At 65.1% G+C, this 57671-nt stretch carries 48 protein-coding genes (2 of these 48 cut by a window edge); 29 read left to right on the forward strand and 19 right to left on the reverse strand.

Going from position 1 to position 57671, the window contains the following annotated elements; translation table 11 throughout:
- The 3 genes in view from F0Q04_RS15125 to cydX are tightly spaced (at most 29 nt apart) and all read left to right on the forward strand, a layout consistent with a single transcriptional unit that may run on beyond the window.
- Positions 1 to 529, forward strand: partial view of a cytochrome ubiquinol oxidase subunit I gene (locus F0Q04_RS15125; RefSeq protein ID WP_116924043.1) — the 3' portion only. Its footprint begins 1073 nt before the window's first position; 529 of the gene's 1602 nt are visible here — the last part of the coding sequence; its start codon lies beyond the left edge, outside the window; it ends in the stop codon at positions 527 to 529.
- 4 nt (positions 530 to 533) lie between these two features.
- The gene (cydB, locus tag F0Q04_RS15130; RefSeq protein WP_021025678.1) at positions 534 to 1688 is read left to right on the forward strand and encodes a cytochrome d ubiquinol oxidase subunit II; all 1155 of its coding nucleotides are present in this window, start codon (positions 534 to 536) and stop codon (positions 1686 to 1688) included.
- Between the two features lie 29 nt (positions 1689 to 1717).
- Positions 1718 to 1852: a cytochrome bd-I oxidase subunit CydX gene (gene cydX, locus F0Q04_RS15135; RefSeq protein ID WP_021025677.1), complete on the forward strand. Its 135-nt coding sequence runs from the start codon at positions 1718 to 1720 to the stop codon at positions 1850 to 1852.
- Positions 1853 to 1963: 111 nt separating this feature from the next.
- Here cydX and F0Q04_RS15140 read toward each other — a convergent pair whose 3' ends face one another.
- Positions 1964 to 3298, reverse strand: coding sequence for a L,D-transpeptidase family protein (locus F0Q04_RS15140; RefSeq protein WP_182341773.1), 1335 nt, complete (start codon positions 3296 to 3298; stop codon positions 1964 to 1966).
- A gap of 69 nt (positions 3299 to 3367) precedes the next feature.
- On the reverse strand, positions 3368 to 4696 hold the full coding sequence (locus tag F0Q04_RS15145) for a tetratricopeptide repeat protein (protein WP_232539360.1): 1329 nt from the start codon (positions 4694 to 4696) through the stop codon (positions 3368 to 3370).
- 404 nt (positions 4697 to 5100) lie between these two features.
- Between F0Q04_RS15145 and F0Q04_RS15150 the strand changes: the two genes are divergently transcribed.
- On the forward strand, positions 5101 to 6576 hold the full coding sequence (locus tag F0Q04_RS15150) for a hypothetical protein (protein WP_182341775.1): 1476 nt from the start codon (positions 5101 to 5103) through the stop codon (positions 6574 to 6576).
- A gap of 105 nt (positions 6577 to 6681) precedes the next feature.
- On the opposite strand, the gene F0Q04_RS15155 is transcribed toward F0Q04_RS15150, so the two are convergent.
- Entirely contained in the window at positions 6682 to 7827 is a 1146-nt protein-coding gene (locus F0Q04_RS15155) for a tetratricopeptide repeat protein (protein WP_198424325.1), read from the reverse strand.
- Between the two features lie 552 nt (positions 7828 to 8379).
- On the opposite strand from F0Q04_RS15155, the gene F0Q04_RS15160 reads away from it, so the two are divergent.
- From F0Q04_RS15160 to F0Q04_RS15260, 21 genes are all read left to right on the forward strand, one after another.
- Positions 8380 to 13488, forward strand: a complete 5109-nt coding sequence (locus F0Q04_RS15160) for a hypothetical protein (protein WP_182341777.1) — start codon at positions 8380 to 8382, stop codon at positions 13486 to 13488.
- Between the two features lie 103 nt (positions 13489 to 13591).
- Positions 13592 to 14110: an OmpA family protein gene (locus tag F0Q04_RS15165; RefSeq protein ID WP_182341779.1), complete on the forward strand. Its 519-nt coding sequence runs from the start codon at positions 13592 to 13594 to the stop codon at positions 14108 to 14110.
- A gap of 79 nt (positions 14111 to 14189) precedes the next feature.
- Entirely contained in the window at positions 14190 to 15725 is a 1536-nt protein-coding gene (locus tag F0Q04_RS15170) for a hypothetical protein (protein ID WP_182341782.1), read from the forward strand.
- Positions 15726 to 16024: 299 nt separating this feature from the next.
- Entirely contained in the window at positions 16025 to 17899 is a 1875-nt protein-coding gene (locus tag F0Q04_RS15175; RefSeq protein ID WP_182341786.1) for a peptidase domain-containing ABC transporter, read from the forward strand.
- Positions 17896 to 19224: an HlyD family type I secretion periplasmic adaptor subunit gene (locus F0Q04_RS15180; protein ID WP_182341789.1), complete on the forward strand. Its 1329-nt coding sequence runs from the start codon at positions 17896 to 17898 to the stop codon at positions 19222 to 19224. Before F0Q04_RS15175 ends, F0Q04_RS15180 begins: the two co-directional genes overlap by 4 nt.
- 3 nt (positions 19225 to 19227) lie before the next feature.
- Positions 19228 to 21141 carry a TolC family protein gene (locus F0Q04_RS15185; RefSeq protein ID WP_232539361.1) on the forward strand — a complete coding sequence of 638 codons (1914 nt, stop codon included), beginning with the start codon at positions 19228 to 19230 and terminating at the stop codon, positions 21139 to 21141.
- Between the two features lie 81 nt (positions 21142 to 21222).
- A complete protein-coding gene (locus F0Q04_RS15190; protein WP_116924463.1) occupies positions 21223 to 21408 on the forward strand; it encodes a Flp family type IVb pilin in 186 nt (61 codons plus the stop codon).
- Between the two features lie 10 nt (positions 21409 to 21418).
- On the forward strand, positions 21419 to 21973 hold the full coding sequence (locus tag F0Q04_RS15195) for an A24 family peptidase (protein WP_232539362.1): 555 nt from the start codon (positions 21419 to 21421) through the stop codon (positions 21971 to 21973).
- 125 nt (positions 21974 to 22098) lie between these two features.
- Complete coding sequence (cpaB, locus tag F0Q04_RS15200; protein WP_182341791.1) at positions 22099 to 23136, forward strand: Flp pilus assembly protein CpaB; 1038 nt, start codon at positions 22099 to 22101, stop codon at positions 23134 to 23136.
- Between the two features lie 98 nt (positions 23137 to 23234).
- Complete coding sequence (locus F0Q04_RS15205; protein ID WP_182341794.1) at positions 23235 to 24629, forward strand: type II and III secretion system protein family protein; 1395 nt, start codon at positions 23235 to 23237, stop codon at positions 24627 to 24629.
- A gap of 4 nt (positions 24630 to 24633) precedes the next feature.
- Positions 24634 to 26037, forward strand: coding sequence for an AAA family ATPase (locus tag F0Q04_RS15210; RefSeq protein WP_182341797.1), 1404 nt, complete (start codon positions 24634 to 24636; stop codon positions 26035 to 26037).
- An 8-nt stretch (positions 26038 to 26045) separates the two neighbouring features.
- Complete coding sequence (locus F0Q04_RS15215; protein ID WP_182341801.1) at positions 26046 to 27371, forward strand: CpaF family protein; 1326 nt, start codon at positions 26046 to 26048, stop codon at positions 27369 to 27371.
- On the forward strand, positions 27368 to 28354 hold the full coding sequence (locus tag F0Q04_RS15220; RefSeq protein ID WP_116924057.1) for a type II secretion system F family protein: 987 nt from the start codon (positions 27368 to 27370) through the stop codon (positions 28352 to 28354). The genes F0Q04_RS15215 and F0Q04_RS15220 overlap by 4 nt, the downstream gene beginning before the upstream one ends.
- A gap of 89 nt (positions 28355 to 28443) precedes the next feature.
- Positions 28444 to 29433, forward strand: coding sequence for a type II secretion system F family protein (locus F0Q04_RS15225; protein WP_116924058.1), 990 nt, complete (start codon positions 28444 to 28446; stop codon positions 29431 to 29433).
- Positions 29434 to 29435: 2 nt separating this feature from the next.
- Positions 29436 to 30455: a tetratricopeptide repeat protein gene (locus F0Q04_RS15230; protein ID WP_133247963.1), complete on the forward strand. Its 1020-nt coding sequence runs from the start codon at positions 29436 to 29438 to the stop codon at positions 30453 to 30455.
- An 18-nt stretch (positions 30456 to 30473) separates the two neighbouring features.
- Positions 30474 to 30917 carry a DUF3613 domain-containing protein gene (locus F0Q04_RS15235; RefSeq protein WP_232539363.1) on the forward strand — a complete coding sequence of 148 codons (444 nt, stop codon included), beginning with the start codon at positions 30474 to 30476 and terminating at the stop codon, positions 30915 to 30917.
- A 23-nt stretch (positions 30918 to 30940) separates the two neighbouring features.
- Complete coding sequence (locus F0Q04_RS15240; protein ID WP_116924060.1) at positions 30941 to 31492, forward strand: TadE/TadG family type IV pilus assembly protein; 552 nt, start codon at positions 30941 to 30943, stop codon at positions 31490 to 31492.
- Positions 31489 to 31992, forward strand: coding sequence for a TadE/TadG family type IV pilus assembly protein (locus F0Q04_RS15245; protein WP_116924061.1), 504 nt, complete (start codon positions 31489 to 31491; stop codon positions 31990 to 31992). Before F0Q04_RS15240 ends, F0Q04_RS15245 begins: the two co-directional genes overlap by 4 nt.
- 14 nt (positions 31993 to 32006) lie before the next feature.
- Positions 32007 to 33851, forward strand: coding sequence for a TadG family pilus assembly protein (locus F0Q04_RS15250; protein WP_182341805.1), 1845 nt, complete (start codon positions 32007 to 32009; stop codon positions 33849 to 33851).
- Positions 33852 to 33896: 45 nt separating this feature from the next.
- Positions 33897 to 35327, forward strand: a complete 1431-nt coding sequence (locus F0Q04_RS15255) for a sigma 54-interacting transcriptional regulator (RefSeq protein WP_116924063.1) — start codon at positions 33897 to 33899, stop codon at positions 35325 to 35327.
- A gap of 26 nt (positions 35328 to 35353) precedes the next feature.
- Positions 35354 to 36631: a glycosyltransferase gene (locus tag F0Q04_RS15260; protein ID WP_182341808.1), complete on the forward strand. Its 1278-nt coding sequence runs from the start codon at positions 35354 to 35356 to the stop codon at positions 36629 to 36631.
- Between the two features lie 13 nt (positions 36632 to 36644).
- Here F0Q04_RS15260 and queC read toward each other — a convergent pair whose 3' ends face one another.
- Positions 36645 to 37346, reverse strand: coding sequence for a 7-cyano-7-deazaguanine synthase QueC (gene queC, locus F0Q04_RS15265; protein ID WP_182341812.1), 702 nt, complete (start codon positions 37344 to 37346; stop codon positions 36645 to 36647).
- 60 nt (positions 37347 to 37406) lie between these two features.
- The gene (locus F0Q04_RS15270) at positions 37407 to 37748 is read right to left on the reverse strand and encodes an ArsR/SmtB family transcription factor (protein ID WP_182345724.1); all 342 of its coding nucleotides are present in this window, start codon (positions 37746 to 37748) and stop codon (positions 37407 to 37409) included.
- Positions 37749 to 38030: 282 nt separating this feature from the next.
- Here F0Q04_RS15270 and fusA point away from each other — a divergent pair, with 282 nt between their 5' ends.
- Positions 38031 to 40142: an elongation factor G gene (gene fusA, locus F0Q04_RS15275; protein WP_182341815.1), complete on the forward strand. Its 2112-nt coding sequence runs from the start codon at positions 38031 to 38033 to the stop codon at positions 40140 to 40142.
- A gap of 152 nt (positions 40143 to 40294) precedes the next feature.
- Here fusA and F0Q04_RS15280 read toward each other — a convergent pair whose 3' ends face one another.
- Positions 40295 to 41185 (reverse strand): LysR family transcriptional regulator, encoded by an 891-nt coding sequence (locus F0Q04_RS15280; protein ID WP_116924066.1) that lies wholly within the window; start codon positions 41183 to 41185, stop codon positions 40295 to 40297.
- A 131-nt stretch (positions 41186 to 41316) separates the two neighbouring features.
- On the opposite strand from F0Q04_RS15280, the gene F0Q04_RS15285 reads away from it, so the two are divergent.
- Positions 41317 to 42054 carry an SDR family oxidoreductase gene (locus F0Q04_RS15285; RefSeq protein ID WP_182341818.1) on the forward strand — a complete coding sequence of 246 codons (738 nt, stop codon included), beginning with the start codon at positions 41317 to 41319 and terminating at the stop codon, positions 42052 to 42054.
- A 45-nt stretch (positions 42055 to 42099) separates the two neighbouring features.
- Here the strand turns inward: F0Q04_RS15285 and dgoD are convergent, their stop codons facing one another.
- The 10 genes from dgoD to F0Q04_RS15335 all read right to left on the reverse strand — a co-directional run bounded on the left by dgoD (position 42100) and on the right by F0Q04_RS15335 (position 53613).
- On the reverse strand, positions 42100 to 43248 hold the full coding sequence (gene dgoD, locus F0Q04_RS15290; RefSeq protein ID WP_182341821.1) for a galactonate dehydratase: 1149 nt from the start codon (positions 43246 to 43248) through the stop codon (positions 42100 to 42102).
- Between the two features lie 62 nt (positions 43249 to 43310).
- Positions 43311 to 44348, reverse strand: a complete 1038-nt coding sequence (locus F0Q04_RS15295) for an L-idonate 5-dehydrogenase (protein ID WP_182341824.1) — start codon at positions 44346 to 44348, stop codon at positions 43311 to 43313.
- Positions 44349 to 44390: 42 nt separating this feature from the next.
- Positions 44391 to 45416 (reverse strand): DctP family TRAP transporter solute-binding subunit, encoded by a 1026-nt coding sequence (locus F0Q04_RS15300; RefSeq protein WP_182341827.1) that lies wholly within the window; start codon positions 45414 to 45416, stop codon positions 44391 to 44393.
- Between the two features lie 103 nt (positions 45417 to 45519).
- On the reverse strand, positions 45520 to 46800 hold the full coding sequence (locus tag F0Q04_RS15305) for a TRAP transporter large permease (protein ID WP_116924071.1): 1281 nt from the start codon (positions 46798 to 46800) through the stop codon (positions 45520 to 45522).
- Positions 46797 to 47390, reverse strand: coding sequence for a TRAP transporter small permease (locus tag F0Q04_RS15310; protein WP_116924072.1), 594 nt, complete (start codon positions 47388 to 47390; stop codon positions 46797 to 46799). Before F0Q04_RS15310 ends, F0Q04_RS15305 begins: the two co-directional genes overlap by 4 nt.
- 164 nt (positions 47391 to 47554) lie before the next feature.
- Positions 47555 to 48568: a TRAP transporter substrate-binding protein gene (locus F0Q04_RS15315; RefSeq protein WP_182341831.1), complete on the reverse strand. Its 1014-nt coding sequence runs from the start codon at positions 48566 to 48568 to the stop codon at positions 47555 to 47557.
- 65 nt (positions 48569 to 48633) lie between these two features.
- Positions 48634 to 49881, reverse strand: coding sequence for an enolase C-terminal domain-like protein (locus tag F0Q04_RS15320; protein ID WP_182341834.1), 1248 nt, complete (start codon positions 49879 to 49881; stop codon positions 48634 to 48636).
- A gap of 14 nt (positions 49882 to 49895) precedes the next feature.
- Positions 49896 to 50666, reverse strand: coding sequence for an SDR family oxidoreductase (locus F0Q04_RS15325; protein WP_116924075.1), 771 nt, complete (start codon positions 50664 to 50666; stop codon positions 49896 to 49898).
- 137 nt (positions 50667 to 50803) lie between these two features.
- Positions 50804 to 51505, reverse strand: a complete 702-nt coding sequence (locus F0Q04_RS15330) for a FadR/GntR family transcriptional regulator (protein WP_165841089.1) — start codon at positions 51503 to 51505, stop codon at positions 50804 to 50806.
- Between the two features lie 281 nt (positions 51506 to 51786).
- A complete protein-coding gene (locus F0Q04_RS15335; protein ID WP_182341837.1) occupies positions 51787 to 53613 on the reverse strand; it encodes an Ig-like domain repeat protein in 1827 nt (608 codons plus the stop codon).
- Between the two features lie 321 nt (positions 53614 to 53934).
- On the opposite strand from F0Q04_RS15335, the gene F0Q04_RS24195 reads away from it, so the two are divergent.
- Positions 53935 to 54531, forward strand: coding sequence for a hypothetical protein (locus F0Q04_RS24195; protein WP_182341840.1), 597 nt, complete (start codon positions 53935 to 53937; stop codon positions 54529 to 54531).
- A 636-nt stretch (positions 54532 to 55167) separates the two neighbouring features.
- Here F0Q04_RS24195 and F0Q04_RS15345 read toward each other — a convergent pair.
- From F0Q04_RS15345 to F0Q04_RS15355, 3 genes are read right to left on the reverse strand one after another with little or no spacing between them, the layout of a single operon-like run.
- Positions 55168 to 55983: a YggS family pyridoxal phosphate-dependent enzyme gene (locus tag F0Q04_RS15345; RefSeq protein WP_116924079.1), complete on the reverse strand. Its 816-nt coding sequence runs from the start codon at positions 55981 to 55983 to the stop codon at positions 55168 to 55170.
- Positions 55984 to 56026: 43 nt separating this feature from the next.
- The gene (locus tag F0Q04_RS15350; protein ID WP_116924080.1) at positions 56027 to 56296 is read right to left on the reverse strand and encodes a DUF2024 family protein; all 270 of its coding nucleotides are present in this window, start codon (positions 56294 to 56296) and stop codon (positions 56027 to 56029) included.
- A gap of 50 nt (positions 56297 to 56346) precedes the next feature.
- Positions 56347 to 56874 carry a carboxymuconolactone decarboxylase family protein gene (locus F0Q04_RS15355; protein WP_182341843.1) on the reverse strand — a complete coding sequence of 176 codons (528 nt, stop codon included), beginning with the start codon at positions 56872 to 56874 and terminating at the stop codon, positions 56347 to 56349.
- Positions 56875 to 56972: 98 nt separating this feature from the next.
- Here F0Q04_RS15355 and F0Q04_RS15360 point away from each other — a divergent pair, with 98 nt between their 5' ends.
- Positions 56973 to 57671 carry the 5' portion of an AraC family transcriptional regulator gene (locus tag F0Q04_RS15360; RefSeq protein WP_182341846.1) on the forward strand. The gene runs 174 nt beyond the window's last position, so 699 of the gene's 873 nt are visible here — the first part of the coding sequence; it begins with the start codon at positions 56973 to 56975; its stop codon lies beyond the right edge, outside the window.

Below are 57671 nucleotides of genomic sequence, written 5' to 3' on the forward strand. Positions count from 1 at the left end.
TGCCTTGCTGCTCAAGCGCTATGTCGATGACCCGCGCCAGGCCAGCGACGCACAGATCGCCAAGGCGGCCTGGGACACGGTTCCGCAGGTGGCTCCGCTGTTCTGGACCTTCCGCATCATGGTCGCGCTGGGCATGTTCTTCATCGTGCTGACGGCTGCATTCTTCTACCTCGCCTCGCGCCACCAGCTGGAAAACCGCCGCTGGCTGCTGTGGGTGGCGGTATGGTCCATTCCGCTGCCCTGGGTTGCGATCGAGTGCGGCTGGTTCGTGGCCGAGTTTGGCCGCCAGCCCTGGATCATCGAAGGCGTGCTGCCCACCGCTGTGGCCGCGTCCAACCTGGGCGTCACCACCTTGCTGATCACGATCCTCGGCTTTGTGGCGCTGTACACGGTGCTGCTGATCATCGAGATGAAGCTGATGCTCAAGGCCATCCAAAAGGGCCCCGAGCTCGAGCCCGAGCAGCGCGATCCGCAGCCGCTGAGCTATGCCTCGATCGCCACGGCGCAACCCACCTATTCGGGAAAGTAACACCATGATCTTGCATACACTTTTGAACTACGACACCCTGCGTGTCATCTGGTGGGTCCTGCTGGGCGTGCTGCTGATCGGCTTTGCCGTGATGGATGGCTTTGACCTGGGCACCGGCATGCTCCTGCCCTTCCTGGGCAAGAACGACCTGGAGCGCCGCGTCATCATCAATGCCGTGGGCCCTACCTGGGAAGGCAACCAAGTCTGGCTGGTGCTGGGCGGTGGCGCCATCTTTGCCGCCTGGCCGCAGCTCTATGCGGTGTCCTTCTCGGGCTTTTACCTGGCCATGTTCGTGATCCTGATCGGTCTGATCCTGCGCCCGGTCGCCTTCAAGTACCGCAGCAAGAACGAGTCCCCCGCCTGGCGCAGCCGCTGGGACTGGGCGCTGTTTGCCGGCAGCTTTATCCCCGCGCTGATCTGCGGCGTGGCCATGGGCAATGTGCTCCAGGGCGTGCCCTTCCGCCTGACGCCTGAGCTCTATATCCACTACGACGGCAGCTTCTTTGGCCTGCTCAACCCCTTCGCGATCCTCGCTGGCCTCATCTCCGTCACCATGCTGCTGATGCATGGCGCGGCCTGGCTGTGCATCAAGACTGAAGGCGCCATTGCCGCCCGTGCCCGCACCGTGGGCAGCATCTCGGCGGTTGTGACTGCTGTGCTGTTCGTGCTCGCCGGCATCGTGCTGTGGAAGTTTGTTGACGGCTACAGCATCACCTCGGCGCTGAACACCACCGGCCCATCGAACCCGCTGTTCAAGACCGCAGCCCACGCGCCCGGCGCCTGGATGCAGAACTACCAGCAGCACCCCTGGACGATGGCTGCGCCGATTCTCGGCGTGCTGGGCTGCCTGATCGCAGCGGTGCTGATCCGTGCCCGCAAGGATGGCCTGGCGATGATCACCAGCGGCCTGGGCATTGCCGGCATCATCCTGACCGTGGGCGCTTCGATGTTCCCGATGATCCTGCCCTCGTCGGTGGACCCGCGCTTTAGCCTCACGGTCTGGGATTCGTCGTCCAGCCACATGACCTTGTTCATCATGCTGGTCTGCACCCTCATCTTCATGCCGCTGATCCTGGCCTACACCAGCTGGGTCTACTCGGTCCTCTGGGGCAAGGTCAATGCCAAGGACATCAACGACGGCAACGGCCACGCTTACTGAGCGCCGCTGCACACAGAAAGGATTCGATTATGTGGTATTTCTCCTGGATTCTCGGCCTGCCGCTGGCCGCCGCCTTTGCGGTGCTCAACGCCATGTGGTTTGAGATGACCGAAGACCAGAAGCTGCGCCAGCAGCTGCTGGACGACCCGGACTCGCAGCACTGAGCTGCGGCACAAGCCCCTGAGCCTGGCACAGCGCCACGGCTCTCAACGCACAAAGGCCCAAACCTTGGTTTGGGCCTTTTGCTATGGGCTAAGAACCTGTTCTAAGAGTGATCAGCCCTGGTTTTGCAGATCTTCGGAGAACAGCCGCCAGTCCTTGCCCACCTTGCGCCAGTACTGGCGCAGCGACAAGGGCTGCGCCTGTTCGCGGCTCTTGAGCTTCAGGTTGGCCACGCGAATCTCGCCCTTGTGGTCTTTCCAGCCGTAGGTAGAGATGTCCTGCAGCTCCACACTGCGGCCCTTGAACAGCGCGGCCATGCGTGTATGCCAGGCCTGGCCTTCGGACGAGGCCGTCCATTGCGGCGTGGCCAGCTGCAAGGCGCCCTGGGGGTCGTCCTGCATCCAGGCCTGGTGCCACTGCTGCAGCACGGCCGTGAAAGCGTCGGTGCTCTGGCGGTGCGAGGCATCGCTTGGCGCCACCCACTGCAGCTTCTCGCGGATCAGCACCGGCGTCAGCTTGTCCACCGTGCGCATCAGTGCAATCAGATCGGGGTTGGCCAGCACCACGCAGCCATCGCTGGCCTGCGGCAGGCGGGCGAACTGGTCCGGCGGCGCGCCATGCAGCCAGATGCCGCTGCCCGAGCGGCCCATGGCCTTGTCCCAGTCATTGGGGTAGTTCAGGGTCAGAGCACCCTTGCCATAGAACTCGGGCAGGCGCTGGCCGGCAATCTGGCGGCCAATAAAGTAGATGCCTTCGGGGGTGCGCTGGTCGCCCTCTTCGAGCTTGCCCACCCCCAGCTTGCCGACGGAGACATAGAAGCTGTCGACAAGCTGCAGCTGGCCTTGGTCATGGCGCAGCAGGTAGAGGCGCGACTGGCTGGCATCGATGGCGATGACCTGGCGCACCGAGGGTGACAGCGACAGAAACTCCGCAGGCACCTGACCGGCGGCCGGCAGCGATTGGGCACCCTGCATGCGGCGGCGGATCTCGTCCTGCAGACCCTGGAGCTGCTCCAGGGTCTGCCCGCCCTGGGCGTTGGCAGCGGGCGTGGGCGGCACCGCTGCGCCGGCCTGCGGCAGGGGTATATGTTTAACGGGCAGCACCATGGCGCGCTGGGCCACCGCAGCGGGCGTCAATGCCCCGGGCTGGCCGGAGCGAAAACGCAGCAGATCGGCATACACCAGCTGCGCGGCCTGAAAATGCGGCACATCGGCCGTCAGGCTGGCGGCGGCCTTGAGGGCCTGGTCCAGCTGCTGGTTTTGCACCAGCGCAATGATCTGCACCAGGCGCTCTTCGGCATCGGGCTGGCGGGCCTTGGCGGCAGCGGCCGTCTTTGCCTGGGCAGCAGCGCGCGGCGTGGCCGGCGAGCCAGCAGCCAGCGCCGCACCTGCCGCGGCCACCACGGCTGCACCAACGCCCGAGCGCCAAAACTGCTTGCAAAAAGGCATAGCCTGTGATTCCTTCAACTGACTTCTGTGCGGACCAGCGCCGATCATAGCCTGTGCAGCGCGGAGCGATCAGCCGCCCGTGGTCTCGCGCATGATGCGCCAATGGCCTTTTTCCAGTCGCATCACCAAGGTCTTGCGGGTGGTGGTCTTGAGCGCGCCGGCCGCATAGTACTGGCGGAACTTGGCTGTTGCCTGCTCGCCCTCCACGCTGACCTGCAGATTGCGCACATTCACCACAATCGCTTGCTTGCCGACAATGCGCTGGCGCCGCTCTTCCTTCCAGGCACTGAGGCTGCCGCCACCGGCTGGGCTGAAATGGTCGCTGTAGGCGGCCAGGTAGCCGGGCATGTCCTTCTTCTCCCAAGCCGTGGCCCAGCTGTTGACGGCGCGCTCCACATCGAGCTTGGCGGTATCACGCGCTGGCTTGGGCTTGGTCTCGGCCACAGGTGCTGCCGGTTTGGCGGCTGGGGCGGCGGCGCTGGCTGCCACAGCATTGGCTGCCACAGCACTGGCTGCCACAGCACTGGCTGCCACAGCCTTGGCGGGCTCAGCAGGCACAGGCGCCGGAGCGGCTGCTGGCGTGGGCGCAGGTGCCGGAGCCGCCTTGGGCGCCGGAACCGGCGTGGATGCCGCTTGGGCTACAACAGCCGGTGCAGGGCTAGGCGCAGGCGGTTTGGGCGCTGCAACAGGGGCTGGTGCTGGTGCGGGCGCTGACACCGGCGCAGGCGCAGGTGCTGGCGGCGGTGGCGGGGGCGCCACCGGTTTGGGCGGCACATCGGCTCGGGCCTGCACCAGCGCGTTCTTTCCGTTGGCGAGCGAGGCCGGGACAATCTGCGTGATCAGCGCCAGCTGGGGGGCCGTCTGCTTGGGCGCGCCTTCGAGCTGCAGCGCCTTGGCATAGGCATCGCTGGCCATGCGGGCGTAGAGGTCGCCCAGGTTTTCATGCGCCGTCGTGTAACTGGGGTTGGTGCGCATCGATTGCTCCAGCGCCTGCGCGGCCTTGCGGTCCTGGCCATCAGCGGCATACAGCACGGCCAGGTTGTTGTAGGGCTCGGGCATGCCGGGGTAATCGCGGGTCAGCTCCTGGAAGATCTTGATCGCCTGTGCATGCTGTTTTTGCTCGGTCGCGATCACGCCGCGCAAAAAGCGCATTTCCACATCGCCGGGCTGCTTGCGCAGGTAGGCATCGGCCTCTTTGGCGGCTTGCGCTGCCTTGCCCTGCTGCAGCAACTGGCTCACTTCCGCCACAGCGGGCGATGCAGGCGACGTGGGCGCGGCTTGCGCCTGCAGCGCAGCGCCCCCCATCAGCACACCTACGCAGACCGCCGCCCAGCGCTGGCGAAAAAGGACGGGCACCAGGGATCGCAGGGTAGAGCGCGCTGGGAAAGCACTTTGCATGGGGGATTTTCTCGTTGCAGTGGACCAAAAGCCGCAGAAAACAGCCAGAAATCTTGCGTATCTGTACACACATCCGTTGGCAGAAAAAGCCCCGCCTGGCGCGCGCCAAAAACCGGCCGATTATACAGACCCTGCCTGCGCCAAGGGCTGGCTGCCGGGCGGCGAAACGCTCCCCCCACAAAGGACGAACGTTACGTAACACCTCCGTAACAACTGGAGCAAAACTGCCTTTTACGCCGCACCTATGGCGTACGAAAAATAAAAATACTCATTTAAAACAATGATCTAATAAATTTCACAGAGGTAACAGCTGCCGGTTTTCGCGTTGGCACAGGAGTTGCACTCATGAAGACAAGGCCTGGGCATTTGCCCTTGAGGCCAGCCCCCAGACCGGAGACCTGCAAATGACCCACAACGCCCCCTTGCTCAGCCCAGAGGTCTGCGAGACGCTGTTTGATGAAGCGCAGGAGCGCCATCTGTGCATGGAGGTGCATTGCGCACCCGGCCTGGCCCACCAGCTGAGCCTGGCAGCGCGCTTTGTGGCGCAGCAGGCGGTGGATCTGCCCAAGCCCTATGACGGCTGCCTGATGTTCTTCACCATCACCGCGCAGAACCTGCCCATCACCAGCTTCAGCATCCAGCAGCCCAGCGTTGCCGAGGCCTGGACGGAGGGCGCAGCGCGCATGCGGCAATGGGCCTGGGCGTTCAATGCCACCGGCGTGGAACTGCGCATTGACTGGGCGACCGCCGTGCTGCCGCTGCCCGGCGATGAGCCGCAGGATGCGCTGGCCGATCTGCGCCAGTCCTGGAGCCTGGCCGACAGCGCGCAGGAGCGCGCCGAGATGCTGGCGCTGCTCAGCCACCGCATGACGCGCGCACTCGCCCGCCTGCAGCTGCTGAGCGATCCAGTGCCCGCCAGCACCCTGGGCCGCTGGCAACTGCTGCTCGAAGGCCTGCACATCAGCCCGCTCGGAGAGATGCGCACCCTTCCCCGCCACGACCCCTTGTCACCCCGCAGCAGCCACGGCAGCGCGGCCTCGGCCATCTACCAGGCCACGCAGGAGTTGCTGGCCCGCAGCCAGAGCGAAGACGGCAGCTGGCCCAAAGCCAGCACCTTGGTCGACCACCTGGGCATCACCTATGCGTTGCTGCTCACCCAGCGCCAAAGCGCGCCAACGCCAAGCTCGTCGATGACCGTGCACCGTGCCATCGCCTACCAGGCCGAGCAGATGCAGCGCTGGAGCCTGCATGAATGCGGCAGCGACCTGCTCAAGGCCATGAGCCTGATCGTGCTGGTGCAGTATGTCCACCTCTACCCGGGCGCCGGCTGCGCCACACCGCTGCGCGACCTGATCGGCCTGCTGTCCCAGCAGCTCCATGGCAAGGCCGTACGCGGCGCAGGTGCCACCGCCCCCTGGGCCCAGTTGGCCTTGCAGAGCCTGCAAAAGAGTGGGCAGCAGCCCTCGGACCTGCAAGCTGCCACTGGCAGCCCCGCTGCAGACGGCGACAGCCCATGGCTGCATGCCGCCTGGCAGCAGCTGCAGGCCCTGGCGCAGGACCAGGAACACAGCAAGCTGCACCCCGAGCCCTGGGTGTCTGCCGCGCTGATGGAATGCTCTTTGCAGCATGGCCAACCGCTGTTTGCCAGCCATGCCCAGCGCAGCCAGTTTTTCTCGGGCATGCAGTCGCTGTTCAAGACCTGCTACCAACGCATGGTCTGGCCCAAGCTGCCCCATACGCAAGCCGGCCGCCAGCGCTGGAGCAGCGGCGTACTGCAGGCGCCCGTTACCGACTGCCGCGTGGCCAGCCAGCTGCTGATCACCATCAGCGCGGCGGTGAGCTTTGCCAACCTGTCGCAGGCACGCTCATTAGCGCCATAGATACCCGGCCAGCCGCAGCGCCTGGCACAACCGCCCTTTGCACCTTCAAAACCAAGGCGCCTGCTCCAAAAGGGCAGGCGCCTTGGCTGTATTCAGCGGGCTCGATCAACGCCCCACCGTCTCACTCACAATGCGCCACTGGCCTTGCTCGGGCTGCAGCACCAAGGTCTTGCGGGAGTTGCTCTTGAGCGCGCCTGCCGCATAGGCCTGCACAAAGCGGGCCGTGGCGCGGGCGCCGTCGACGGTCACCTGCACATCGCTGAGCGCCACGCTGATCTCGCGCTTGCCCTCAATGCGTTGGCGGCGTGACTGCTTCCATGCCGCCAGGCTGCTGCCGTCGGCGGGTTTGAAGGCGGGGCTGTAGGCGCCTAGATAGGTATCCATATCTTGCTGCGCCCAGGCCTGGGCCCAGGCCTGCACGGCAGCCTCCACCGCTGCTGGGGAGTTATCTGGCGTCTGCGAGGCCGTGCTGGCAGGCACGGCATCCGGCGCCGGGCCTGCTTTGGCGGCGGCACTGGCTGCTGGCCTGTCCGATGACTTGGCCGATGACCGTGCCGCCTCTGCCGCGGCCAGCTGCAGCGGGGTTGCCGAGGATATGCGCTCTGCCACCACAGGCTCGGTTGCAGGTGCAGGCACCGCAGCCGCAGCTTGCACCGGGGTCAAGCTCGGGGTGGGGGCCACTGCAGCGGCAGACTGCGGCGCGGCTGCTGCCACCGCTGTCACTGGCACAGCCGCCCCAGTCCCGCCCGGCGCAATCTGCGCGATCAGCGCCTGCTTGGGCGCAACGCCCTGGCGGGCGCTGTCCAGCTCCAAGGCCTTGCCGTAGGACTGGCTGGCCATGCGGGCATACAGATCACCCAGGTTTTCATAGGCGGTGGCATAGCCGGGCTGGGCACGGATGGCCTGCTCCAGCGCATCGACAGCCTTGCGGTCCTGCCCCTGGGCGGCATACAGCACGGCCAGGTTGTTGTAGGGCTCGGGCATGGCCGGGTAGTCGCGTGCCAGCGCCGAAAAGATCTGGATGGCCTGCGTCTGCTGCTTTTGCTCGGTGGCAATCACGCCGCGCAAAAAGCGCATCTCGGCGTCCTGGGGATTGAGCTGCAAAAACTGGTCGGCCTGCGCCGCCGCCTGCGCGGTCTGGCCCTGCTCCAGCAGCTGGGCTACGGCATCCACCTCCCGTGCGGCATGGGCGGGCAGTGCCAGCAATACGGCCGTACCGCCTGCGCACAGCGCAGCCACCAACTTTGGCAACCGTGCCTGCCTTAACCAGAGAGGGGGAGAGAAGTGACGAGACGCGATGCGCATAGATGGCTTTTTAAAAGTCATGGAAACAGGGGAAATACAACGAGATTCTTTGAACAGCTTCTTTAAGCCGGCGCAGCAGTGACCAGGAGAAACACTCATGCGGCAAGAGACAGCAGAAATAGTATGCGAGCCCGGCACCTGATTCATTATGTAAATTTTTATGGATACCAGAGGATCATGATTTAAATCCTATTTAACAGCGACGCAGCAAATATTGACGGAAATGCTCCAGCGTAACGGCAGAACGTTACGTAACGCCGGAGGGAACAACATTGGACATTGCTTAAACGCCTGATCGGGCCATAGTTTTTAAACTGCGATTCATCTGCAAATAAATATATTTATTCATGAATTTCAATGACTTATGAAATACCAAAAGAACGCAGATAAAAAACAAATCCATGGCACGCAAGTTGCACAGTCTCCGCCCAGATAAGCCTCGCGAGGCAAATCGGAGCCCTTGCGTTTGATATTTCAATTTTCTACAGGACAGAGAAAATGACCACCTCCACCGCCCTCCCCTCGAATACCGCAGCTGCCGCACTGGCCACCCACGGCATGGCGTCCCAAACCGGCAGCGGCGCAGCGATGGCCGCATCGGCCAAAGGCACGCCTGCCACCCTGTCCCAGGCCAGCGCCGGCGTGCAGATTGTGCGGGATGGCCAGACGATGGCGGCCCCCGCAGGCACGGCCTTGCAAGTGGGTGACAAGATCATCGTGCCAGCCGATGGGAGCGCGCAGGCGCAGTTCAGCGGTGCCGGTGGCCAGAAGCTCGTGGGCACGTTTGCGGGCGGCACCGAGGCCACGCTGGGCTACCAGGCAGGCGCCGACGGCACAGGCGCGATGGCACTGGATCTGGCCTCGGGCAAGGTCGATGTGGCCCCTGCCGGGGACGACACCGACGCCTTGGGCCTGGTGGTGACCCAGGAAACGGCCGAAGCCGGTGGCTCTACCTTGGGCGATTTTCTGCTCGCCGGCCTGGTGGGCATTGGTGGCGGCGCGCTGATTGCTGCGGCGCTGGACAGCGGCGACGATGACGACGACCGGACGCCGCCCATCAACCCCACCAATCCAACGAACCCCACCAACCCCACGGATCCGACCAATCCGACCAACCCTACCAACCCGACGGATCCCACCAGTCCTACGGATCCGACCAACCCCACCGATCCCACCAACCCAACGAATCCGACCAATCCCACGGATCCGACCAACCCTACCAATCCAACGAACCCCACAAACCCTACGAACCCAACGAATCCGACCAACCCCACCAATCCAACGAACCCGACTAACCCAACGAATCCGACCAATCCGACGGATCCTACGAACCCGACCAATCCAACCAATCCTACGGATCCCACGAATCCGACCAACCCTACGAACCCCACCAATCCGACGAACCCGACGGATCCTACGAACCCGACCAATCCAACCAACCCCACGGATCCCACCAATCCGACCAACCCCACCAACCCTACGAATCCGACGGACCCTACCAATCCGACGAATCCTACCAACCCGACCAACCCCACGGATCCCACCAATCCGACGAACCCGACCAACCCTACGGATCCCACCAATCCAACCAATCCTACGAACCCCACGGACCCTACCAACCCTACCAATCCGACTAACCCAACGGATCCCACGAACCCGACCAATCCAACCAACCCGACGGATCCAACGAATCCAACCAACCCGACCAATCCTACGGATCCGACCAACCCCACCGATCCTACGGACGGCCATGGCCTGATCACCTCGGTCGAGGACGTACTGGGCGCGCTGGGCGGTGGCACCTTGGTGGCGCCCGTCACGGATCTGGTCAATTCGCTGATCAACCCATCGACGGGAACCCTCGCGGTGGTGACCAGCGTGCTGGAGCAGTTGACGAACACCAATGGTGGCCCTCTGGGTGTGCTGACCGAGCTGGTCGATGGCCTGGTCAATATCCAGGACCAAGGGCTGGAGCCGCTGGTTTCCACGCTCAACCAGCTGATCGCAGGTCTGGGCGATCCCACATCGACCGAAGGCATTCCCGGTCTGGTGAACCAGGTGTTGGGCGGTCTGCTCGGTGAGAACAGCCCGCTCGGTGAGCTGCTTGCGGGCGTGGGTGGTCTGCTGGGCGGCTTGCTGGGCGGCGGCTCCGGCACGCCGCCCGGTGGTACGGACGGCCCCGGCATCGTGACCACGGTGCAAGACGTGGTGGACGGTTTGCTCGGCGGCACGGTGGCAGAGCCGGTGGGCCAGTTGATCGACAGCCTGCTGCACCCGACCGATGGCACGCTTGCAACCGTGACCGGTTTGCTCGAAGGCCTGACCAGTGTCGAAGGCGGCCCCCTGGGTGTCTTGACCGAGTTGGTCCATGGCCTCACCCAAGTGGACGGCCAGGCGCTGCAGCCGCTGATTGGTACCTTGAACGAACTGATTGCCGGCTTGGGCAGCATTGGTGAAGGTGGTATCAGCGGCGGCCTGATCGGCTCCATCGTCGACAGCATCTTCGGCGGCCTGGTGCCTGGCGGTGGTTCCACCGACGGCGGCCTGGTCACGACGGTCCAAGAGGTTGTCGATGGCCTGCTGGGCGGCACCGTGGCAGAGCCTGTGGGTCAATTGCTCGACAGCCTGCTCAATCCCGGCAACGGCACCCTCGCCACCGTCACCTCGGTGCTCGAAGGCCTGACCTCGGTAGACGGCGGCCCGCTGGGTGTATTGACCGAGCTGGTCAGTGGCCTGACCCAGGTCGAAGGCCAGGCGCTGCAGCCCGTCATCGGCACCTTGAACGAGCTGATTGCCGGCCTGGGCAATGTGGGTGAAGGCGGCCTGGGCGGCGGCATCATTGGCAGCATCGTCGGCGGTGTGCTGGGCGGCCTGGTGCCTGGCGGCGGCGCCACCGATGGCGGGCTGGTCACCACGGTGCAGGATGTCGTAGATGGCTTGCTGGGCGGCACGGTGGCTGAGCCGGTGGGCCAGTTGCTCGACAGCCTGCTCAACCCGGGCAGCGGCACGCTCGCCACGGTCACCTCCGTGCTGGAAGGCTTGACCTCGGTCGACGGCGGTCCGCTCGGTGTGCTGACCGAGTTGGTCAGCGGCTTGACCCAGGTGGAAGGCCAAGCCCTGCAGCCTGTGATCGGCACCTTGAACGAGCTGATTGCCGGGCTGGGCAGCATCGGTGAAGGCGGCTTGGGTGGAGGCCTGGGCGGTGGCCTGATCGGCAGCATCGTCGGCGGTGTGCTGGGCGGCCTGGTCCCGGGTGGCGGCGCCACCGATGGCGGCCTGGTGACTACGGCGCAGGATGTCGTCGACAACCTGCTGGGCGGCACCGTGGCCGAACCCGTCGGCCAGTTGCTCGACAGCCTGCTCAACCCCGGTACGGGCACCCTCGCCACGGTGACCTCGGTGCTCGAAGGTCTGACCTCGGTCGAAGGCGGCCCGCTGGGTGTATTGACCGAGCTGGTCAGTGGCCTGACCCAGGTCGAAGGCCAAGGGCTGCAACCGGTCATTGGTGCCTTGAACGAGCTGATTGCCGGCTTGGGCAGCATCGGCGACGGTGGTGCCGGCGGCGGACTGGGCGGTGGCCTGATTGGCACCGTGGTCGGCGGTGTGCTGGGAGGCCTCACCGGCGGCAATGGCGGCTTGCTGGGCGGCCTGACCGGTGAAGGCGGCCTTCTGGGGGGCCTGACCGGCGACGGTGGTCTGCTGGGCGGCGTTGTCGGCGGAAACGGTGGCCTGCTCGGCGGCCTCACTGGTGAAGGTGGGCTGCTCGGTGGCTTGACCGGTGACGGTGGTCTGCTGGGTGGATTGCTGGGCTCCGGCTCCGGCGGCGCCGATGGCAGTGGCGTAATCACTACGGCACAAAACCTGGTCGGCGATCTGGTCGGCGGCACGGCCGCAGCGTCGGTCAATACCGTGGTCGATACCCTCCTCAACCCACAAAGCGGCGCATTGGCCCCTGTGACCAGCGTGGTAGAAAGTCTCACCCATACCGGCAGCGGGCCGCTGGGCGCCGTCACCTCGGTGGCCCATGGCCTGACCCAGTTGCCTGGCCAGGCGCTGGAGCCGGTCGTCTCTGCCGTGCACGATGCCGTCGCAGGTCTGAGCGGCGGCGCCTCTGGTGGCGCAGTCGGCGGCTTGCTCGGCGGCCTGACTGGAGAAGGCGGCCTGCTCGGCGGCTCGAACGGTGACGGTGGCCTGCTGGGCGGTGTCATTGGCGGCAACGGCGGCCTGCTGGATGGTCTGACCGGTGAAGGCGGCCTGCTTGGTGGCCTGACCGGTGACGGTGGTCTGCTCGGCGGATTGCTGGGCAATGGCGCCGGCGGTGCCGATGGCAGCGGTGTAGTCACTACGGCACAGAACCTGGTCGGTGACCTGGTTGGCGGCACCGTCGCAGCGCCGGTCAACGCGGTGGTCGATACCCTGCTGGATCCACAAGGTGGCGTCCTTGCACCGGTGACCATCATTGTCGAAGGCCTGACCCAGAGCGGCAGCGGCCCCTTGGGTGTCGTGACCTCGGTGGCCAATGGGCTCACCCAAGTGCCTGGCCAGGCGCTGGAGCCGGTCGTCTCTGCCGTACACGATGTCATTGCGGGCCTGAGCGGCGGCACCTCCAGTGGTGCGGTCGGCGGCTTGCTGGGCGGATTGACGGGAGAAGGCGGCCTGCTCGGCGGCCTGACCGGTGACGGTGGCCTGCTGGGTGGTGTCGTCGGTGGCAATGGCGGCCTGTTGGGCGGCATCACCGGCGAAGGCGGTCTGCTCGGCGGTCTGACCGGCGACGGTGGTCTGCTGGGTGGCGTGGTCGGCGGCAATGGCGGCCTGTTGGGCGGCATCACCGGCGAAGGCGGACTGCTCGGTGGCCTGACTGGTGACGGTGGTCTGCTGGGCGGATTGCAGGGCAATGGCTCCGGCGGCGCCGATGGCAGCGGTGTTGTGACCACGGCGCAGAACCTGGTCGGTGATCTGGTCGGCGGCACCGTCGCAGCGCCGGTCAACGCGGTGGTCGATACCTTGCTGGATCCGCAAAGCGGCGTATTGGCACCGGTGACCAGTGTGGTCGAAAACCTGACCAGCACCAGCAGCGGCCCCTTGGGCGTTGTGACCTCGGCGGTCAATGGCCTGACGCAGGAGACGGGCCAGGCACTGGAGCCGGTGGTCTCGGCCGTACACGATGTCCTGGCCGGGCTGGGTGGCGCCACCTCGGGCGGCGCAGCAGCGGGCCTGGGCGGTGTGGTCGACGGCCTGCTCGGTGACCAGGGCGTACTGGGCAGCGTGCTGGGTAGCACCGGCGCAACGGGGGGGCTGCTGGGCGGCCTGACCGGCAACACGGGCCTGGTCAGCGGCTTGCTGGGTGACAGCGGCGTGGTCGGTGGCCTGCTCGGCGGCAACACCGGCCTGCTCTCGGGCATCACCAGTGAGCACGGCCTCGTAGGCGGTCTGCTGGGCGGCAGCGGCGTGCTCGGTGGCTTGCTGGGCGGCACGGCAGCCCCACACTTCGTGGCCAGCACGGCCGGCAGCGCGCTGCAGCCGGTGGCCACCGCCATCAGCAGTGTGGCCAGCGGCGATGCACACAGCGTGCTGCCGCAGGACCTGCTGCACCACCAACTGGCCTGATGCACAGCGCGCCCTGCGCTGATCAGTGACCCGCTTCCATCCCCATGGGTCTGCAGCGCTTGCCTGGTTTCCAGGCAAGCGCGGGGCCCCATCAAGGATTGCCATGTTCAAACTTCTCCCTCTTTCTGCCGCCGCTGTGCTGGCCCTGGGCCTTGCGGCCTGCGGCAGCAGCTCCACCACCTCCAAACGCGAAGAGCACCATTACGCGCTGTCCAAGCCTTCGGCCGAGCCCGCCCAATCGGGCGTGGCACCAGTCGTTGCCACCGCACAGCCGGGCAAAAAAGGGCCGGCCGATACGGCCCATACCGTGTATTTCGACTTTGACTCCTATACCGTGCGCCCGGCTGACCGCCCCGTGCTGGAGAGCCATGCACGCTGGATGCGCAGCCACCCTGGCCAGTCGCTGACCTTGCAGGGCCACACCGATGCGCGCGGCGGCATCGAATACAACCTGGCGCTGGGCCAAAAACGGGCCGAGTCGGTGCGCAGCAGCTTGCAGACCCTGGGGGTCGACCCCGCCCGTGTCGAGGCCGTGAGCTATGGCAAGGAACGCCTGGCCGATACCGGCAGCAGCGAAGAGGCCCACCAGCGCAACCGGCGGGTGGAGTTCGAATACCGCTGAGTGCCCTCTGCCCCGGCCTGGCATGGCGTCCTGCATCGCCCTGCCCCCTTGCCTTGTCTCAGCCCCTGGAGGACATGTGTTGGCGCACCAAGCACCCCACCGCTGGAACAAACAGGCCAGCCTGGTCCAGCAACTGGGCCTGGGCCTGGACTATTTGAAGACCCGCACCAGCCCCCTGCCCGAGCCGTTTGGCGACTGCATCTTGCTGCTGAGCGTGGCAACACCAGGAGAGCCTGTGGCGACCTTTTATGTGCGCCGCGCCACGCTGGAGGCGGCCTGGCGCGCCGGCACCACCCAGGTGCGGCAATGGGCCTGGAGCCGCAACCTCGACTGCCTGGAGCTGCGCATTGACTGGCCATCGCGCATCAGTGCGCTGCAAGGCAGCGCCGCACCGGCCAACCAGCGCCCTGCGGTCTCGGCCTGGGCGCTGGCCGACGAGAGCCTCGAGCAGGTGCAACTGGTGCCGCCCCAGCGTTGGTCGGCAACAGCCCCGGCACCGAGCGCATGGCTGCCTGGCATGGGCGAGCAGCCGGGCCGCCTGCCCCGTGCGCACTGGCTGCTGCATCTGCAAGGCCTGTTTGTCAACAGCGAAGGCCGTCTGACGCAGCTGCCGCGCGCTGACACGCCCCCGTTGCCGACCACCGGCGCCACCTTGCTCCAGAGCGAGGCCAGCATCGCCACGCTGCAGGCGCTGGCCGTGCCCGAGCCAGCACACGGCCCCTGGAGCAACGAACGCCTGGAGGCCTTTTGCGCGCGCATCTATGCGCTGCTGCTGGTGCAGCAGCGCTACCAGCAGCAGACGGGCGAGGCGCCCCCCCAGCAGCGCGGCCTGTCCCAGCTGCTGGGCCGTGCCGCGCAGCAGCTGTGCCAGCAGATCCAACGCCACCAGGCAGATGGGACGCAGCGCTTGCACCACGCGCTGTGCCTGCTGGTACTGGCCCGCTATGCACAAAGCCAGCAGACCGAACCGCTGGACAGCGTGCTGCCGGTCATGGCCCAACTGGCCCAGCGCCTGGCCCCCGGCAAGGTCGTGACTGCGCACAGCGACTTGCAGCCACCGCTGCCCACGCCCAAACCGTCAGCATTGGCGCCCGCCTGGCGCCTGGTGGCGCTGGCCGCCTATGCCGATTGCATGGGTGCGTTGGGCTGCGCATCCACTGCGGTCGCAGCGCCCAGCGATGCACCATCCGCCCCACCCGGCGCCGCCCTAGGCAGCAGCGCCAGTACCACCAGCATGGCCACGCCTGAGATGGCTGCGCTCGAAGCGCTGACCCGGCACTGGCTGCAGTGGCACCTGCTGGCCCATGGGGGCGCCTCCTCGGCGCAGCCCGATTGGTCTGTGGTGGCGGTGGCCGAGCTGGCCCTGCAACCGGGCTTGGTCCAGGCCCGCAGCCACCTTCAAAGCTGCAGTTGGCTGGCTGCGCTGCGCAAAACCTTGCAAGCCCAGCTGCCGCAATACCTCCACCCCGAAGCGGCCATGTTTATGGCGCCCGATGCGCGAGAGCAAGCCGCTTTTATTGAGCCATTTACCGGTGCAGACCCTTTGCAGGCCAACAACTGGCGTATTTACCAGTGGATTCACCATATTGCTGTTCCGCAATTAATTAATTTTTGATTAGCAAATACCCTCAATTTGTTGAACATTCACATAGAAAAAAGCTTTAAGACTCCCGCTCCGCCAATATTTATATAACCCCTATATTTAGTATCTGGGCGGGTGACATTTGTCATAAAAAAATACAATTTCTTACCATCGCCGTTCCGCGCTATGTTTGATAAAAATCAAAGTAAATTACAAGAAATGGCGGACTAAACCGCAGTCGAGTTTCCGAGTTAATAAGAAAAACCAATAAATAAATAGTGTATTTGTGCAGCGCAACAGTGGATCGCTGAGAGGAATTGGGAGAGACCAACATGATCGAGTACCTGCTACCCCGCGCCTTGGTGTCACGCACCGAAGCCACGGCGCAGGCCCAGGAGGCCGAAGCGGCGACGGCCAGCCCGTTCGCTGCTGCCATGGCGACCTCGTTCGCCCATGCCAAAGGCCATTTGCACCAGGCCGTCTGGCTGTCACTGCCCATCAGCTTGCTCGGGCTGCTGCCCTCGATCTTCCTGCTGCAGGTCTATAACCGTGTCATCTCGCGCGGCGGCACCGCTACGCTCACCGCCATGGTGGCCGGCGTACTGTGCATGCTGGCGCTGGAGCTGTACCTGCGCCGCAAGCGCGCCCGTGCGCTGCGGGAAGCGGGCGCCACGATCGACCGCGAAGTCTCCCAAAACCTGATGCGCTCCATGCTGGCCCATCCGCTGCTCACTTTGGAGCAGCGCTCGGCCACGCAGTGGTTGCAGCTGTTTCGCGATGTCGGCTCGATGCGCTCGTGCATCTCGGGCGGCGTGGCCTCCTCGGTGCTGGATCTGCCAATGGCTCTGCTCGCGCTGATCGTGATCGGCATCATCGCCTGGCCCGTGCTGCCGGTGATCGTGGTGGCCATGGTCGTGCTGGGCGTGCTGGCCTGGTGGTGGGCCGATGAGGTGCGCAGTGGCCGGGTCGAAGAAGTCGAGCAGGCGCGCCAGCTCGACCGGGGCACGGCCGAGATCTGCAATGCGCGCGGCACCCTCAAGGTGCTGGGCTATGACGCAGCGGCCCAGCAGGCCTGGCAATCGGGCTATGACCGATGGCTGGCCGAGAGCTTTGACAAAAACGGCGAGATGGAAAACGCCAAGGAAACCAGCCATGTGCTGCTGACCTTGTTCTCGGTCGCCGTCATCACCGTGGGCGCGCTGGCCATCAATGCGCAGTGGATGAGCATCGGCAGCCTGATGGCGGTGAATCTGCTGTCGGGCAAGGCCCTGGGCCCGATTGCCCAGCTGGCCAGCAACTGGCGCTCGCTGGCCCGTGCCAACGAAGCCACGGCCCGCCTGCAAAAAGCACTGGAAGAGCCGCTGGAGCCCGAGAGCCAGCGCATTGCGCTGCCCCGCCCGCGCGGCGTGTTTCGCTTGGAGCAGGCCAGCTTCCAGTACCCTTCAGGCCACTTGGCGCTGGACCAGGTGTCGCTGCAGATCGGCCCCGGCGGCATCCATGCGATCCTGGGCCGCAATGGCGCGGGCAAATCCACCCTGGCCAAGCTGCTCGCCGGCCTGTACCAGCCCACGCAAGGCACGATCTCGATCGACGAGTACGACATGGCGCAGTTCCCGCGCAATGACCTGGGCCGCTGGGTCGGCTGCCTGGCACAGCAAACCTACTGGTTCAGCGGCCCCATTGTCGATATCTTGCGCATGGTCAGCCCCGATGCCGATGACGGCCAGATTCTGGCGGCCTGCCAGCTGTCGGGCGCGCACAGCTTTATCAGCCGCCTGCCCCAGGGCTACCAGACTGTCCTGGGCGAAGGCGGCGCGGGCCTGTCAGCCGGCGAGTTGCGCAAGCTCGGCCTGGCCCAGCTCTTCCTGCGCAACCCCTCGGTGCTGATTCTCGATGAGCCCAGCAACGACCTGGATTTCGAGAGTGAAACCGCGCTGCTGCAAACCCTGCGCCAGATTGCGACCAAGCACACGGTCATCATCGTCACCCATTCGCTGCGCGTAGCCTCGCTCGCCCAGCATATCTACCATGTGCGCGGTGACGGCCAGGTGGACCAGGGCCAGCCCGAGCAGATGCTGCCGCTGCTCTTTGGCGTCAGCAGCAAGCCAGCGGCCGCTGCCAACGAGGCCACCGCATCGCGCAGCGCGGCTGCCGCCAAGCCATCGGCCGCACCCGGCCCGGCGCAGGCCCAGGAGTTGGCATCATGACGGCCCGCTCCCTTCACGACCTGCCCCAGGTGCTGCAAAACCTGGAGCGGCCACCGGTTCCCGACACGCCCCAGCCCGGCCGCAACCAGCGCCGCATCGTGCTGGCCGCCTTGGGCGTGCTGGTGCTGGTGGGCCTGTTCTACCCGGTCGAGAACGTCGTGGTCGCCAGCGGCCAGGTGATTCCCTCCGACCGCGTGCAGACAGTCCAGCATCTGGAAGGCGGCATCGTCACCACCGTCCATGTCAAGGAAGGCCAGGAAGTCCACAAGGGCGAGCCGCTGCTCGAAATTGACCTGGGCGGCAGCAGCCTGAACCTGGAGCAGTTGACGGCCCGCAGCGCCACCGCGCAAGCCAGCCGCACGCGCCTCACGGCAGAGAGCCAGGGCCTGGCGCTCAAGGCAACGGATTTCCCGCGCGAGCTCGAGAGCAAGATTGTTCGCGCCGAGCTGGGCGCCTTCTCCTCACGGGCGTTGGAATACCAGGGCAGCCTGGCCTCGAGCCAGGCCATGCTGCTGCAGGCCCGGGGCGATGTGGCGCAAAGCCAGGCCCGCATCGACGGCCTGCGCAGCAGCCTGGCGCTGCATGAGCAAGAGGCCGGCATTGCCCAGCAGCTGGCGGCCGAGCAGCTGATTGGCCAGCTCGAAGTGCTCGACAAGCAGCGCGCCCTCACCTTGGTGCGCACCGACCTGGCCGCCGCCGTGCAAAGCCTGGTCAGCAACCGCGCCAAGGTCGAGCAGGCGCAGGCCAAGATTCTGGAAACCCAGGGCGCGTTCCGCCGCCGTGCCTCCGAAGAGCTGGCCCAGACCGAGCGCGAGCTGCTCAGCCTGAGCGAAGACCTGTCCCGCGCGCGCAACCAGCGCAGCCGTACCGTCGTGCTGGCCCCGACCGACGGCGTCGTCAAAGGGCTGCGCAGCTCGGGCGCTGGCTGGGTGGTCAAGCCCGGCGAGGCGATTTTGGAAGTCGTGCCCGACAAGGACGAGGTCATCGTCGAGGCCCGCCTGAACCCGGCCGACCGGGGCTATGTGCGTGCTGGCCAGGAAACCAAGGCCAAGGTCAGCGCCTACGACTACCTGCGCTATGGCTTTGTGCCCGGCAAGGTCACCCTGGTCTCGGCCGATGCCGACCACGACCCGAACGTGCCCGATTCGCCGTCGTATTTCCGCATCCAGGCCAGCCTGGCCCAGCCCTGGGTCGGCCGCAAGGACAACCGCATCACCACCGGCATGCAGGCCGAGCTCGATCTGCTGCTGGGCCGTGAACCCTTTATCTGGTATTTGCTGCGCCCCGTGCTGCATATCCAGAGCGAAGCTTTCCGGGAGCCTTGAGCGATGCGCCTCTTTGCCCCCGCACCCCTTAGCAGCGCGCCGCTTGGCCAGGCGGCCAGCTTGCCCGCGCGCTACCTGGCAGCCCAGCCACGCCTGGCTTGCGCCGGGCGCGCCGAGCCGCAGGGCGCCTCGGTCTGGGGGATTGTCTGCGCGCTCACCATGGCCTGGGCGAGCAGCGATCTGCAGGCGCAGGGCTTCTCCGATGGCACCGTGCCGGCGCAGGAGGCCAGCCAGTCCGACGCCATGCCGGTGCTGGAGATGCCGCTGCGCGTGCAAATGGCTGAACCTGCGCCAGAAAGCCGCGATAGCGCGCCTGCGCTTGCCAGCAGCACCGCACCCAGCGCAAGCGTAGAACTGGCAGCTCCCACGCCGGCCGCCCCCGTCGTTCCCGCCAGCACCGCACCTGCCGCCGCACTGCAGCTGGCACCCAAGCTGATGCCAGGCACACTTGCAGGCAACGCGTCCCAGCAGCAGCTGCTCACAGCGCTCTACACGATGCTGAGCGACCACCCCGATGTGCGCAAGGCGCGCGCCGCCGTGGAATCAGCCGGCTACGACACCCACACGGCTGAGGGCGCGCGCTGGCCCAGCTTCAAACTGGGCACCTCCGCCGGCAATGCGGCCCTGCCCCAGGGCGGGCGGCGCAGCTCGTACACGGCGGTGAACGCCGAGGTGCGCATGAACCTGCTCGATGGCGGCGCCATCAGCGCCGGCATCGATGCGGCCCAGGCCATGGAAGCGGCGCAAGGCAGCGCCCTCTACACCACGCGCCAGAATGTGCTGCTCGATGCGCTGTCGGCCTTGCTAGAGCTGCACCGCTTCCAGACCAAGGCCCGCATTGCCGCCGAGTCGGCCGAGATCATCGGCCAGCTCGCCCGGGTGGAAGAGCGCCGCGCGGAGCTGGGCGCCGTGGGCCGCAATGACCTGCGCCAGGCTGCATCGCGCCGCGCCAGCGCACTGGCCCAGCAAAACGCGCTGGAAGCCCAGCGCATCGATGCGCAGGCCCGCTTTACCCGGTTCTTCAACTACATCCCGAGCCTGTCCTGGCTGCCCGAGCCCCAGGTGCCCAGCTTCTGGGTGCCGACCAATGAGCAAGCGGCGCTGCTGGCTGCCGAGGACCAAAGCGCCGAGCTGCGCGAGATCGGCCACCTGATCGAGCGCGCCCAGGCCGAGGTCGAGCGCAGCAAGGCCCAGCGCTGGCCCACGGTGGCCGCCGTCGTCTCGCACACGCGCGATCCCAAGAGCGTGCTCTACACCGAAGGCACCCGCTACGGCGTGGAGCTGAACTGGAACTTTGGCAATGGCTTTGAGCTGCGCGACCGCATCCTCAAGGCCATCAGCGAGCTGCAGGCCCAGCAGGCCCAGCAAGAGGCCGTGCGCCGCCAGGTGCATGAGGCTGCGTCCTCCGCCTGGGGCCGCTGGCAGGCAGGCCGCGCCCGCGAGGCCCAGCTGCGCGATGCCGTGCGCGAAGCCAGTGCCGCCTTTGAAGGCTACCGGCGCCTCCTGGAAGTGGGCCGGGGCAACCTCTCGCAGGTGCTCGATGCCCAGCTCGACGTACAGCGCCTGATGCTGGACGCAGCCGACGCCATGTATGACCAGCGCATCAATGAATTGCGCCTGACCCGCACCACCGGCCAGTTGCTGCCCCGCGACTTGCCCGAGCACTGGCTCGACCAGCTCTTTGCCCAGCGCTCTGCGAATGCCCCCGCGCCTGCCACTGCGCAGCGCCCCTTTGCCAGCCCTGGCCCCGCGCCACTGGCTGGCAGCCGCGCAGCCCCTGCCCGGCCTGGAACCCCCTATACCTCACCCCCTGTTTTGACTGCGCAGCACCTGCCGCTGCGCCTGGACCACCGATGGGACACGCAGCTGCTCAGCCAGCCGCAAGGCTCCGGTGCAGCGCGCGCACTACGCTGGTAAGAGGTACGGGTTTCCACAGCGACAGGCGCTTGCCCACGCCTGCCACTGTTTTTCAGCTGGGCTATGTAAATGGAGAGCATCATGACCAACATCATCAAGAACTTCTGGAACGATGAAGAAGGCGCGACCGCCATTGAGTATGGGTTGATTGCAGGGCTGATTGCCGTCGGTCTGCTGGTGGCATTGACCGATATCGGTACCAAGCTGAAAGTGGTTTTCGAGAAAATTGGTACTGCCCTGACTGCCTCCGGCACCGCAGCTCCCTGAGCGCCTCAACGTGACTACCACTGCCTTCACCTGGATCCTGCTGCTGTGGCTCGTCGCCATAGCAGTCATGGATCTGCGCAGCCGCAAGGTGCGCAACTGGATGGTGCTGCTGGGCCTGGCCACAGGCTTGGCAGCACTGTTCGGAGGTGCACAGCCGTTCGACATGCTGGCCTGGCAAGGCCTGGCAGGTATGGCGGTGGCCTTTGTCGCGCTGCTACCCCTGTACGCCATCCGCTGGATGGGCGCCGGAGATGTCAAGTTTGCGGCGGTCGCTGGCCTGTGGTTTGGGCTGTCCCCCTATCTGCTGGCCATCTGGCTGGGTGCAAGCCTGCTTGCCGGTCTGCACAGCATGGTCGTATTGGGGTGCCGCAGCCTGCTGCGCAGCCCCCAAGGCGCGTTGCTGCTGGCCAGACTGCCCCTGCTGCAGCCCGTACTGGCAGCCGGTGCAGATGCGCCTGCCAACGACCGGCCTCGTGGCCCCCAGCGCAGCATTCCCTATGCCGGTTATATGGCGCTGGTGGCGATCGTGCTGATGATGCGCAACTCCGTGCCTTTCCAGGGTTGAAGGACTGCTGACATGCACCTCTATTCACCTCCACCTCCCATGTGTTTTGCTGTCGCCCCCTGGGCCGCACACGCTGCCGCGACAGCAAAGCATATGCCGCGTTCAACCTCTAGGAGCCCTCAACCATGAACCTCACCAAGATACTGGCCGGCCTGCTGCTGGTCCTGGCCTTGGCCCTGGGCCTGGGCGCCTTGCTGCTGGGCCGCCAGACAGCCAATCGGCCGGTGGCACCGACCACGGCGCCAAGCAGCGGTGCTGCCAGCCAAGCGGCGCCCACCTTTGCCGTTGTGGTGGCTGCCAAGCCCATAGCGGCAGGCCAGCGCCTGGTGGCAGACGACCTCAAGATCGCGCAGTTGCCAGTCGCCGTGGCCTCCAGCTTCTCCAACACCGATGCTCTGCTGGGCCGCACCACCACGATGGCGCTGGCGCCCGATGCACCGCTCTTTGAGCAGCAACTGATCAGCGGCCTGGCCTTGCAGGTCGAGCCCGGGCAACGCGCGGTGTCCGTCGGTATCCGCGAGGCCATGGCTGCTGGCCACCATGTGCGGCCCGGCGATTTTGTCGATGTGTTCTTTACGCTGGATGGCAAGACCGACGCGACGGAGGTGGACAGCCAGACCCGGCTGCTGCTGGCACGCACCCGGGTGCTGGCCTATGGCCCAGCCAGTGTCGAGAACCCCCCGCTCACCCAGGCCCAGCGCCAGCAGGAAGAGCAAGAGGCCGCCAAGACCGGCAGCAGCGGCAATGCGGCGCGGCGCAATACGCAAGATGCCCAGGCGGCTCGCAGTGCCGCGACCGCCGTGCTGGCCGTGCCTTTGCAGGATGTGGAGCGCCTGACCCTGGCCGAGAAATACGGCCAGTTGAGCCTGGCGCTGCGCCACCCCGATGACAGCCGCGTGCCCGACCCGGCCCTGTTTGCCGCGCTGCCCACGGTGCTGCAGCCGGTAGCAGGCAAGCTGGCCAAGGGCGAGGAGCTGCAGGGCATGGACCGCTCCTTTGCCGGCCTGCGCTTCAAGGACCTGGCAACCGGCGCCGACAGCAAGCCAGTGCGCCGCCCTGCCACCGTCACGCAGGCCAGGGCGCCAGCGCCGGCCGCGCCCTTGGCGCCACCACGCACGCTGGAGGTCTACCAAGGCGCGAGCGTGCAGACCGTACGTTATTGATGGCTGCCGGGGTTGTCAGCCCCGGTTGACCGCGCCACACAGGCGCACACGGGCCCGCAAGGCCCGGAACCAGAACGAGACAGACGAGGGAACCGACTATGAGAACCACCGCACTCGCATCCGCCGCCTGGCTGCCGCTGCTGGCCAGCACCTTGGCCGTGCAGGCCCAGCCTGTGGCCCCCGCTGCCGTGAGCGTGCAACCCTTGGCGCTGGTGCAAGGCCAGCAGCAGCTGTTCAAACCCGGTATTGCCATTGCACGCATCGCCATTGGCGACCCAGCCGTGCTGGATGTGCAGGTGCTGGGCGAATTGCCCCAGACCGGCAAGCCCGCCGCTGGCAAGGCTGCCGCCCCGCGCCCTGCCCGCCCGGCCGAGCTGCTGCTGACCCCCAAGGCCGCTGGCAGCACCACCTTGATGGTCTGGCCCAGCCAGGGCGAACCGCAGACCTGGAGCGTTGTGGTCAGTGGCCCGCGCCTGTTGCTGGAGCGCCGCCTCCAGTCCCTCCCTGAGCACGCGCGCGCCTCGGCAGAACTGGCGGCCACTGCGCCCAAAGGCACGCCCTTGACCGACCGCGCCCAGGTGGATGTGCGCAGCAATACCGTGCAGGTGGATGTGCAGGTGGTGGAGTTCAAGAAATCGGCCATGCGGCGCGCGGGCGTGCAGCTCAACAGCGGCGGGGCCAATGACCATGGCTTCCAGTTCGGCGTCTACACCCCGGGCAGCAATGGCAGCAGCAGTGGCTCTTCCAGCGGCAGCGGCGGTAGCGGTGGTAGCGACAATGGCACGACAGCCATTGCCAGTGCGATGAACCTGGTGCTCGGCTTTGGCCGGGCCTTCAGCGGCCGGGGCATTACTGCGCAGCTGGGTTTTCTCGAAGGCAATGGCCTGGCGCGCGTGCTCGCCAAACCTACCTTGGTGGCCCACAGCGGCCAGACCGCAAGCTTTCTGGCCGGTGGCGAGATCCCGATCCCCGTGCCCAGCGGCGGCAGCAACAATATCTCCATCCAGTACAAGGAGTTTGGCGTCAAGCTGCAGCTGACGCCGACCATTCTGTCCAACGAGCGCATCGCCCTCAAGGTGGCGCCTGAGGCCAGCGACCTGGACTACACCCAGGGCGTGACGATCAATGACATCTCGGTGCCCGCGCTGCGCACCCGCCGTGCCGACACCTTTGTCGAGCTGGCCGATGGCGAGAGCTTTGTCATTGGCGGGCTGGTCAGCCGCTCGACCCTGTCCAATGTCAACAAGGTGCCGCTGCTCGGTGACCTGCCCATCCTGGGCACCTTCTTCAAGAACCTCAACTACTCGCAGGAAGAGACCGAGCTGGTGATCATCGTCACGCCCCGCCTGGTGCAGCCGCTGCCCGCCGGCACCAACCTGGAGGCACTGCTGCCGGGCGCGCAGCAGGAGCTGCCCAATGCGGGCCGCGTCTGGGCACCGTATGCGGTAGGCGCGCCCTATGCCGACTCCCCCCTGCCCGGCTTTTCGTACTGATGCCATGAACAAGGACTCGCTCACCCCCAGGCCCGGGCAGGCCCGGCCTGCGCCGGCCGATGCCAGCGAGCGCCCGGCCCTGCGCGCCGTACCACCTTCACTGACCCCAGTGCCTGCCACCGCCAACCCCGCAGGCGACAGCCCGGCCACCGTGCCGCTGCCGCTGCTGCTGGTGCAGGCGCCCGCGCCGCAGGGCGCGCTGGCGCTGGCCTGGATGCAGCGGCTGCTGGGCGGCGCCCAGCCCCATGTCGCTCCCAGCCTGTATACGGTGGCCGAGCAAGTGCAGCAGCTGCAGCCCCAGGCGGTGCTGGTGCAGTTTGACAGCGCCAATGTCGATGCAGCCACTGCGCTGGTGGCCCAGCTGCAGCAGGCCTTTCCGCATATCCCGCGCCTGGCGATTGGCCATGCGCAGGACGCCCCATGCCTGCTGGCAGCATTGCGCGCCGGCGTGCAGGATTTTCTGGATCTGGATGCACCGCTGGACCCGGCCCAGCGAGTGGTGAGCCAATTGCTGGCCCGCCCCGCTGCCGTAGACCAGCGCCGTGCCGATGCCGCGCCCATCACCGCACTGCTCTCGGCCCGGGCCGGCTTGGGCTGCAGCCTGCTGGCATCGCACCTGGCCTGGCATCTGCAAGAGGGCCTGAGCCCTGCGCGCAGCGGCAAGGCTGCTGTGCCAGCCAGCCACACCGCCGAAGGGCAGAGCTTGCATGCCTTGCTGCTGGACATGGGTGCTTCCGGCGGTGACTGCGCCATCTACCTCAACACCCCGGGCGAGTTCAGCCTGGCCGATGCGCTCAGCCAGCAGCGGCGCCTGGACAAGCGCATGGCGGCCAGCGCGCTGTCGCGCCACCCCAGCGGCCTGCGGCTGCTGACCATGCCCCGCCATGCCGCGTTGCCAGCGGCCGGAGAGATCGACGCACTGGTCCAGCGCCTGGGCCAGTATTTTGAGCACCTGGTGCTGGACCTGGGCGCAGACACGCCCCTGCCGGTGCTGGCCGAGGTGCTGCCCCAGGCCAGCCAGATCTGGCTGGTCTGCGACCAGAGCGTGGCCAGCGTGGTCTGGACTGCCGAGCTCCTGCAGCAACTGCAGGCCATCGGCATTGCACCCGAGCGCATCGAGCTGATTGTGAACCGCCATGACAGCCGGCTGGAGCTGGCGGCCAGCCACATGGCGGCGCAGTTGCAACTGCCGTTGCTTGGCAGCATTCCCGAGCGCCGCCGGCCACTGATGCAGGAGGTCAACCGGGGCCTGCTGCTGCAGGCACAGCGCCGCAGCGAGCCCTATGTGAAGGCGGTCGGCCAGCTCGCCGACCAGCTGCTGGCCGCGCACCATCCACAGCGTGTGGGCCACCGCAGCGGCGCGGCCGGGCCCTTGCAACACCTTCTCCAGCGCCTGCGCGGACACTGAAAACCACCATGACGACCACGGACTACACCACCTCCGCCGCCGCTGCCAGCGAGAACCTGCAGCATGCCCAGCTGCTTGCCGATCTCAAGAACCATGCCTATGAGCACCTGCTCAGCCGCATTGAGGAGCTGGGGGCGGAGTTTGGCCGCTGGTCCCAGGCGGCGATTGCGCAGTTTGTGAAGCTCGAGCTCGACAGTTTTATCCGCCTGCATGCGGTGCCGGTCAATGAGCAAGAGGCCCGCCAGGTGGCCGAGGCGCTCAGCCGTGAGCTCACCGGCCTGGGCCCGCTGCAGCCGCTCCTGGAAGATGCGCGCGTCGAGGACATCCTCATCAATGGCTACCGCGACATCTATGTCTCGCGCGGCGGCATACTCGAGCGCGAAGCCTCGCACTTCAAGGACGACGAGCATGTGCTGCGCATTGTGCGGCGCATTCTGGCGCCGCTGGGGCGGCGCCTGGACGAATCCAGCCCCATGGTCGATGCCCGCCTGCCCGATGGCGGCCGCATCAATGTGATCATCGGCCCGCTGGCCATCGACGGCCCCACGGTCTCGATCCGCAAGTTCCGCAAGGACCCGCTCACGCCCAAAGACCTGGTCGAGCTGGGCAGCTTCAGCGAAGACATCTGCCGCATTCTGGAGATGGCCGTCAAGGCACGCTGCAACATCCTGGTGAGCGGCGGCACCAGCTCGGGCAAGACCTCCTTGCTCAACGCCCTGGCCAGCTTTATCCCGAGCAACGAGCGCATCGTGACCATCGAGGACACCGCCGAGCTCGCCCTCAACCACAGCCATGTGGTGCGGCTGGAGAGCCGCCCGGGCAGCTTCGATGGCTCGGGCCATGTGAGCATCCGCGACCTGCTGGTCAACAGCCTGCGCATGCGGCCCGATCGCATCATCGTTGGCGAAGTGCGCAGCGGCGAAGTGCTGGAGCTGCTCCAGGCGATGAACACCGGCCACGATGGCTCGATGGGCACCATCCATGCCAGCTCGCCGCGCGAATGCCTCTACCGCGCCGAGATGCTGGCCGGCTTTGCCGGCTTTCAGGGCAGCGAAGTGAGCCTGCGCCGCCAGATTGCCAATGCGGTGGACTTTATCGTGCAGATCGGCCGCCTCTCCAACGGCCGCCGGCGCCTGCTGTCGCTGACCGAGGTGACCGGCATGACGGACAACATGATCTCCACCCAGGAGCTCTACCGCTACGAGGCCCAGACCGGCCCCGACGGCCAGGAGCAGGACCACTGGATCTCTATGGGCATCTCGCCGCATTCGCCCAAATTGCTGGCCTGGTGGCGGGGCCAGCAGCAGGCCGGCAGCGGCGGAGGACAGCGATGAACATCCACCCAGTCGTTTTGGTCATCGCCGCCCTCGCCTGCGCGCTGCTGGCCCTGGCGCTGTGGCTGTTCTCCCGTGCGCGCCAGCAGCAGGCCCGGCAATCGATTGCCGGCCATATGCAGCGCAGCCGCGATATCCAGCGCGATCTGCTGGCCCCCTCAGCCGCCGCCCCGATGCCGGGCATGGCAGCCGACCCCAGAGCTTCTGCAGCCTTGCCTGCTGCGCTCACGCCCTCGGCCTCGGCCTCGGCACGGCAATGGTTGTATGACCATCTGGGCTATGGCGCCTGGGGCATTACGCCACGGGGTCTGGCCATGATTGCTGCAGTGGGCGTCGTGCTGGCCATGCTGATTGCGATGCAGGCCGGCGCACTTTTGGGCCTGATGGTGCTGGCCGTCTATGCGCTGCTGACCTGGTTTGGCATCTGGCACCGGGTGAGCAAGCGCCGCGCCAAGATGCTCTCGCTGCTGCCGGGCTTTCTGGACAATATGGTGCGGCTGATCTCCATCGGCAACTCGCCCCACGCCGCCTTCCAGTTTGCCAGCGGCAATGTGCCCGAGCCGCTGGGCAGCGCCTTGCAGCATGTCAATGCGTCCCTCAGCGTCTCGCCCGATCTGGGCCAGGCGATGACACAGCTGGAGCGCACCTGGAAGCTGGCCGAATTTGGGCTGCTCGCTGCGGTCTTCCGCATGAGCACGCGCTATGGCGGCCGGGTGGACCAGGTGCTCGAACGTGTGTCCGCCTATATCCGCGACCGCCAATCGGCCGAGCGCGAGCTCCATTCCCTCTCGACCGAGGTGCGTCTTTCAGCCTGGATCCTGGCCTTGCTGCCCATCATCGTGGGCAGCTTGATCATGCTGCTCAACCAGGGCTACTTCCTGCGGCTGTGGCAAGACAGTACCGGCCAAAAAATGATCTTTATCGCAGCAGGCCTGGAAGTATTTGGCTCCTTTCTGCTGTACCGGCTGGCACGCCTGAAATAGGGAGTCCGACTGATGTCTCGACCCACATTCCTGAACGACCGCCGTTATTCGCCTCCTCCAGAGCCTGTTTGCTGCACGGAGGATTGCCGATGACCAGCGATCAACTGTGGATTGCCAGCCTGGTGCTGGCTGCGCTGGGGCTGCTGATGCTCGCAGGCAGGCTGCTGCTGCGCCAGCACCGCAGCGAACGCACCGAGTTGCGCGTCGCGCAGTTGCTGCGGCAGCGCGAGGCGACAGCTGCGGTGATTCAACCCTTCCCCATACCCGGGCTGCAAGCGCTGCCAAGCTCCGCATCGCAAAGTGAGCAAGAAGCGGCCCAGCAGATGATCGATCGTCTCAAGCCGCCTGCCTGGTTGGACACCGGACTGGCAAAGGCCTTGTTTGCGGACGAGGACCGCAAGCTCATGGAGCAGGCAGGCATCGAGATGGCACGTGGCGCCTTCACATTTGTCACCAGCCGCATCTTGCTGTGCCTGGCCCTGCCTGTGTTGGCGCTGCTAATTTTCGAGCCACAGGGCACCACCGCCGTGTTCCAAGGCTTTGTAGCTTTCAGCCTGGGCCTGATGCTGCCCAAGTGGATTTTGCGCTCCAAGGCAACGACACGCCGCAAGCAAGTCGTCGAAGAACTACCCCTGTTTGTTGACCTGCTGCGCCTGCTGCAGGGCGTGGGCCTGAGCATTGACCAGAGCCTGCATATTCTGGCCTCTGAGTTTGGCAGTGTGCTGCGCGTGCTGAGCGCCGAGCTGGGCCTGGCCAATCGGCTCTACAGCTCGGGCCGCACGCGTGAGCAGTCGCTGCAGCGCCTGGCGATGCTGGGCGCGGACGACGACATGAGTGCCGTGGTCAACCTGCTGGTGCAGGTGGACCGGCATGGCGGCGCAGTGCAAGAGCCGCTGCGCGAGTTCAGCCTACGCCTGCGCGAGAAGCGCCAGGCCAATTTCAAGGAAAAGATCGGCACGATCACGGTCAAGATGACCGGCGTGATGGTGCTGACCTTGCTGCCCGCCTTGATCGTGATTACCGCAGGGCCTGGCTTTACCGCGGTGATCCGCTCACTGTCGGCGATAGGAGGGAAATAACTATGCGCCATCACCTCAGCAACACCCGAACAAGTTCAATGCCGCTGCTGGCCTTGGCCGCTGCGCTGCTGACCGGCTGCGCCTCCAAAGGCCCGCAAGGTTATGGCGCCGCCGAACAAAGCACGGCAGCCCAAGCCCAGCAGCAAATGGAAAAGGCCGCGCAGCTGACCCAGATCGATCCGCAGCAGACTTATCTGAACCTGATTCGCCAGATGCAGCAGGCCAACCAGTGGTATGCGTCGCTGGCGCATACGCAGGCCTTTGAGCGCCAGTACGGCAGCCAGCCGCAGATCCGGCTGATGCGCGCCGATGCACTGCGCAATACCGGCCAGGGCCCATTGGCCGAGCAAGGCTACCAGGCGCTGCTGGCCGACCCCGACAGCAGCACCGTGGCCCGCGCGCGGCGCGGCCTGGGCCTGCTGTATGCCAGCCAGGCCCAGTACCCCAATGCCATTGCGCAACTCGAGATGGCGCGCCAGATCAACCCCATTGATGCCGATGTGCTGAGCGACCTGGCCTACGCCCATATGCTGGACGGCCAGACCGAGGCCGCCCATCTGCCAGTGTTGCAGGCAGCGCAGCTGGCCCCGGGCAATGCCCGGGTGCAGCTCAACCTGGCCCTCTACCTGATGGCCAGCGACCAGAAGGCACAGGCCTCGCAACTGCTGCAACGCCTGAGCCAGCCCGCCACCAAGAATGTGCCCGCGCTGATCGACGCGAACTCGATGCAGACCTTGCAGGCCCAACTGCAGACCGTGCAAACCGCCATGCGCCGGCGCAACGGGGGTGAGCTGCCAGCGCCAGTACCGGCTGCGGCGGCGCCCTTGGTGGACGGCGCAGCACTTGCGGTCAGCCCGCTTCCAGCTGTGGCTACAGACCCGATCGCGGCGCCGGCTGCAACGCCATCTGCAGGGCCTGCTGCCGGCCCTGGGCCTGCCGTGCCCACGGCCTTGCGCAGCACAGCCGCTGGCAACGACAGCCCGCACATCACCAATACCCCGGCACGCCCCATTGCGCCTTAGCACCACCAGGAGTAACTCATGTCTCAGTCCCTTTCTCTCCCCACCTGGCGTTCCGTGCTGCTGGGCCTTGCTGCTTGTGCGGGATTCTCGGTCACCGCGGTGCGTGCCGAATCCAGCCGCGCCGTGGCATCGGTCCAAGCCGAGGTGCCCAGCCTGGAGATGACACGGCCAGCGCATGTGGTGGAGATCGCCGAGCGCGCCTCGCCCGCCACGCAGCCCTATATTCCGCTGGCCACGGAGAACAGCAATCCTTCGCTGGAAAACCCCGTCATCTGGCGCAGCCGCCCGCTCATCATCGGCAACGCCACCGAGCGCCTGCTGGCCATGCAGACCGCATCGCCCGGCGTACACCCCCGCGCCATCGATGGCGAGCAGGCCAGCCGCAGCTACCAGCGCTACCTCAAGAGCTTTGAGACCAAGATCCCCGAGCGCTTTGAGACCGGCATGGATGTGAAGCAGTAACACTTACCGCCCAGGAGCCCGCCATGCGCCCGCACCCCACCCCGTTCATGCACCGCTGCAGGCGTTCGCGCCAGCAGCGCGGGGTATATGCGTTGGAGTGGGCGATCATCTTCCCGGTGTTTTTTGTGCTGCTCTACGGCATCGTCTGCTATGGCCTCACCTTTCTGGTGCGCCAGTCCATGCAGTACGCGGTCGAAGAAGGCGCCCGGGCGGCACTGCGCTACCCCAGCTCCACGATCATCGGCAGCAACCCGCCCACCTGGGCCTTTCGCAGCTTGCAGGCGCGCCGCACCACGGCCAATGCGCTCAGCTGGCTGCCCGCCGAGCTGCGGCCCGCCGAGGGCGATATCGACTTCACCCTTTGCCACCTGGCAGACACTGCCTGCAACCAGGACACTGCGCTCAATCCCGCGCTCGACTGCAATATCGAGACCCCTTGCCTGGTGCTGGTCAGCTACCGCATCGCCAACTACCGCCAGGGCGCGATTGCGCCGGCGATCCCGGGGCTGGGTCTCATACTGCCGGCCAGCCTGCAGGCCCAGGCCAGCTTGTTGGTTGACAGGAGGATGCTATGAAGCAGCCCTGCACCAGCCGCTGCGCAGGCGCACCGGGACCGCAGCGTGGCGTCGCGGCCATCGAGTTTGCCTTGATTGCGGTCTTCATGATCGTCATGCTGCTGGGCCTGACGGTGTACTGGCGGGCGTTCCAGGCGCAGCAGTCGCTCACGCGGGCAGCAGGAGATGGCGCGCGCGCCATTTTGGGTGTGCTGGCAGCGGGGGTCAGCGACCCCTGCCACCCCACGCAGGCCGCAGCCAACCGCGCCACCATCCAGCTGCGGGTGCTGCAATCGGTGCGCTCCAGCCTGGAGCGCAGTGACGTACCCGGTACCGTGGCCGACCAGCTCACGGTCAGCCCCATCCAGTGGCAAGCGGCCTGCCCCAGCACAGGCACCGGCAGCGCCACCTTTGAGCTGCGCTACCAGCTCGCGCCATTGTTTGGCACGCAGAGCGTGTGGGTCACCGAGCCCCGGCAGCTCTATGAAAAAAGCGTGGTGCACTTTGCATCGCTGCTGTAAGGAGGATCTGCACCATGTCCGCCTGTAGCCCCCTATCCCTCCAACGCGCCCTGCCCTTGGCCCAGCGCGGCGCCGTGCTGCTGCAGTTTGCGCTGCTCGCCGCGGTGCTGGTCACCTTGCTGGGCACTGTGCAGATTGGCTATATGTACTACGCCAAACGCGATCTGCAGCGCATCGCCGATGTGGCCGCGCTCGAAGCGGTCAATGCCATCACCTATGGCAACTCGGCCACCTGCGGGCTCGGCCAGGCGGCAGCCAACCAAAGCGTGACCACCCAGCTACGCCTGTCGCTGGACAATGAGCAGCGCCGCATCGACTGCGGCCACTGGGACAGCAGCAAGGCCGATGCGCTGCGCTTTGGCCTGGGCAGCAGCCCGATGAACGCGGTGCGCGTGCAGCTGCAAGGCGAGGTGCTGCAGCTGCTGCCCTTTGTGGGCTCGCGCCTGGTGGCAGCGGCTGCGACCGCCGCCAAGGACAGCGAGCCGGTGGCCGCGTTCTCGATCGGCTCGCAGCTGCTGCGCTTCAACAACAATGGCCTGCTGGGCCGCATCACCGCGCTGGTGGGGCTGGATATCCAGCGGCTCACCATCCTCGACAAGGACGGCATCGCCAATGCCAAGATCACGCCTTCGGGCCTGCTCAAGGTGCTGGGCCTGCCCATTGGCGTCAACGACCTGGCGTTGCTCACCCCCAATGACCTGGCCAATGTGAATGCCTCGGTGATCGACCTGATCGACGCGGCGATCAATGCCGGCAGCGACAGCCTGCTCAATGCCGGCGTCGACATTGCTGCGCTGGTCGATCTGCGCGCCTACCTGGCGGCCTTTCAGCTTGCCAACATCAAGCTGCCGCTGGGCGGTGACAAGGGCCTGCTGGCCGTCATCTCCGCAGGGGGCGCTGCCTCGCCCATCGGCGCGGGACTCGATGCCGCCATCGGCCTGGGCGACCTGGTGCGCACCCACCTGGTCGCTGCCAACGGCACCAACAGCGTGGCGCTGGGCCTGGGGCTGCCGGGCATTCTAGACGCCAACCTCACCGTGGTGGAGCCGCCACGCAATGCCATCGGCCCGGCCAATGGCCAGACCAAGGCGCGCAGCGCCCAGGTGCGCCTGACCGTCAACATCGGTGAGCAAAAGAATGTCAGCACGCCCGGCTTGCTCACTGCACTGCTGGGTAACCTGCTGGGTATCCGCGTGCACATCCCCATTCAGGTCGATCTGGTGCGAAGCACCGGCACGCTCGAAGCCATCCAGTGCACCCCCGCCCGCAATGACCGGCGGGCCAATATCTCCGTGCGCTCGGCAATTGGTGACGTCTGCATTGGCCAGCTCAATGCCAATGGCGTTTGCCAAAAGACCGAGCTGGTGGACCTGAACCTGCTCAACCTGCTGGGCGGGCTGCGCGTGCAAAGCAAGCTGTCTACGTCGCTGCTGCAAGGCGCCAGCTACACATCGCCGCCCAATGCCCAGGCCTGCCCCTACAACAGCAGCAATGTGGACGAATGCCTGGTCGGCATGCAGGTGGACGTGGAGCGCTCCAGCGGCCCCAATGGGCTGCGGCTTGGCACAACAGTCAGCAATTTGTTGAAGCAGGTGCCGGCACTGGTGGGGGATGTGCAAAACGCCGAGTACTACGGCGTGCTGGGCGGCCTGCTTGGCGGGCTGCTGGGCGGTTTGCTCGGCGGGCTCAATGCGCTGCTCAATGTGATCGTCACGGTCGTGAGCGCCCTGCTAGCGCCCCTGCTCAACACCATTGGCGGCGCGCTGGACCTGCTGCTGCAAGGCCTGGGCATCGAGCTGGGCCGCGCCAGCGTGGATCTGCTGGGCATCCAGTGCGATACCGCCCAGATCGTGCAATGAAGACAGGAGTGAGCGCAGCGACATGAAGAACCGAGGGAATAGAACGTGAATCAGAACGATTTGGTCATCTACGTCTGGGAAGGCCAAGCGGACATTGCAGAGCGCGTGGAGCGCTGCATGGTCAACTTGGATGTGGACGTGGTGCGCGCCGATGGCCTGAACCTGTCGCCCGTGGTGGCGCAGGGGGGCAACGCCATTGCCGTGGTGAGTGTGTCGGTGCTGGAAGGTGCGCGCTTTACGCGCCAGGGGATCGAGGGCAATTTTGGCGGCATGCCGGTGCTGTGGGTCAGCGCCAAGCCGCGTGGCGAAGGGCCGGGCACCTATGCCACCGAGTACTCCCATGTGCTGCCCTTTGACTTTACCGGCGCCGAGCTGCGCGCGATGCTGGTGCGCATTGTGCGGCGGCTGCAAAGCACCAAGCACAAGCAGCCGCGGGGCGACGACATCATCGCCGAGGCCGAGTGCATGCTGGCCCTGCTGCGCGATGTGGACACCTTTGCCGACTGCGAGCACAGCGTGCTGATCTTTGGCGAGACGGGCACCGGCAAGGAGCGCGTGGCCGAACGCCTGCATGAGCGCAACACGCACTACGGCCAGGGGCCCTTTGTCGTGGTCAACTGCGGCGCGATCCCCGACGGCCTCTTTGAGTCGCTGTTCTTTGGCCATGCCAAGGGCTCGTTCACCGGTGCGGTGACGGCGCACAAGGGCTTTTTTGAGCAGGCCAATGGCGGCACTCTGTTTCTTGATGAAATCGCCGACCTGCCGCTCTACCAGCAGGTCAAGCTGCTGCGCGTGCTCGAAGAGCGCACGGTCACCCGGCTGGGCGCCACGTCTCCGGTGGCGCTGGATTTCCGCCTGGTGGCGGCCACCAACAAATCGCTGCGCGAGCTGGTGCATGCCGGGCGCTTCCGCGCCGATCTGTTCTTTCGCCTGGCGGTGATCGAGCTGCAGATGCCCAGCCTCGAAGAGCGGGGCGAGGCCGACAAGCTGGCCATCTTCAACAGCATCTTGCGCAAGGTAGTGGGCGAGGAGATGATGGAGCGCCTGGGCGGGCCGCCGATGTTCATTCTCGATGCGATTGCGCAGATGTACTTCCCCGGCAATGTGCGCGAGCTGCGCAACCTCGCCGAGCGCATTGGCGTAGCCGCCCGCCAGACCCAGGACTGGCATGCCGGCGGCGCCACCGATCGCCTCTTGCAGCAGGCCCAGAGCCTGTCGGCGGCGACCTTTCCGCTGGAGACCGCTGCGGCCGGACCGCTGCTGGCCGAGCGCGGCAACTGGGACCAGGAAGAACGCAACCGCATCATCGAAGCGCTGCATGCCAACAGCTGGAAGCGCCAGAACACCGCCCAGCAGATGGGCATCAGCCGCAAGGTGCTGTGGGAGAAGATGCGCAAATACCAGATCTCGGACGGCGAGCCGCTCGTGCCCTTGGCACCGGCCGCTACGCATGCCAATGACCACCTGCCCCTGTGACCCTTGACCCCGACCTTTTGCCGACCATGACAGACAAACCTCTGATCGTTTTTGTAGGTGCGGTCTACCCGAGCCAGTACAGCCTGCTGTGCAGCCACCTGCGTGCCCAGGGCATCGCAGATGCCTGGTTCATGACCACGCCCGGCCACAAGGCCAACCACGAAAAGCACTGCGACCACCTGCTGTCGTTCCAGCCCGACGGCCTGATCGTCGGCCCCCAGAGCTACTACTACTCGGACAAGGTCGAGCGCTCGGCGCGCATCTGCCGGGGCGTGCTCAAGGCGCTGGAAGACTTTGAAACCGCCCAGGGCCGCAAGATCGATGTGGTCGTCGCCCATTCGCTCTGGGGCGCGCCCAATTGGCTCTATGGCGAGCTGCAAGCCGCCATCATCAGCTATATCGAGTTCCCCAGCTACCTGGCCCATGGCTGGGATGCCGCCTACCCGCCCGACCAGGCCCAGCGCCTGGGCGACCGCAACACCGAAATGCTGAGCTTTCACCAGGTGCTGTGCAGCGACCTGACCATCGTGCCCAGCGCCTATGCGCGCTCGATGTTCCCGCCGCTATTGCAGGACCGGATTGCGGTGCAGTTCGAGGGCTTTGATATCCAGCCGCCGCTGCGCAATTTCGGCACGGCCAGCAATGAAGCATCCAAATCGGGCGGCGGCGGCAAGCCCTTTACGATCGCGTTCTCGGCGCGCGATCTCTCGAGCGCCAAGGGCTTTGAGACCTATATCCGGCTGGTGGACCGCATGGTGCGCGAAGGCGATGGCCAGAACACCCGCTTTATCGCCATAGGGGATGCCAAGGCCTCTACCTATGGCTATGAGCAGCAATGGGTGGAGCGGCGCTACGGCGGCAAGGTGGAAAGCTTTCGCGACCACCTGCTCAAGGTCTACCCCGCCGCCGATGTGATCGAGTTCCCCGGCCACCTGCCCTATGCGCAGTTCTCGGCGCTGCTCGCCGAGGTCGATCTCTTCCTCTACCCGCTGCGCTATGGCGTGGCCAACTGGGGGCTGATGGAGATCCTGGCGCGCGGGGGCTGCGTGATTGGCTCCAACTGGGGCTTTGCGCCAGAGCTGATCACCCATAACGTCAACGGCCTCCTGCTGCCCGACAACGACGACGACTGGATTGAGGCGATACGGCAGCTGCGCCGCGACCCGGCCCGGCGCCAGCGCTATGCCCTGGCCGCGCTGGAGACCGGCAAGGCCTACCATATCGCCAAGGTGGCGCCCCGCTTTATGGCGCTGTTTGCGCGGGCCATGGCCAACCGCAAGGCGCCGCTGGTGGCGCCGCGCTGACCGGAGCTGTTATCTATACCGCTTGCTTCCAACGCGCGAAGCCCTGTGCGCGCAACGCGCATGCTGGGCATTCGCCGCAGCCATAGCCCCAGTCATGGCGCTCGCTGCGGTCGCCCTGGTAGCAGGTATGGGTGTCTTCCTGCACCAGCGCGGTCAGGGCGTCGCCGCCCAGCTCTTGCGCCAGCTGCCAGGTGGCCGCCTTGTCAATCCACATCAAAGGCGTCTCCACCACCAGCTGCCGGCCCAGGCCCAGGCTGAGCGCCACCTGCATGGCCTTCATCGTGTTATCGCGGCAGTCGGGGTAGCCGGAGAAGTCGGTCTCGCACATGCCGCCGACCAGCACCGTGCACTGGCGGCGGTAAGCCACCGCAGAGGCCAAGGTCAAAAACACCAGGTTGCGCGCCGGCACAAAGGTATTGGGCAGGCCGTCGGCCTGGTAGGTCAGCGCGGCGTCGCGGGTCAGCGCCGTATCGCTGATCTGGCCGAGCACATCAATATTGAGCAGGTGGTCCTCACCCAGCTTCGCCGCCCACTGCGGGAACTGCGCGCGCAGGTGAGCCAGCACGGTGCTGCGGCACTCCAGCTCCACCCGGTGGTTCTGGCCGTAGTCAAAGCCAATCGTTTCGACCTGGGCATAGCGGCTCAAGGCCCAAGCCAGGCAGACGGTGGAATCCTGTCCACCCGAAAAAAGTACCAGCGCCTTGGCGTCTTGCATGCTGCGCTTCTCCATCCATCAAAAATCAAAAAACCAGGCTTGTGTTGGCAGGGGCCAGACTCAGCGCCCGCCCCAGGCCGTGCTGGCATCGGTGAGCGCATCGCTGCGCGTGGCCGAGAGTATCGCGTCGAGCAGGCCGGGAAAACGGGCATCGAGGTCCTCGCGCCGCAGCGACAGCAGGTTCTCGCGCCCCACGGGGCGCTGCCAGATCACGCCGCTGCTGCGCAGCACGCGCCAGTGGTGCGTCATGGTCGATTTGGTCTGGTCGCGCAAAAGCGCCGTGCAGCTGCGCTCCTGGCCATCGGCCAGCACACGCACGACCGCCAGGCGCGTGGGGTTGCCCAGGGCGGTGAGCACATTTTCCAAATGGATCTGCGCAGCTTCAGGGTGGTGAGGGATCATCCGGGGTCCATGCGCCAACGAGGCGCGTGCATCGGCCTGCCAGGCCAGTTCAAAGGGCGCCATTCTGCCTGCGTCTTCACGCCCGGCAGCAAGATGGGCCCTATTGTCCCCAATCGGGCAATACCCATGTTAACAGTACGATTGTCTTCGTACTATTAATATCATCCTTTTCTGGCCCTGTGCCGGTGCTGTCTTGAAGGCGCCGGATGTCGCAAAGTGGGAGCGCGCAGGGCTGTAACAAGCAGCTGAGTCCAGCTGAAAAACCGACCCAAGGAGGTCAACATGGCCCGCCATACCCCCATAGAACGCTATCGCAACATCGGCATCTCTGCGCACATCGATGCCGGAAAAACCACGACGACCGAGCGCATCCTGTTCTATACCGGGGTGAGCCACAAGCTGGGCGAGGTGCATGATGGCGCCGCCACAATGGACTGGATGGCCCAGGAGCAAGAGCGCGGCATCACGATCACCTCGGCCGCGACGACGGCCTTCTGGTCGGGCATGGAACGCAACTTTGCGGCGCACCGCATCAACATCATCGACACCCCCGGTCACGTGGACTTCACGATCGAGGTCGAGCGCTCCATGCGCGTGCTCGACGGCGCCGTCATGGTCTATGACTCGGTGGGCGGGGTGCAGCCGCAGTCCGAAACCGTCTGGCGCCAGGCCAACAAGTACAAGGTGCCGCGCCTGGCCTTTGTCAACAAGATGGACCGCATTGGTGCGGACTTCTTCCGCGTGCGCCAGATGATGGTGGACCGCCTCAAAGCCAACCCTGTGCCCATCGTGATTCCGATTGGTGCCGAGGCCGAGTTCTCGGGCGTGATCGACCTCATCAAGATGAAGGCCATCATCTGGGACGAGGCCTCGCAGGGCATGAAGTTCGAGTACCGGGAGATTCCCGCCGAGCTGCAGGCGACGGCGCAGGAGTGGCGCACCAAGATGGTGGAAGCCGCTGCCGAAGCGAGCGAAGCGCTGACCGACAAGTACCTGAGCGATGGTGATCTGCCCGAGGCCGACATCATTGCCGGCTTGCGCCTGCGCACGATTGCCACCGAGATCCAGCCCATGCTGTGTGGCTCGGCCTTCAAGAACAAGGGTGTGCAGCGCCTGCTGGACGCCGTGGTCGAGCTCATGCCGTCGCCGCTGGATGTGCCTGCGGTGACCGGCCACAGCGAAGACGAGAACGACAGCACGGTGCTCAGGCGCCGCGCCGACGATGGCGAGAAGTTCTCTGCCCTCGCCTTCAAGCTGATGACCGATCCCTTTGTGGGCCAGCTGACCTTTGTGCGCGTCTACTCGGGCGTGCTCAGCAAGGGCGACCTGGTCTACAACCCGATCCGTGGCCGCAAGGAGCGCATTGGCCGCATCGTGCAGATGCATGCCAATGAGCGCCAGGAAATCGACGAGATCCGCGCCGGCGATATTGCCGCCTGCGTGGGCCTCAAGGAGGTGACCACCGGTGAGACCTTGAGCGACCCGAGCGCGCCCATCATCCTGGAGCGCATGTCCTTTCCTGAGCCCGTCATCGCGCAAGCGATCGAGCCCAAGACCAAAGCCGACCAGGAAAAGATGGGCATTGCGCTGTCGCGCCTGGCCGCCGAGGATCCGTCGTTCCGCGTGCGCACCGATGAGGAATCGGGCCAGACCATCATCGCCGGCATGGGCGAGCTGCACCTGGAGATCATCGTCGACCGCATGAAGCGGGAGTTCAATGTGGAGGCCAATGTGGGCAAGCCCCAGGTGGCCTACCGCGAGACCATCCGCAACACGGTCAAGGATGTGGACGGCAAGTTTGTGCGCCAGTCGGGCGGCAAGGGCCAGTATGGCCATGTGGTCTTCACCCTGGAGCCGATGGCGTCCGGCGAAGGCTTTGCGTTTGTCGACGAGATCAAGGGCGGTGTGGTGCCGCGCGAGTACATCCCCGCCGTTGAGAAAGGCGTGCGCGAGGCGCTGGCAACCGGCGTGCTGGCCGGCTACCCGGTGGTGGATGTGCGTGTGCGCCTCACTTTTGGTTCGTACCACGATGTGGACTCGTCCGAGCAGGCCTTCAAGATGGCGGCCATCTTCGGCTTTAAGGAAGGCATGAAGAAGGCCAACCCGGTCATCCTGGAGCCGATGATGGCCGTCGAGGTCGAAACGCCCGAGGACTATGCCGGCACGGTGATGGGCGACCTGTCATCGCGCCGGGGCATGGTCCAGGGCATGGATGACATCGCCGGTGGCGGCAAGAGCATCAAGGCCGAGGTCCCCTTGTCCGAGATGTTTGGCTATGCCACGCAGCTGCGCTCGATGACGCAGGGCCGCGCCACCTACACGATGGAGTTCAAGCGCTACACCGAAGCGCCAGCCCATGTGGTAGCCGGTATTGCGACCCGGTCGAACCGCTAAGCGACCGGAGATGCCAGCTGCTGCTGGCTGAACCCAGGCCCACCGCCCACCAGGCTGTGGGCCTGTTTTTTGTCCGCTGTCCGCCTGCGCTCACGCAAGTGCCCGGCCAGATGGCTGGGCTGCCTTGCCTTTCGACACCAGCCAATGCGCCACTAAGTTACATCCACAAATCGCTCTGCGAGCCAGTCAATAAACACCCGCAGCCGCGCCGACGGCTGGCGGCTGTAGGGGTGCAGCACCGAGACGGGCATCGGCGGCGGTGGCAGATCGGGCAGCACCTCCAGCAACTCGCCCTCTTGCAGCGCCTGCGCAATGCGGTAGCGCGGCACCTGCACCATCCCCAAGCCTGCCAGCGCAGCGCCGGTGTACAGATCGGCGCCGTTGACGGTGATGCTAGGTCTCAAGCGGCGCTCGACCACCTGCTTGCCCACGCAAAACTCCAGCGCCACCGGCCGGCCCGTGGCGCTGGAGACATAGGCCACAGCGGCATGCTGCGCCAGGTCATCGAGCGACTGCGGCAGGCCATGGCGCTGGGCATAGGCACGGCTGACGACCGTCACCTGGCGCAGCGACGCCACCTGGCGCCCGATCAGCGATGAGCTTTGCAGGCTGCCGGCCCGCAGCACGCAGTCCACCCCTTCGCGTACCAGGTCCACCAGCCGGTCGTCTTCGGCCATGTGCAGTTGCACCTCCGGGTACTGGTCCGCAAACGCCCCCAGATGCGGCATCACAAAAAAGCGCGCCAAGGTTCCCTGCAGGTTGACCCGCAGCAAGCCCTGCGGCGGCGCATGGCGAAAGGCGCTCTCGGCCTCCTGCAGATCGGCCAGCAGCCGGGTGCAGCGGCGGTAGTAGTCCTCTCCTTCGGCCGTCAGCCGCACCTGGCGCGTGGTGCGGTCCAGCAGGCGCGCGCCCACCCGCGCTTCCAGCCGCTGGACCAGGTTGGTCACCGTGGCACGCGGAATCTGCAAATCATCCGAGGCCTGCGCAAAGCTGCTGCGGTCGGCCACCCGCACAAATACCTGCATTTCCTGAAAGCGGTCCATCGCAGCAACGCCAACCCAAAGCGGCGTAGATTATTAAAGTAAACCGAATTATAAAATTCAAATCAGTGCAATGATCTTTTGAATGGAATAGTGAAAAATCCAGCCATTCGATCAACGATATGAAAGCAGACATGACCAAGCCCACATCCATTGCCCTGATCACCGGCGCATCGCGCGGCATCGGTGCCACCATTGCCCGGCGCCTGGCCCACGACGGCCATGCCATCGCCATCAACTACGCCAACAACGCGCAAGAGGCCGAAGCACTGGCCCAGGCGCTGGTGCAAGAAGGTGGCCAAGCGATGGCCATCCGCGCCGATATCTCGCAGGCTGACCAAGTGCAGGCGATGTTCAGCGCCGTCGAGAAGCAGCTGGGCCAGATTGATGTGCTCGTCAACAACGCCGGCGTGCTCGCCACCAGCACCCTGGCCGAGACCAGCGACGCGCTGTTTGCCAAGACCTTTGCGATCAACACCCAGGGCGTGTTCAACACGCTGCGCGAAGCGGCCACGCGCCTCAACACAGGCGGGCGCATCATCAACCTCTCGACCACCGCGCTGGCGCTGAACCTGCCCGGCTACGCGATCTACAACGGCAGCAAGGCTGCAGTCGAGGCCTTTACCCGCGTGTTCGCCAAGGAGCTGCGCGGCCGCCAGATCACCGTCAACGCGGTAGCCCCCGGCCCGGTCGCCACCGAGCTGTTCTTTGCCGGCAAGAGCGAGGCGCAAATTGAGCACTTTGCCAAGATGCCGCCGCTGGAGCGCCTGGGCGAGCCCGAGGACATCGCGGCCGTGGTCGCCTTTTTGGCGAGCAAGGAGTCGGGCTGGATCAACGGGCAGGTGCTGCGCGCCAATGGCGGCGTGGCCTAAATCGCCACCCCACTCTGCAAGACACCCGGGTTGAGGCGCCTTGCCTCACCACTCCGCCACACTGCCATCGGCATGGCGCCATACCGGGTTGCGCCAACGGTGGCCCTCTTTGGCGCGCTCGGCCACATAGGCCTCGTTCACCTCGATGCCCAGGCCCGGGCCGCCGGGCATCGCCACATAGCCGTCCTGGTAGTCAAAGGCATCGCGGTTGTGCACGTAGTCGAGCAGGTCATTGCCCTGGTTGTAGTGGATGCCCAGGCTTTGCTCCTGGATGAAGGCGTTGTAGCAGACCGCATCGATCTGCAGGTTGGCCGCCAGCGCAATCGGGCCCAGCGGGCAATGCAGCGCAACGGCCACATCGTAGGCCTCGGCCATTGCGGCGATCTTGCAGGTCTCGGTGATGCCACCGGCATGCGACGGATCGGGCTGGATGATGTCGACACCGCCCTGCGCAAACACGCGCTTGAAATCCCAGCGCGAATAGAGGCGCTCGCCCAGTGCAATCGGAGCGGCGCCAAGGGCGGCGAGTTCGGGGATCACCTCCAGGTGCTCGCTGAGCACGGGCTCTTCGATGAACATCAGGTTGAAGTCGCGCAGCTCGCGCATCAGTACCTTGGCCATGGGCTTGTGCACCCGGCCGTGGAAGTCCACGCCAATGCCGATGTGCTTGCCCACCGACTCGCGGATCATCGCCACATTGGCCACAGCCTGCTCCACCTTGGCGTGGCTGTCGATGTACTGCATCTCCTCGGTGCCATTCATCTTGACGGCGGTAAAGCCCCGCGCCACGGCGGCTTGCGCTTGCGCCGCCGTGTCAGCCGGGCGGTCGCCGCCAATCCAGGAGTAGACGCGGATACGGTCGCGCACCTTGCCGCCCAAGAGCTCATGCACGGGCACACCCAGCGCCTTGCCCTTGATGTCCCACAGCGCCTGGTCGACGCCAGCAATAGCACTCATCATCACCGGCCCGCCTCGGTAGAAGCCGGCGCGGTACATCACATTCCACAGGTCCTGCACGTTGCGCGGGTCGCGGCCCACCAAGTAGTCGGAGAGTTCCTCGACCGCTGCAGCCACGGTGTGGGCGCGGCCTTCGACCACCGGCTCGCCCCAGCCAACGATGCCCTCGTCGGTTTCGATCTTGAGAAAGCACCAGCGCGGTGGCACGATAAAGGTGGTGAGCTTGACGATTTTCATGGGAAGAACTGAGAAAAATGAGGGTGGGAATCAGCAGTGGTGGCTGGGGCTGGTGCGCAGGCTCACTCAAAGTCCAGCAGCACCTTCATCGCCTGCGAGCGGTCGGCCGCCAGCGCAAAGGCGCGGGCCGAATCGCGGTAGGACAAGGTGGCGGAGATCAGCGGCTTCACATCGACCAGCCCCTTGTTGAGCAGGGCCACCGCAGTGGCAAACTCCTCATGGAAGCGGAACGAGCCGCGCCAGTCGAATTCCTTGGCCACCAGCGTGTTGATCGGCAAGGTCATCTCGGCACCGGCCAGCCCCAGCTGCACGATGGTGGCGCGCGGGCGCAGCACATCGAAGGCGCCGCGCAAGGCATGCGGGTTGCCGCTGGCCTCGAACAGCACATCGAACTGGCCCTTGTCGGCCGCATAACGGGCCAGGCCATCGGACGACTCGCCCACATGCACGACCTCATCGGCGCCCACCTGCAAGGCCTTGGCCAGCGGGTGCGCGCTCATGTCGGTAGCCACAATGTGCGCGGCGCCTGCGCGGCGCGCGGCGATGATGGCCAGCGCACCAATCGGCCCACATCCCGTCACCAGCACCTTACGGCCCAGCAGCGGGCCGGCCCGCTGCACGCCATGCAGCGCAACTGCCAGCGGCTCGGCCATGGCCCCTTCGGCATCGCTCACCTGCGCGGCCAGCAGATGGGCCTGGTGCGCCTCGATGACGATCTGCTGGCGAAACGCCCCTTGCACATGGGGCGTGCGCATCGCGCTGCCGTAGTAACGCATGTCCAGGCAGTGGTTTTGCAGGCCCATCTGGCAAAAGCGGCACTGGCCGCAGGGCCAGCTGGGGCTGACTGCGATGCGCTGGCCGGCAGAAAAGCCTTGCACATCAGCGCCTACCGATTCGATGACGCCCGAGACCTCATGGCCCAGCACCATCGGCTCCTTGATGCGCACCGTGCCAAAGCCGCCGTGCTGGTAGTAATGCAGGTCAGAGCCGCAGATGCCGCCGCAGCGCACCCGCACCAGCATCTGGCCAGGCCCAGGCGCAGGCGCGGGGACGGATTGCACCCGCAGATCGCCGGGTGCGTGGATAACGAGCGCTTCCATATCAGAAATTCCTAGGTTGGTGTGTGATGGCGCACTGAAGGATCAGCGTTTGGTATTGCGGTAGATGGCCAGCGCTGCATAGAACGACTGGGCAAACTCCTGGCCGACGGTCGCCTGGTTCTTGTCGATCACCGGCTGCACCGCAGCGCGGATCTTTTCCAGCTCGGCAGCGGGCATCTCGCCCACCTGCATGCCATGCGATTGGAGCTGGGCGACCACCTCGCCAGCCTGGCGCAGCTCTTCGCTGCGCTGCAGGGTGCGGGCCTTTTCGGCGGACTGCTGCACGGCCTGCTGCTGCGCGGGCGTCAGGCCCGACCACCATTTCTCGGACGCGATCAGTGCGACGGGCGTGTATACATGGTTGGTGATGGTCAGGTACTTCTGCACCTCGTACATCTTGTTGGCATACATGTCGACCACCGGGTGCTCATAGCCATCGAGCGCCTTGATCTCCAGCGCGGGATAGACCTCGGAGAAGGCCATCGGCACGGCGTTCATGCCCATGGCATTGAAGCTGGCCAGCGCCATCGGGCTTTGCATCACGCGCACGCGCAAACCCTTCATGTCCGCCAGCGTCGCCAGCGGCCGCTTGCTGTTGGACATATTGCGGAAGGCGCCGCCCGCCCAGACGAGGCCACGCATCTTCATATCGGCAATGTCGCCCAACATCTGGCGGCCCACGGGGCCATCGAGCACATGGGCGGCCTCGGCATCGCTGGCAAACAGAAACGGAAAATCAAAAATCTGCAGCGCCTTCTTGCGCGCGGCGATGGGCGAGAGCGCGCCCATGTACAGGTCCTGCGTGCCGCTTTGCACTGCAATCAGCATCTTGTCTTCGCTGCCCAAGGTGGCGCTGCTGTACACATCGATCTGCACCTTGCCATCGGTGGACTTGGCGACATCGGCGGCAAACTGCTTCATCGCGATGGCGCGGGGGTGCGAATCGGCAAAGGAATGGCCCAGGCGTGCGCGCTTGCCCTCCTGGGCTTGCGCGGGCGCCAGGCCCAGCACCACCAAGGTGGCGCAGGCCAGGCCTGCAACGAGGCTGCGGCGTGGAATCAATTTCATGGTTGGCTCCTTGTCTTTTTTGGGCAAAGCCCGCCCTTGGCGCTTGCTGCTTGCAAGCGCCCAAGGCTCTTCAATGAATGGGTTTGGGGTGACGGTTTGAGGCTTAGCGGCTCATCATCTCCAGCGGCCACATCACGATCTGCGGGAACACCACGAGCAGGAACATCACAATCGTCTGGGCCACCATGAACGGAATCACCCCCTTGATGGCGCCGCTCATCGGTATCTTGGCGACCCCGCAGACGACATTGAGCACGGTGCCCACCGGAGGGGTGACCAGGCCGATGGCGTTGTTCATGATGAACAGCACGCCGAAGTAGACCGGGTCGATGCCCGCCTGCTTGAGCACCGGCATCAGCACGGGCGTCATGATCAGCACCGTGGGCGTGAAATCCAGCGCCGTGCCCACCAGCAGTACCAGCACCATCAGCGCAAAGGTAAGCAGCATCTTGTTGTCCATCAGCGGCTCGACCAGCGCGGCCAGCTGCTGCGGAATGTTCGCGGTGGTGATCAGCCAGGCCGATACACCGGCGGCCGACACCAGGAACATGATGATGGCCGTGGTCTCAGCTGCGCGGTAGATCAGGCCAAACAGCTGGTTCAGCTTGATCTCGCGGTAGACGAACATGCCCACCAGCAGCGAGTACATCGCAGCCATGACGGCGGCCTCGGTCGGGGTGAACCAGCCGAACTTCAGACCACCGATGATGACCACCGGCAGCACCAGCGCCCACAGCGATTGGCGTGTGGCGGCCAGGCGTTCAGCCGTGCTGCGCTTGGGCTCGGTGACGATCGGGTCACGGCCAATGCACCAGCGCCAGGCCAGCAAGATCGCGGCACCCATCAACAGGCCCGGCACAATGCCGGCGATGAACAGCTTGGTGATGGACACGCCACCGGTCACGCCATACAGAATCATTGCGATCGATGGCGGAATCACCGGCGCGATGATGCCGCCGCAGGCGATCAAGCCGCAGGAGCGGTTGACCTCATAGCCGGCCTTGCGCATCATCGGCACCAGCACGGCGGCCAGTGCCGCCGTATCGGCCACGGCCGAGCCCGAGAGCGAGGCCATGATGACCGCAGCGCCCACGGCCACATAGCCCAGCCCGCCCCGGATATGGCCAATCCAGGCCATGGCCATGTGGATGATGCGGCGCGTCATGCCGCCGGCGTTCATGAATTCGCCCGCGAGCATGAAAAACGGCACGGCCAGCAGTGGGAAGCTGTTGGCGCCATCCCACATGTTCTGCACCACGATCTGCGGATCGGTAAAGCCCATGTAGTACATCAGCGCCAGACCGCAGCCGATCAGCGCAAACGCAATGGGCATGCCCAGCGCCATCAGGCCCAGCAGCGACGAGATAAAAATGAAGATGGTCATGCGCGACCTCCTTGGGACCGGGCCTGCGATGGGGTCTGCTCCTGCATGGCGTGCTCGGCCTCGCGTGCCTCTTCCATGCCCTCTTCCTGCACATCGATCAGCTCATCGTCCGCCACCTTGCCCAGCACCAGACGCACCAGGTTCGACAGGCAGATGAAGCCAATGGCCGCCCCGGTGAAATAGCTCACACCGTAGACCCAGAGCATGCTCAGTTGGGCCACCGGAGAGGCATTGCCCGCGATGATGTCGTGCTGCAGCCAGGTGCCGTAGACGATATAGACGCAGCACAGCAGCATGATGGCCTGGCTCAGGCCCCAGCACACGCGGCGGCCGGCCAGCGGCATCATCTGCACCATCAGGTCCACCCCCAGATGGGCGCGCTTGCGCATGCCCACGATGGCGCCCAGAAAGGTCAGCCACACAAAGGCAAAGCGCGGCACCTCTTCGGACAGATCAATGCCGGTATTGAAAAACAGCCGCAGCATCACATTGCCGAACACCATCACCAGCATGACGAGCATGCACAGCACCATGGCGATTTCCAGCGCGCGCGTCAGCCCGTCGGCGAGCATTTTGAGTACCTTGCCCATGGCAACACCTTTCCCGGCAGCGCGGCCTTGTGCCGTGCCGCCACCTGAATGCTTGTATGTCTATGCCGGCAGCGCCGCGCCATGAGGCGCTGCCAGAACCTTGAAAAGAAATGCAGGGAGCGGACCCAGCCTATGCCGGCCTGGGCCCATACCCTTCCTGGGCCTTACTGGGCCTTGCGCGCCTGCTCGATTTCGGCAAAGAAGCCCTTGACGAACTCATCGCCGATCTGCGGCGAGAACTTGGCCAGCACGGGCTTGATCTTGTCCTGCATGCGTGCCAGCTCGGCAGCGGGCATGGTGTCCACCGTCACACCGGCCTTCTTGAAGTTGTCGATGGCCTGGCTGTCGCCTTCATCGAGCAGCTTGCGCTGCAGCAGGCCCGCTTCGGTCGCGGCCTTTTGCACACCGGCCTTGTCGGCGGGCGAGAGGCCATCCCAGAACTTCTTCGATGCGACCAGGGCCGACGGCGTGTAGACGTGGTTGGTGATGGTGATGAACTTCTGCACTTCCTGCATCTTGTTGGCCCACATGTGCTGCAGCGGGTTCTCCTGGCCGTCGAGCGCCTTGATCTCCAGCGCCGGGAACACCTCGGCAAAGGCCATCGGGGTGGCATTGGCGCCCAGGGTCTTCCAGGTATCGAGGGCCACCGGGTTGGTCATCACGCGGATCTTGAGGCCGCTCACATCCTCGGGCTTGGCCACGCGGTGCTTGCTGTTGGACAGGTTGCGAAAGCCCATGCCGGTCCAGGTCAGGCCCACCAGGTTGGCCGGTGCGATCTTCTCGAAAATCTTCTTGGACGAGGCGCCATCGAGCACCGCATAGACTTCGGCCGAGTTGCGGAACATGAAGGGCAGATCCCAGACCTGCACTTCCTTGATCCGCGAGGACAGCGGCGCCAGGGTGCCGATGTACAGATCCTGCGTGCCAGCCTGCACGGCCTGCAGTTGCTTCTCGTCGCTGCCCAGCACCGCGCTGTGGTAGGCCTGCACCTTGACATTGCCATTGGTGTAGGTGGATGCGAGCTCGGCGAACTTGTTCATCGCGATGGCTTGCGGGTGGCTCTCGGGCATCGCATGGCCGACGCGGGCCTTGACTTCGGCATAAGCGGCGCCAGCGCCCATTGCCGATGCCGCCAGGGTGGCCAGCACGATGCGGCGCAGTTGGAAGTGAGTGGTCATCTGTCTGTCTCCGTCTTTGTTGTCAATCGAAAAAAGCCGGCGCTGCTGGCCCGGCATGCTGAGAATCAGGGGGTCTGCAGGCTCCCATCGGCCAGGCGCGTCTGCGTCCAGGTGGTCACTTCGCTGCTGCAGGGGTACTTGGCCGCTTCGCGCTCGTCAATGTCCACACCCAGGCCGGGCAGGTCATTGGCGTAGACATAGCCATTGCGGAATGTGGGCAAACCGGGGAACACGGCCAGCAGCGCATCGCGCGGGCCCTTGAGCGCCTGGATCACAAAATTGGGCGGCTCGGTGCCCGACCACTCTTGCACGCCAAAATTGCGCGAGGCCAGGTCGATATGGATATTGGCCGCATGCGCCAGCGGCGACATATCGCCCGGGCCATGCCAGGCTGTGCGCACGCCGTACTGCTCGGCAAACAGCTGCAGCTTGCGCGCCGGTGTGATGCCGCCCACCTGGCTCAGGTGCACGCGGATAAAGTCAATCAGCCGCTCGGCGATAATGCCGCGCCATTCAAAGGGGTGGTTGAACAGCTCGCCCTGGGCCAGCGGCACATTGGTCTTGTCGCGCAGCTGGCGCAGCCAGTCGCCCTCCTCCAGCGCAATCGCGTCTTCCAGAAAGAACAGCTCATAGGGCTCCAGCGCCTGCGCAAAGCGGATGGCATCGGCGGGTTTCAAGCGCTCGTGCACGTCATGGCACAGCTCCACCTCAAAGCCGATGCGGCTGCGGATGGCGTCAAACATCTTGAGCGTCTCGCGCATGTACTTGCGCGCATCCAGATAGATGCCGTCAGCGGCGCCCCGGGGCGCCGTGCCGGGCGCCGCGCCAAAACCGCCACCGCCATAGCCGCCGCTTTGGCAGCGGATATGGGTGATGCCCTGCTCGCGGTACTTCTGGATGTTGTCGCAGAGCTCTTCCAGATCCCGCCCATCTGCATGGCGGTAGATGGGCACGCCCTCGCGCAGCTTGCCGCCCAGCAGTTGGTACAGCGGCATGCCGGCCTGCTTGCCTTTGAGGTCCCACAGCGCCATGTCCACGCCCGAGATCGCATTGTTCTCGATGGGGCCGTTGCGCCAGTAAGCGTTCTGGTGCATCAACTGCCACAGCTCTTCAATCCGGCTCGCATCGCGGCCGATGAGGAGCGGGCGCAGGTACTGCTCGACCAGGCACTGCACTGCCAGATGGCGGTAGGCAAAGGTGGCGCAACCCAGGCCGAAGAGGCCGGGCTGGTTGGTCTCGATCCTGACGACCAGCAGGTTGATTCCCTCGGGCGCCGTCGCGATGACTTTGACGTCGGTAATCAGGGTAGCCATGGTGCCGCGCCCGCTTACAGCACCGCCAGCCAGCCGCCATCCACATAGATGATCTGGCCGTTGACGTAGTTGGATGCACCCGAGGCCAGGTAGATGGCCGTGCCCACCAGCTCATCGGGCCGGCCCCAGCGCTGCGTGGGGTTGCTGGCCTTGACCCAGGCATCAAACGCGGCGTTGTTGACCAGCGCCTCGTTCATGTCGGTGAGGATGTAGCCCGGGCCGATCGAGTTGGCCTGGATACCATGCATGGCCCACTCAGCGGCCATCGCCTTGGAGAGCATCTTGATGCCGCCCTTGGCCACCGTGTACGGCGCCACCGTGGCACGGGCCGCCTCGCTGGTCAGCGAGCCGATATTGATGATCTTGCCGCCCGTCCCGCGTTCGATCATGCGGCGCGCTGCGGTGCGGCCCACCACAAAGGCCGCCGTCAGGTTGGTGTTGATGACCCGGCTCCAGTCCTCCAGCGACACATCGAGCAGAGGCTCGCGGTGCTGGATGCCGGCATTGTTGACAACGATATCGATCGCGAGGCCTTGGGCATCGAACGCAGCAAAGGCCGCTTCTACCGCCGCCTGGTCGGCCACATCAAAGGCCGCCCCTTGGGCTTTGAGGCCCATGCCCTGCAACTGCGCCACAGCCGCATCCACTGCTGCCTGCTGGCGGCTGTTGACCACCACCGTTGCCCCCGATTCCGCCAGGCCCTGGGCCAGCGCCAGCCCAATGCCGCGCGAGGAGCCGGTAATCAGCGCCGTACGGCCCGACAGATCAAACAGGGAACGAGACATGGAATGGCGACCTTGAGAATTTCAGAAGTCGCCATCATCGGTTTATTTGTATGATGATTGAATCAGAGCAAACCCTAGGAAATACGCCACCCTTGCGCTTTGCGCGACAGCCGCGCGAAACCTGGATGTACAGGCTTTCAGGCGGGTGCGCCCCAACGGGCAATCGTGTCGGCCAGCAGTGCCCGCATCCACAGCTGCGCATCATCGGCACTGCGCCGCTCAATCGCCGCCAGCACCTTGCCGTGCATCAGCAGACCATCATTGAACTGCCCGGCCTGCTGGGCATTGACGGTGAGCAAGGACTCCAGCGCCGAGGCCACAATGCCGCCCAGCGAGATCAGCAAGGGGTTGCCCGTGGCCTGCAAGATGCTCTGGTGGTAGGCCAGGTCGGCGACCACCCATTCATCAATGGACGTTGCGGCCTCCATCGCCGCAAAGGCCTGCTGCAGCGCCAGCAACTGCGCATCGCTGTGCATGCGCGCTGCCAGCGAGGCAGCGGCCGGCTCCAGAATGCCGCGCATGACCATCAGGTGCCGGCCCAGCTCCTGGTCCACCCCCTGGCTGCAGAGCCAACCCAGCACATCGGCATCAAACAGGCTCCACTGCTCCTGCGGCCGCACGCGCGTACCGGTGCGGGGCCGCGCCTCCAGCATGCCCTTGGCGCTGAGCGCCTTGATCGCCTCGCGCACCGCAGTACGGCTCACCCCCAGCCGCTCGCACAGCTCCTCCTCATTGGGCAAGGTGGCGCCAGGTCCGTACTCGGGACTGGCAATCAGCCGCCCCAGGCTGTCCATCACCTGGTGGTGCAGACTGCTGCCGGGCTGTGACGATAAGGACATGGGAATCGGTGGTGGTATAGATTCATTCATCATACAAAATAAAACGGATGGGGGCCAGCGTCTGCAGACTTCGAGTGCTGACCACGCCTTGCGGCAGATCATGCCCGCCTTCTGCGCCCAAGCACGGGACTCGCCTTTGCAGATGCGACACGCAACCGCGCTGCATGCGAACCGCCGCTTACATGTGTACGCCATCGCTTTGGTGCCGTGATGAACCCACACCCCCGTTTCCCAGCAAAAGGCCGCCCGAAGGCGGCTTGTGAGGGCGACAGCCCGAGCCGCTATACGCGACGGCGGCCCTTGCCTGCCACACCGACCATGCCCATCGCCGCCAGCAGGCCGGAGGCCAGCAAGATGCCCCATGTGCTGACGCTAGGCACCGGTGTAGGCGCGACGACCGTTTGCACAAAGACCTGGCTGTCCTCTGCCGGGTAATTTGCATCACCGCTGTACCGCGCCACAATCTCATGTGCCCCCAACGCATACAGCTTGTTCGTGGTCAGGCTGGCTGCGCCATCCACCAAGGGGGCAACGCCCAGCGAAGTGGTGCCGTCAAACACTTCCAAGCTGCCCGTGGGCACAGGCGCAGCCTTGGTCTGCAGCGCAGCACGCTTGGCAGCATCAAAGGCTACCGCTACGCCAAAGGTCACGTTCTGACCAGGCTGCGAGGGATTGAGGCTGGACGAGACCGTGATCGACGAGCCCCCTTGGCCGACTGCAATGGTCTGCTGCACCTGCTCAGCCGCATCAAAATTGGCATTGCCCAGCTGGTTGGCATTGATCACGCAGTTGCCCACGCCGTTGAACTCCACCACGGCCGCAGTCACGCTACAGACAGAAGCACTTGCAGCGTCAATCGCAAAAGTCACCGCATTGCCGGATTGACCGCCGGTGGCTGTCACCGTGTAGGAACTACCGACCTTGGGTGTCGCAGGGACGTTGGAGCTAAAACTAATCACCTGCGCACCCTTGCTAACGGTCACATTCCGCTGTATTTGCGGGGCGGCCAGGTAGTTGTCATTGCCAGCCTGGTCCGCCTGGACCGTGCAGACCCCCGCAGCAACCATGGTGATGACCGAGCCATTGGCCCCGCCTGACGAGCAGATCGCAGCACTGGCCGGCGCAACACTGAACGTCACCGGCAGGCCCGAGGCTCCACCGGTAGCCGCCACCGAGAAGGTGCCGTTCTCACTGTAGGCCGGAGCAGCGGGAGTCACATCGATCGCGGAAATCACTTGTGCAGCTTTGGTGATGGTGACATTCAAAGTTGCCTCAGTGGCAGCGTTGTAATTGGTATTGCCGGCCTGGTTGGCCAACAAAGCACAGACCCCACTACCCAAGATGGAGACGGTGTTGCCACTGATCGAACACACTGCACTGCTGGACGCTGCCACGCTGAAGACCACTGGCAAACCGGAGGCGCCGCCAGTGGCAGCCACCGAGAACGAACCACCGGCGCTGTACACCGGGCTGGCAGGGGTCGCAATAAAGGCGGAAATAGCTTGCGCGGCTTTGCCGATGGTGACATTCAATGAGGCCTGGCTGGCCACGCTGTAGTTGGCATTACCCGCCTGGTTGGCCTGAAGCGCACAAACGCCGCTGGCAGCCATAGTGACGGTGCTGCCTGCGACGGTGCATACACTTGGGGTCGTCGAGCTGTATACCACTGGGTTGCCAGAGCCACCGCCAGTGGCCGTGACGGTAAATGTGCCGCCTGGGGCATAGACAGGGCTGCCGGGGATTGCCGCAAAACCGCTGATGGCCTGACTGCCTTGTGCGATGGTCACGGTATAAGCCCGTGAACCACTGAAGCCGTTGCTGGACGTCGCTTGCACCGTGAAGTTAAACGAACCTGCCGCTGTCGCTGTTCCGGACAGTACGCCTGCAGGAGAGAGCGTCAGCCCAGTGGGCATTGTGCCTCCCGTTACCGAGAAGGTGTAGGGACCAGTGCCACCATTAGCGCTCGTTGCCGTCAGGGTCTGCGAGTACGCGCCATTGAACGCGCCGTTGGGCAAGGTAGCCGGATTGACGCCGACGGCTACGGTCACACAGCTCAGATTGGCGTTGACCACATTGCTGCTGATGGCAGTACCGGATGCATTGGCCACGCTGCACAGCTGCCCCGAAGGCGCACTTGAAACACTGATACTCCAGTTGGCACCTTGTGGAAGCTGCGTAGCAAAGTTGTAGCTGCTAGCGGCTTGCGCCACCACGACTTGCTGGGAACTAGCAGGATTGGTTGCATTGAGCTGCAATGTGACGCTGGCAGTCTGCCCTGAAGCAGCTCCGCCCACAGAGAATGTACTTGGCGCAAAACAAAGAAGTGCTGCGCCATTTCCGGCCTGCACGCCATTGTTAATAGTGACTGCCGACATACCGGTAGCCCCTGAGGAGCCACCGGCACCGCCGCCGCCACCACCATTCCAGTTTTGCTGGCAAGCTGTGGTACCTACACCGGCGCCGCCACCGCCTGCACCTACAGTGGCACCGCCACCGCCACCGCCGCCAAACCCGGCGCCGCTGAACGAACCAGAAAAGTTGAACGAGTCACCACCATCGCCATTGCTGGCGTTGCCGGGCGTAGCGGGGAAGGTACCACACCCTCCACCGCCAGTACCACCGGTGCCTACCGTGCCGCCTGCGCCGCCAAAGGGGCCAGGGCCACCAGGTACTGTGGCACCTGCGCCGCCAGTTCCACCTCCACCTACACCGCCATTGCCACCGGCAATGACATTGGCGGTGCTCCAGCCCGCATTGCCGCCACCACCGCCTCCGCCTGCTATTGCAACCCGGTTGCCGATGCCATTACCGCCTATGCGAAGGTCTGTCGCCCCACCGCCAATACCATCAGCCCCCTGGCCAATGCCGCCAGGGTTGACGGCCTGCGATCCCTGCCCACCGACCCAGACGGACAAGGTGGCACCAGGAGTAACAGCCACAGTGCCTCGCACACGCCCGCCAAGTCCGCCACTGCCGCCGGGCGAATTGGGGCTACCGCCAATGGTCCCCGCTCCGCTACGGCCTGAACCACCCTGCGCTCCGCTGAGGTAGGCCGTGAGGCTAAAGACACCGGCAGGCACTGTGACGGTCTGCTCTCCGCCTGTGAATCCGAAGGCCGCAGGCGTCTCACCTACTGCGCAGCTCTGTGCGTTGACCGATGCAACACCCAGCAAAGCAGCAAGACCGAGAAGCCATGAAGCACCTCTTTGCAGGCCCCTCTGCGACATAGGGGGAACACTGCGTTTCGCTGCAGATGCATCGCGTAATACATTGGGTATGCGCATGGGAGACCTTGCGGTTAAAGAATCGTCACATAGCAAAATGTTGCGTGCGCATCATTTTGTTGCAAGTTGACGTGCGCGTAATTTAGTGGGTATTTACTATTTTTACCATCCCCAAAAATAGTGATATTTATGTAGCCAAGCATGTATTTCACCCTTGAGTACCAGCACCTGGCCTACAAAAAAGCGAAAAGCTATCGATATCGCTGAAAATTCAACGAATAAGCATTTCCGCGCTACCCCATGCTCGACATCAGCGTGGACACCCTGCCGATCTTGGCTGCATCGGGTTATCCGGAGGGAACTTCAACGCTGACCCCGCTGAAAGGCCGCCTCGCCGCGCAGAAATCCCAGCCATCACCGGACAGAAGTCACTTGGCATCAAGTGGCAGCGCACTCGCCAGCCACCGGCCAGTAATAGCTGTCCGGCATGGCCCGCGCACCAAAAATCGCCTGCCCCACACGCACGACGGTAGCACCCTCCTCCACCGCCATCTCGTAGTCCCCCGACATGCCCATCGACAGCCCATCCAGGCAGATACCGGCCGGCGCGTCCTGTCGCAGCTGATCGCGCAAGCCACGCAGGCGCACAAAGCACTGGCGCACCTGCGCGGCCTCGGCAGAAAACAGCGCCAAGGTCATCAGCCCGCGCACACGCAGCGCAGAGAAAGCGGGCAGCGCCTTGACGAATGCAGCAGCTTCCTCAGGCGGCAGGCCATACTTGCTCGCCTCGCCCGAGGTGTTGATTTGCACAAAGACATCCAAGCTGCGCCCTTCCACTTGCAGGCGCCGCTCGAGCGCCTCGGCCACACGCAGGCTGTCCAGCGCCTGAAACTCGGTTGCAAAACGCGCCACCAGCTTGGCCTTGTTGGTTTGCAGGTGGCCGATGACCGACCACTGCAGATCGGGCAAATCCTGCATTGCCTCCCACTTGCCATAGGCCTCCTGCGGCTTGTTCTCGCCCAGCATGCGGCAGCCGGCGGCATAGGCCAGGCGCAGGCTGGACTCGGGCTTGGTCTTGCTCACAGGCAACAGGCGCACTGCCGCCGGGTCGCGCCCCACCCGCTGGCAGGCCGCCGCGATGCGGGCCTGGACGATGGCCAGGTTGTGGCGAAAGTCATCGACGGACTCGGCCTGTGGCCAGCGGCCATGCTGGTCATGCCGGGTCGAGGTGGTGAACTGACTGTGTGCTTTCATGCCAATGCTTTCTCTGGTGCGTAGGTGCGAGCCTGCCGGCAGATCAATCGCAGTGCTGCAGTTCAATGATGGCAAAGCCGCTGCGAGCGATCTCTTGCTCCACCGATGGCGCAGCCGCTTGGACGTGGCAAAAGCGGCATGCCTGCGCTGTCAACGATTCAGCTGGCAGCTGCTTGGCGGCCAGATAGCGGCGGCCATGCGCCAACACGGCATCGATCCCCTTATCGGGCTCCTGGTCACGCACGAGGATATCGAAATGCATTCTGCGCCCGTCGGGCCGCAGCACATAGGTGTCAAACACAGCAATCTTCATTCAGTACCTCTTGGGCAGCAACAGGTCGATGGGGAGCGCAGGTGCAGAGCTCACTTCAGCGCAACCTTCGGAAAATCCACTGGCACATCCAAGGCAACATTGATGTAGTTGGTAAACAGGTTCAAAGCCACATGCGCGATGATCTCAACCACCTGCTCGTCGCCAAAACCGACCTGGTGCAGGCTGGCAATGTCGGCATCGCTGATCTGCGCACGCTGCGCCACCACCTTCAACGCAAACGCCAACGCAACTGCGGTTTTGGCATCACCCGAATGGCCAACCTGGGCGGCCGACATATCGGCCAGGCTGGCACCGGCCTTTTGGCCCAGCACCGTGTGGGCGGCCAGGCAGTATTCGCAGCGGTTGTAGTTGGCAATGGCAACCGCCAGTTGCTCGCCAAGCTTCGCACCAATGCTGCCCTTGCCCAGCGCGCCAAAGGCGGCCCACATGCTGTGCAACGCGGCGGGAGAGTTGGCGACCGCCTTGAACATATTGGGCGTGGCACCAAAGGCGCTGTGGATCTGGGCCATCACGGCTTGGCTGGCGGCGGGGGTGTTGTCGGTAGAAACGCGGGACATGAAAGACTCCTGAAGGGGTTGAAACGCAGAGCCAGTATGCGTGCCCCAAATGTATAATTTGGACTAACTAATTCACAAATAACACCAATTCGTACATCATGCAGCCCCCAGCCCCTATCGACCGCCTCTCCAGCATCCTGGAGCGCTTTCGCGTCAAGGCGCAGCTGCACCACTCCGGCGCGTTGTGCGGACTGACCCACTTTGATGCCGGTGAGGGCTTTGGCTACCTGCATGTGCTGCGCCGTGGCGAGCTGGAAGTGAGCCACCCCGGTGCCCGCGATGTGCCGCAATTGCTGCGCTTTGACGAGCCCACCGTGCTGCTCTACCCTGCCCCGTTCACGCATCGCTTCCACAACCCGCCGCAAGAAGGCGCCGACTTCAGCTGCGCGCGCCTCGTGTTTGAAGGCGGGTCGGCCAACCCGCTCGCCCGCTCACTGCCGCCTTTAATAGCTTTGCCGCTGGCCCAGGTGCCCGGCATGGACATGGCGCTGCAACTGCTGCTGTCCGAAACCGGCCAGCTGCGCTGCGGCCAGCGCCTGCTGGTCGATCGTCTGTTTGAAGTCGTCGTGATCCAGCTGCTGCGCTGGCTGCTGGACCACCCGCAGGACGCGGGCATCCGCCCTGGCCTGGTCAATGGCATGTCCGACCCACGCTTGGCCCGCGCCCTGGTCGCCATGCACGAAGCCCCAGGCGACGCCTGGACCTTGGAGCGCATGGCAGCGCAAGCGGGCATGTCGCGCACCGCGTTTGCCAACACCTTTCGCGATCTGGTGGGGCAAACGCCTGCCGATTATTTG

The sequence above is a fragment of the Comamonas koreensis genome, from assembly GCF_014076495.1.
GTDB classification, from domain to species: Bacteria; Pseudomonadota; Gammaproteobacteria; order Burkholderiales; family Burkholderiaceae_C; genus Comamonas; species Comamonas squillarum.

Coding starts and splice junctions, on each gene's coding strand:
- cydB (WP_021025678.1), top strand. CDS start 534: ATGATCTTGCATACACTTTTGAACTACGACACCCTGCGTGTCATCTGG.
- cydX (WP_021025677.1), top strand. CDS start 1,718: ATGTGGTATTTCTCCTGGATTCTCGGCCTGCCGCTGGCCGCCGCCTTT.
- F0Q04_RS15140 (WP_182341773.1), bottom strand. CDS start 3,298: ATGCCTTTTTGCAAGCAGTTTTGGCGCTCGGGCGTTGGTGCAGCCGTG.
- F0Q04_RS15145 (WP_232539360.1), bottom strand. CDS start 4,696: ATGCAAAGTGCTTTCCCAGCGCGCTCTACCCTGCGATCCCTGGTGCCC.
- F0Q04_RS15150 (WP_182341775.1), top strand. CDS start 5,101: ATGACCCACAACGCCCCCTTGCTCAGCCCAGAGGTCTGCGAGACGCTG.
- F0Q04_RS15160 (WP_182341777.1), top strand. CDS start 8,380: ATGACCACCTCCACCGCCCTCCCCTCGAATACCGCAGCTGCCGCACTG.
- F0Q04_RS15165 (WP_182341779.1), top strand. CDS start 13,592: ATGTTCAAACTTCTCCCTCTTTCTGCCGCCGCTGTGCTGGCCCTGGGC.
- F0Q04_RS15175 (WP_182341786.1), top strand. CDS start 16,025: ATGATCGAGTACCTGCTACCCCGCGCCTTGGTGTCACGCACCGAAGCC.
- F0Q04_RS15180 (WP_182341789.1), top strand. CDS start 17,896: ATGACGGCCCGCTCCCTTCACGACCTGCCCCAGGTGCTGCAAAACCTG.
- F0Q04_RS15185 (WP_232539361.1), top strand. CDS start 19,228: ATGCGCCTCTTTGCCCCCGCACCCCTTAGCAGCGCGCCGCTTGGCCAG.
- F0Q04_RS15190 (WP_116924463.1), top strand. CDS start 21,223: ATGACCAACATCATCAAGAACTTCTGGAACGATGAAGAAGGCGCGACC.
- cpaB (WP_182341791.1), top strand. CDS start 22,099: ATGAACCTCACCAAGATACTGGCCGGCCTGCTGCTGGTCCTGGCCTTG.
- F0Q04_RS15205 (WP_182341794.1), top strand. CDS start 23,235: ATGAGAACCACCGCACTCGCATCCGCCGCCTGGCTGCCGCTGCTGGCC.
- F0Q04_RS15210 (WP_182341797.1), top strand. CDS start 24,634: ATGAACAAGGACTCGCTCACCCCCAGGCCCGGGCAGGCCCGGCCTGCG.
- F0Q04_RS15215 (WP_182341801.1), top strand. CDS start 26,046: ATGACGACCACGGACTACACCACCTCCGCCGCCGCTGCCAGCGAGAAC.
- F0Q04_RS15220 (WP_116924057.1), top strand. CDS start 27,368: ATGAACATCCACCCAGTCGTTTTGGTCATCGCCGCCCTCGCCTGCGCG.
- F0Q04_RS15225 (WP_116924058.1), top strand. CDS start 28,444: ATGACCAGCGATCAACTGTGGATTGCCAGCCTGGTGCTGGCTGCGCTG.
- F0Q04_RS15230 (WP_133247963.1), top strand. CDS start 29,436: ATGCGCCATCACCTCAGCAACACCCGAACAAGTTCAATGCCGCTGCTG.
- F0Q04_RS15235 (WP_232539363.1), top strand. CDS start 30,474: ATGTCTCAGTCCCTTTCTCTCCCCACCTGGCGTTCCGTGCTGCTGGGC.
- F0Q04_RS15240 (WP_116924060.1), top strand. CDS start 30,941: ATGCGCCCGCACCCCACCCCGTTCATGCACCGCTGCAGGCGTTCGCGC.
- F0Q04_RS15245 (WP_116924061.1), top strand. CDS start 31,489: ATGAAGCAGCCCTGCACCAGCCGCTGCGCAGGCGCACCGGGACCGCAG.
- F0Q04_RS15250 (WP_182341805.1), top strand. CDS start 32,007: ATGTCCGCCTGTAGCCCCCTATCCCTCCAACGCGCCCTGCCCTTGGCC.
- F0Q04_RS15260 (WP_182341808.1), top strand. CDS start 35,354: ATGACAGACAAACCTCTGATCGTTTTTGTAGGTGCGGTCTACCCGAGC.
- queC (WP_182341812.1), bottom strand. CDS start 37,346: ATGCAAGACGCCAAGGCGCTGGTACTTTTTTCGGGTGGACAGGATTCC.
- F0Q04_RS15270 (WP_182345724.1), bottom strand. CDS start 37,748: ATGATCCCTCACCACCCTGAAGCTGCGCAGATCCATTTGGAAAATGTG.
- fusA (WP_182341815.1), top strand. CDS start 38,031: ATGGCCCGCCATACCCCCATAGAACGCTATCGCAACATCGGCATCTCT.
- F0Q04_RS15280 (WP_116924066.1), bottom strand. CDS start 41,185: ATGGACCGCTTTCAGGAAATGCAGGTATTTGTGCGGGTGGCCGACCGC.
- F0Q04_RS15285 (WP_182341818.1), top strand. CDS start 41,317: ATGACCAAGCCCACATCCATTGCCCTGATCACCGGCGCATCGCGCGGC.
- dgoD (WP_182341821.1), bottom strand. CDS start 43,248: ATGAAAATCGTCAAGCTCACCACCTTTATCGTGCCACCGCGCTGGTGC.
- F0Q04_RS15295 (WP_182341824.1), bottom strand. CDS start 44,348: ATGGAAGCGCTCGTTATCCACGCACCCGGCGATCTGCGGGTGCAATCC.
- F0Q04_RS15300 (WP_182341827.1), bottom strand. CDS start 45,416: ATGAAATTGATTCCACGCCGCAGCCTCGTTGCAGGCCTGGCCTGCGCC.
- F0Q04_RS15305 (WP_116924071.1), bottom strand. CDS start 46,800: ATGACCATCTTCATTTTTATCTCGTCGCTGCTGGGCCTGATGGCGCTG.
- F0Q04_RS15310 (WP_116924072.1), bottom strand. CDS start 47,390: ATGGGCAAGGTACTCAAAATGCTCGCCGACGGGCTGACGCGCGCGCTG.
- F0Q04_RS15315 (WP_182341831.1), bottom strand. CDS start 48,568: ATGACCACTCACTTCCAACTGCGCCGCATCGTGCTGGCCACCCTGGCG.
- F0Q04_RS15320 (WP_182341834.1), bottom strand. CDS start 49,881: ATGGCTACCCTGATTACCGACGTCAAAGTCATCGCGACGGCGCCCGAG.
- F0Q04_RS15325 (WP_116924075.1), bottom strand. CDS start 50,666: ATGTCTCGTTCCCTGTTTGATCTGTCGGGCCGTACGGCGCTGATTACC.
- F0Q04_RS15330 (WP_165841089.1), bottom strand. CDS start 51,505: ATGTCCTTATCGTCACAGCCCGGCAGCAGTCTGCACCACCAGGTGATG.
- F0Q04_RS15345 (WP_116924079.1), bottom strand. CDS start 55,983: ATGAAAGCACACAGTCAGTTCACCACCTCGACCCGGCATGACCAGCAT.
- F0Q04_RS15350 (WP_116924080.1), bottom strand. CDS start 56,296: ATGAAGATTGCTGTGTTTGACACCTATGTGCTGCGGCCCGACGGGCGC.
- F0Q04_RS15355 (WP_182341843.1), bottom strand. CDS start 56,874: ATGTCCCGCGTTTCTACCGACAACACCCCCGCCGCCAGCCAAGCCGTG.